This is a genomic window from Reyranella sp. (assembly GCF_050185545.1).
Classification (GTDB): domain Bacteria; phylum Pseudomonadota; class Alphaproteobacteria; order Reyranellales; family Reyranellaceae; genus Reyranella.
The window spans coordinates 6810-63746 of the sequence record NZ_JBFWZI010000010.1 but is presented as its reverse complement, the minus strand read 5'-3'; the positions used below and the strand labels follow the sequence as shown (position 1 = coordinate 63746).

The 56937-nt window shown below is 67.3% G+C and carries 46 protein-coding genes and 2 pseudogenes (1 of these 48 cut by a window edge); 20 read left to right on the top strand and 28 right to left on the bottom strand.

What is annotated here, in order from left to right; all coding sequences use genetic code 11:
* Both AB7O82_RS04715 and AB7O82_RS04710 read left to right on the top strand, forming a co-directional pair.
* A protein-coding gene (locus AB7O82_RS04715) for an ABC transporter permease (RefSeq protein WP_428548969.1) crosses the window boundary here: on the top strand, window positions 1-654 show its 3' portion. 480 nt of this gene lie to the left of the window's left edge; the window shows 654 of its 1134 coding nt (coding positions 481-1134); the start codon falls outside the window, past its left edge; it ends in the stop codon at window positions 652-654.
* A 185-nt stretch (window positions 655-839) separates the two neighbouring features.
* Window positions 840-1514 carry a cysteine hydrolase family protein gene (locus tag AB7O82_RS04710; protein ID WP_428547335.1) on the top strand — a complete coding sequence of 225 codons (675 nt, stop codon included), beginning with the start codon at window positions 840-842 and terminating at the stop codon, window positions 1512-1514.
* 13 nt (window positions 1515-1527) lie between these two features.
* Here AB7O82_RS04710 and AB7O82_RS04705 read toward each other — a convergent pair whose 3' ends face one another.
* Window positions 1528-2358, bottom strand: a complete 831-nt coding sequence (locus AB7O82_RS04705) for a glycoside hydrolase family 25 protein (RefSeq protein WP_428547338.1) — start codon at window positions 2356-2358, stop codon at window positions 1528-1530.
* Between the two features lie 170 nt (window positions 2359-2528).
* Between AB7O82_RS04705 and AB7O82_RS04700 the strand changes: the two genes are divergently transcribed.
* Together AB7O82_RS04700 and AB7O82_RS04695 are read left to right on the top strand one after the other, a co-directional pair.
* A complete protein-coding gene (locus AB7O82_RS04700; protein ID WP_428547341.1) occupies window positions 2529-3353 on the top strand; it encodes an SDR family NAD(P)-dependent oxidoreductase in 825 nt (274 codons plus the stop codon).
* Between the two features lie 85 nt (window positions 3354-3438).
* Complete coding sequence (locus tag AB7O82_RS04695) at window positions 3439-5373, top strand: CocE/NonD family hydrolase (protein WP_428547344.1); 1935 nt, start codon at window positions 3439-3441, stop codon at window positions 5371-5373.
* Between the two features lie 208 nt (window positions 5374-5581).
* On the opposite strand, the gene AB7O82_RS04690 is transcribed toward AB7O82_RS04695, so the two are convergent.
* Both AB7O82_RS04690 and AB7O82_RS04685 read right to left on the bottom strand, forming a co-directional pair.
* On the bottom strand, window positions 5582-6481 hold the full coding sequence (locus AB7O82_RS04690) for a DUF692 domain-containing protein (RefSeq protein WP_428547347.1): 900 nt from the start codon (window positions 6479-6481) through the stop codon (window positions 5582-5584).
* A gap of 317 nt (window positions 6482-6798) precedes the next feature.
* A complete protein-coding gene (locus tag AB7O82_RS04685) occupies window positions 6799-7749 on the bottom strand; it encodes an NAD(P)H-dependent flavin oxidoreductase (RefSeq protein WP_428618731.1) in 951 nt (316 codons plus the stop codon).
* A gap of 355 nt (window positions 7750-8104) precedes the next feature.
* Here AB7O82_RS04685 and AB7O82_RS04680 point away from each other — a divergent pair, with 355 nt between their 5' ends.
* Window positions 8105-9361 (top strand): thiolase C-terminal domain-containing protein, encoded by a 1257-nt coding sequence (locus AB7O82_RS04680; protein ID WP_428547352.1) that lies wholly within the window; start codon window positions 8105-8107, stop codon window positions 9359-9361.
* A 23-nt stretch (window positions 9362-9384) separates the two neighbouring features.
* Window positions 9385-9903, top strand: a complete 519-nt coding sequence (locus AB7O82_RS04675) for a Zn-ribbon domain-containing OB-fold protein (RefSeq protein WP_428547355.1) — start codon at window positions 9385-9387, stop codon at window positions 9901-9903.
* Between the two features lie 214 nt (window positions 9904-10117).
* Here AB7O82_RS04675 and AB7O82_RS04670 read toward each other — a convergent pair whose 3' ends face one another.
* The 6 genes from AB7O82_RS04670 to AB7O82_RS04645 all read right to left on the bottom strand — a co-directional run bounded on the left by AB7O82_RS04670 (window position 10118) and on the right by AB7O82_RS04645 (window position 17169).
* Window positions 10118-11080 (bottom strand): ABC transporter ATP-binding protein, encoded by a 963-nt coding sequence (locus AB7O82_RS04670; RefSeq protein ID WP_428547358.1) that lies wholly within the window; start codon window positions 11078-11080, stop codon window positions 10118-10120.
* Window positions 11077-12105 (bottom strand): ABC transporter ATP-binding protein, encoded by a 1029-nt coding sequence (locus tag AB7O82_RS04665; protein WP_428547361.1) that lies wholly within the window; start codon window positions 12103-12105, stop codon window positions 11077-11079. The genes AB7O82_RS04670 and AB7O82_RS04665 overlap by 4 nt, the downstream gene beginning before the upstream one ends.
* 8 nt (window positions 12106-12113) lie before the next feature.
* The gene (locus AB7O82_RS04660; RefSeq protein ID WP_428547364.1) at window positions 12114-13016 is read right to left on the bottom strand and encodes an ABC transporter permease; all 903 of its coding nucleotides are present in this window, start codon (window positions 13014-13016) and stop codon (window positions 12114-12116) included.
* A 5-nt stretch (window positions 13017-13021) separates the two neighbouring features.
* Complete coding sequence (locus AB7O82_RS04655; protein ID WP_428547367.1) at window positions 13022-13942, bottom strand: ABC transporter permease; 921 nt, start codon at window positions 13940-13942, stop codon at window positions 13022-13024.
* 3 nt (window positions 13943-13945) lie between these two features.
* Window positions 13946-15439, bottom strand: a complete 1494-nt coding sequence (locus tag AB7O82_RS04650) for an ABC transporter substrate-binding protein (RefSeq protein ID WP_428547370.1) — start codon at window positions 15437-15439, stop codon at window positions 13946-13948.
* Between the two features lie 146 nt (window positions 15440-15585).
* Window positions 15586-17169: an ABC transporter substrate-binding protein gene (locus AB7O82_RS04645; protein ID WP_428547373.1), complete on the bottom strand. Its 1584-nt coding sequence runs from the start codon at window positions 17167-17169 to the stop codon at window positions 15586-15588.
* Window positions 17170-17667: 498 nt separating this feature from the next.
* On the opposite strand from AB7O82_RS04645, the gene AB7O82_RS04640 reads away from it, so the two are divergent.
* The 3 genes and pseudogenes from AB7O82_RS04640 (at window position 17668) to AB7O82_RS04630 (ending at window position 20214) form a co-directional block, all read left to right on the top strand.
* The gene (locus AB7O82_RS04640; protein ID WP_428547376.1) at window positions 17668-17904 is read left to right on the top strand and encodes a hypothetical protein; all 237 of its coding nucleotides are present in this window, start codon (window positions 17668-17670) and stop codon (window positions 17902-17904) included.
* A 607-nt stretch (window positions 17905-18511) separates the two neighbouring features.
* Window positions 18512-18963, top strand: a pseudogene (locus AB7O82_RS04635) (cbb3-type cytochrome c oxidase subunit I); the annotation flags it as partial.
* Between the two features lie 102 nt (window positions 18964-19065).
* Window positions 19066-20214, top strand: a complete 1149-nt coding sequence (locus AB7O82_RS04630) for an LLM class flavin-dependent oxidoreductase (RefSeq protein WP_428547379.1) — start codon at window positions 19066-19068, stop codon at window positions 20212-20214.
* A gap of 21 nt (window positions 20215-20235) precedes the next feature.
* Here AB7O82_RS04630 and AB7O82_RS04625 read toward each other — a convergent pair.
* Together AB7O82_RS04625 and AB7O82_RS04620 are read right to left on the bottom strand one after the other, a co-directional pair.
* Window positions 20236-20835: pseudogene (locus tag AB7O82_RS04625) on the bottom strand (CoA transferase); the annotation flags it as partial.
* A complete protein-coding gene (locus AB7O82_RS04620) occupies window positions 20721-21212 on the bottom strand; it encodes a hypothetical protein (RefSeq protein WP_428618729.1) in 492 nt (163 codons plus the stop codon). The pseudogene AB7O82_RS04625 and the gene AB7O82_RS04620, both read right to left, overlap by 115 nt.
* Window positions 21213-21230: 18 nt before the next feature.
* Here AB7O82_RS04620 and AB7O82_RS04615 point away from each other — a divergent pair, with 18 nt between their 5' ends.
* Both AB7O82_RS04615 and AB7O82_RS04610 read left to right on the top strand, forming a co-directional pair.
* The gene (locus AB7O82_RS04615) at window positions 21231-21467 is read left to right on the top strand and encodes a hypothetical protein (protein WP_428618728.1); all 237 of its coding nucleotides are present in this window, start codon (window positions 21231-21233) and stop codon (window positions 21465-21467) included.
* 102 nt (window positions 21468-21569) lie between these two features.
* Window positions 21570-22418: a phytanoyl-CoA dioxygenase family protein gene (locus AB7O82_RS04610; protein WP_428555977.1), complete on the top strand. Its 849-nt coding sequence runs from the start codon at window positions 21570-21572 to the stop codon at window positions 22416-22418.
* 9 nt (window positions 22419-22427) lie between these two features.
* Here AB7O82_RS04610 and AB7O82_RS04605 read toward each other — a convergent pair whose 3' ends face one another.
* From AB7O82_RS04605 to AB7O82_RS04595, 3 genes are read right to left on the bottom strand one after another with little or no spacing between them, the layout of a single operon-like run.
* On the bottom strand, window positions 22428-23285 hold the full coding sequence (locus AB7O82_RS04605) for an LLM class F420-dependent oxidoreductase (protein ID WP_428555974.1): 858 nt from the start codon (window positions 23283-23285) through the stop codon (window positions 22428-22430).
* On the bottom strand, window positions 23285-23902 hold the full coding sequence (locus AB7O82_RS04600; RefSeq protein WP_428555971.1) for a cupin domain-containing protein: 618 nt from the start codon (window positions 23900-23902) through the stop codon (window positions 23285-23287). Before AB7O82_RS04600 ends, AB7O82_RS04605 begins: the two co-directional genes overlap by 1 nt.
* A 19-nt stretch (window positions 23903-23921) precedes the next feature.
* Complete coding sequence (locus AB7O82_RS04595) at window positions 23922-24890, bottom strand: Bug family tripartite tricarboxylate transporter substrate binding protein (protein WP_428555968.1); 969 nt, start codon at window positions 24888-24890, stop codon at window positions 23922-23924.
* 359 nt (window positions 24891-25249) lie between these two features.
* Between AB7O82_RS04595 and AB7O82_RS04590 the strand changes: the two genes are divergently transcribed.
* On the top strand, window positions 25250-25531 hold the full coding sequence (locus AB7O82_RS04590; RefSeq protein ID WP_428544126.1) for a hypothetical protein: 282 nt from the start codon (window positions 25250-25252) through the stop codon (window positions 25529-25531).
* 259 nt (window positions 25532-25790) lie between these two features.
* On the opposite strand, the gene AB7O82_RS04585 is transcribed toward AB7O82_RS04590, so the two are convergent.
* The 9 genes from AB7O82_RS04585 to AB7O82_RS04545 form a co-directional block, all read right to left on the bottom strand.
* Complete coding sequence (locus AB7O82_RS04585) at window positions 25791-26288, bottom strand: hypothetical protein (protein ID WP_428544128.1); 498 nt, start codon at window positions 26286-26288, stop codon at window positions 25791-25793.
* A gap of 113 nt (window positions 26289-26401) precedes the next feature.
* Window positions 26402-27415 carry a DUF4331 family protein gene (locus AB7O82_RS04580; protein WP_428544130.1) on the bottom strand — a complete coding sequence of 338 codons (1014 nt, stop codon included), beginning with the start codon at window positions 27413-27415 and terminating at the stop codon, window positions 26402-26404.
* 503 nt (window positions 27416-27918) lie between these two features.
* Window positions 27919-29655 (bottom strand): hydantoinase B/oxoprolinase family protein, encoded by a 1737-nt coding sequence (locus tag AB7O82_RS04575; RefSeq protein ID WP_428544132.1) that lies wholly within the window; start codon window positions 29653-29655, stop codon window positions 27919-27921.
* A 286-nt stretch (window positions 29656-29941) separates the two neighbouring features.
* Complete coding sequence (locus AB7O82_RS04570; RefSeq protein ID WP_428544134.1) at window positions 29942-32020, bottom strand: hydantoinase/oxoprolinase family protein; 2079 nt, start codon at window positions 32018-32020, stop codon at window positions 29942-29944.
* Window positions 32021-32363: 343 nt separating this feature from the next.
* Complete coding sequence (locus AB7O82_RS04565) at window positions 32364-34736, bottom strand: xanthine dehydrogenase family protein molybdopterin-binding subunit (RefSeq protein ID WP_428544136.1); 2373 nt, start codon at window positions 34734-34736, stop codon at window positions 32364-32366.
* A 246-nt stretch (window positions 34737-34982) separates the two neighbouring features.
* Complete coding sequence (locus tag AB7O82_RS04560) at window positions 34983-35870, bottom strand: DUF1259 domain-containing protein (RefSeq protein ID WP_428544138.1); 888 nt, start codon at window positions 35868-35870, stop codon at window positions 34983-34985.
* A 69-nt stretch (window positions 35871-35939) separates the two neighbouring features.
* On the bottom strand, window positions 35940-36947 hold the full coding sequence (locus tag AB7O82_RS04555) for an ornithine cyclodeaminase family protein (RefSeq protein WP_428544141.1): 1008 nt from the start codon (window positions 36945-36947) through the stop codon (window positions 35940-35942).
* A 6-nt stretch (window positions 36948-36953) separates the two neighbouring features.
* A complete protein-coding gene (locus AB7O82_RS04550; protein WP_428544144.1) occupies window positions 36954-37409 on the bottom strand; it encodes a chromate resistance protein ChrB domain-containing protein in 456 nt (151 codons plus the stop codon).
* Complete coding sequence (locus tag AB7O82_RS04545) at window positions 37406-38347, bottom strand: Fe-Mn family superoxide dismutase (RefSeq protein ID WP_428544147.1); 942 nt, start codon at window positions 38345-38347, stop codon at window positions 37406-37408. The genes AB7O82_RS04550 and AB7O82_RS04545 overlap by 4 nt, the downstream gene beginning before the upstream one ends.
* 112 nt (window positions 38348-38459) lie before the next feature.
* On the opposite strand from AB7O82_RS04545, the gene AB7O82_RS04540 reads away from it, so the two are divergent.
* From AB7O82_RS04540 to AB7O82_RS04530, 3 genes are all read left to right on the top strand, one after another.
* Complete coding sequence (locus AB7O82_RS04540; protein ID WP_428544150.1) at window positions 38460-39461, top strand: chromate resistance protein ChrB domain-containing protein; 1002 nt, start codon at window positions 38460-38462, stop codon at window positions 39459-39461.
* A gap of 304 nt (window positions 39462-39765) precedes the next feature.
* Window positions 39766-41193 (top strand): chromate efflux transporter, encoded by a 1428-nt coding sequence (gene chrA, locus AB7O82_RS04535; protein ID WP_428618726.1) that lies wholly within the window; start codon window positions 39766-39768, stop codon window positions 41191-41193.
* A 48-nt stretch (window positions 41194-41241) separates the two neighbouring features.
* Window positions 41242-42516: an MFS transporter gene (locus AB7O82_RS04530; RefSeq protein WP_428544156.1), complete on the top strand. Its 1275-nt coding sequence runs from the start codon at window positions 41242-41244 to the stop codon at window positions 42514-42516.
* Here the strand turns inward: AB7O82_RS04530 and AB7O82_RS04525 are convergent.
* Complete coding sequence (locus tag AB7O82_RS04525; RefSeq protein ID WP_428544186.1) at window positions 42431-44242, bottom strand: flavin-containing monooxygenase; 1812 nt, start codon at window positions 44240-44242, stop codon at window positions 42431-42433. The two genes, AB7O82_RS04530 and AB7O82_RS04525, sit on opposite strands and share 86 nt — an antisense overlap.
* Before the next feature lie 208 nt (window positions 44243-44450).
* Window positions 44451-44594 carry a hypothetical protein gene (locus tag AB7O82_RS04520; protein WP_428544159.1) on the bottom strand — a complete coding sequence of 48 codons (144 nt, stop codon included), beginning with the start codon at window positions 44592-44594 and terminating at the stop codon, window positions 44451-44453.
* Window positions 44595-44808: 214 nt separating this feature from the next.
* On the opposite strand from AB7O82_RS04520, the gene AB7O82_RS04515 reads away from it, so the two are divergent.
* The 3 genes from AB7O82_RS04515 (at window position 44809) to pobA (ending at window position 47478) form a co-directional block, all read left to right on the top strand.
* Entirely contained in the window at window positions 44809-45222 is a 414-nt protein-coding gene (locus AB7O82_RS04515; protein WP_428544162.1) for a hypothetical protein, read from the top strand.
* 27 nt (window positions 45223-45249) lie between these two features.
* Window positions 45250-46092: an alpha/beta fold hydrolase gene (locus AB7O82_RS04510; protein WP_428544165.1), complete on the top strand. Its 843-nt coding sequence runs from the start codon at window positions 45250-45252 to the stop codon at window positions 46090-46092.
* 204 nt (window positions 46093-46296) lie between these two features.
* A complete protein-coding gene (pobA, locus tag AB7O82_RS04505) occupies window positions 46297-47478 on the top strand; it encodes a 4-hydroxybenzoate 3-monooxygenase (RefSeq protein WP_428544168.1) in 1182 nt (393 codons plus the stop codon).
* A gap of 515 nt (window positions 47479-47993) precedes the next feature.
* On the opposite strand, the gene AB7O82_RS04500 is transcribed toward pobA, so the two are convergent.
* The 3 genes from AB7O82_RS04500 to AB7O82_RS04490 form a co-directional block, all read right to left on the bottom strand.
* Window positions 47994-49334 (bottom strand): Rieske 2Fe-2S domain-containing protein, encoded by a 1341-nt coding sequence (locus AB7O82_RS04500; protein ID WP_428544171.1) that lies wholly within the window; start codon window positions 49332-49334, stop codon window positions 47994-47996.
* Window positions 49335-49712: 378 nt separating this feature from the next.
* Window positions 49713-50516, bottom strand: a complete 804-nt coding sequence (locus tag AB7O82_RS04495) for an IclR family transcriptional regulator domain-containing protein (protein WP_428544174.1) — start codon at window positions 50514-50516, stop codon at window positions 49713-49715.
* A gap of 105 nt (window positions 50517-50621) precedes the next feature.
* Window positions 50622-51410: a hypothetical protein gene (locus AB7O82_RS04490; RefSeq protein ID WP_428544177.1), complete on the bottom strand. Its 789-nt coding sequence runs from the start codon at window positions 51408-51410 to the stop codon at window positions 50622-50624.
* Between the two features lie 830 nt (window positions 51411-52240).
* Between AB7O82_RS04490 and AB7O82_RS04485 the strand changes: the two genes are divergently transcribed.
* Both AB7O82_RS04485 and AB7O82_RS04480 read left to right on the top strand, forming a co-directional pair.
* Window positions 52241-53860 (top strand): serine hydrolase, encoded by a 1620-nt coding sequence (locus tag AB7O82_RS04485; protein ID WP_428544180.1) that lies wholly within the window; start codon window positions 52241-52243, stop codon window positions 53858-53860.
* A gap of 400 nt (window positions 53861-54260) precedes the next feature.
* Window positions 54261-56937, top strand: a 2677-nt coding sequence (locus AB7O82_RS04480; RefSeq protein WP_428618724.1) for a nidogen-like domain-containing protein, incomplete at its 3' end; no start/stop codon positions are given.

Sequence of the window (56937 nt, the reverse complement as noted above, 5' to 3'; positions counted from 1 at the left end):
AGCAAGCCGGGCGGAATCGAGATCGTCATCCAGCGCCGCTACAACCCGGAAGGCAAGGCGCGGCTCAACATCGTGCCCGGTCTGCTGGCGGTCATCCTGACCATGACCATGGTGATGATGACGGCGCTCGCGGTGACCCGCGAGCGCGAGCGCGGCACTATGGAGAACCTGCTGGCCATGCCGGTTCGGCCGATCGAGGTCATGATCGGCAAGATCCTGCCCTACGTCGCCATTGGTGCGGTGCAGGTGATCGTCATCCTGGTGGTATCGCGTGCCCTGTTCGACGTCGCGATCGACGGCGATCCCGGGCTGCTGGGACTCGGCACGGCCCTGTTCATCACCGTCAACCTGGCGATCGGCTTCACCATCTCGACCGTGACGCAGAACCAGCTGCAGGCCATGCAGGCGTCGGTCTTCACCCTGCTGCCCTCGATCCTGCTGTCGGGCTTCATGTTCCCCTTCCGTGGCATGCCGCAATGGGCGCAGTGGCTGGGCGAAGCCCTACCGGCCACGCACTTCATGCGCATCGTGCGCGGCGTCATGCTGAAAGGCGCGGATGTTTCCGACGTCGTCACCGAGCTCGCGGCCCTGCTCCTGATGCTGGTCGCCGTCTCGGCGCTCGCCATCAGCCGCTACCGGGTCACGCTCGACTAGAGCGGCGATTTTCTGGATCGAAGCGCGAGCTTTCTGACGTGCTCCTGGCGATGAGATCCTTCGCTGCGCTCAGGATGACAGCAAGGATACCCGGCCTGCCCCCGCAAGAACCGATCATGCTGTAGCTTGGCACACTGCTTGCTGCCATAAGCGGCAAGGGCAACTACGGCTGGGAGGAGCCTGCGGTGCGAGGCAAGGTGTCGTTCATTCAGGCGGAGCCTTACGCCTTCGAGCTCGTGCCGGCGCGCTCGGCCCTGCTGATCATCGACATGCAGCGCGACTTCCTCGAGCCCGGCGGCTTTGGCGAGATGCTGGGCAACGATGTCTCGCAGCTGCGCCGCACGATCGAGCCCAACCGCCGCCTGCTGGCCGCGTGGCGCGCCGCGGGCCTCATGGTGATGCACACCCGCGAGGGCCATCGGCCCGACCTCAGCGATCTGCCGCCGTCGAAGAAGGTACGCGGGCGCGGCGCGACGACGATCGGCGACAGCGGCCCGATGGGACGCATCCTGGTGCGCGGCGAGGCCGGCCACGATATCATTCCCGAGCTCTACCCGGCACCGGGCGAGCCGGTGATCGACAAGCCGGGCAAGGGTGCCTTCTACGCCACCGACATCCATTCGATCCTGCAGCACCGCGCCATCAGCCAGCTGGTCGTGACCGGCGTCACGACCGAGGTCTGCGTCCATACCACCGTGCGGGAGGCCAACGACCGCGGTTACGACTGTCTGATCCCCGAGGACTGTGTCGGCTCGTATTTCCCCGAGTTCCAGGAAATGGGCCTCAGGATGATCAAGGCCCAGGGCGGAATCTTCGGCTGGGTGACGTGCTCGGCCGAGATCATCACGGCCATCGGCTGAGGCTGATCGCGCGTCAGGCCATCGTGCCCTTCTTTCGCCAGAAGCGGTAGAGCGCAGGGACGTCGCCATAGAACAGGTTTCTGTCGGCGTGGGTGACGCCGGCGACGGCTCGTGGCGTGCTGCCGTAGGCGGCATGGCTCGGGTCCTCGTCGGCGACGTATTGCCAGAGCTTCCAGCCCATGTTCGACCAGGCGTAGGGCACTTCCGGCTCCTCGCGATAGTCGGCCAGCCAGAGGTCGCAGCGCGCCAGGATCGATTGCGGGGTGATCGCTGCTTCCAGTCGAAGGCCGCGACGGCCGTATTTCTCGCCGTTGGCCCAGCGCGGATGCGTGTAGACCAGCGGCAGGCGCCCGGTCATCTGGTGGATCGTTCGCACGAACGCCTCGGCTTGGCCGAGCCGCATCGTGTTGCGTGGATTGGCATCGTTCGGCTCGACATCGAGAGCCATGACCGTGGACGGGCCCGGCCTGCAGGCCGACAGGAAGGCCCTGGCTTGCTCCTCGCCGGAATACTGGCGGGTGCCGAAATGGTAACCACCCCACAGCAGGCCGGCTGCCTCCGCCTGCAGGCGCCGCGTGGGATAGGACGGATCGAACCAGTCACCGCCTTCGCTGACCTTGTGGATGACGGCGAGGATGTTGCTCCGCTGGACCGCGGCGAAATCCGTGACCGTCACGTTGTGGCTGATGTCGATGACAGCATCGAGGCCGACAGCAGTCGGATGCGTGGGTGACGCCTGGAAGCTCAGGGCTTGCGTACCCTGCTGCTGCCTACTGCCGCATCCGGCCAGGGTGGGCGCCACTGTGGCGAGCAGCCCGCCAATTGCGCCTCTACGGGAGATCATTCAACCGGTCCCACAGAAACACATCCGACTACCCTCATCGTGGCGATCACCAGCAAGCTGTGAACGATAGATTACACGTCCGCGCGGTGGAAAGTGAAAAAAAGAACGCCAGAAATGCGTTGGCACGCTCGGGTTGTCGGGCTTGACTCGTCGTCCAGGAGGTTTGTGGCATGGCCTATGGCAGGACACGGACGGCACTCATCACCGGAGCCACCGATGGCGTCGGAGGCGTCGTGGCGCGCGCGCTGGGCATGGATGGCTGGCGCGTGCTGGTGCATGGTCGCGACCGGGCCAGGGGCGAGGCCGTTGTGCGCGAAATCGAGCAGGGCGGGGGCAGCGGGACTTTCCTTGCCGCCGATCTCGCGTCGCTGGCCGAGGTGCGTCGCCTCGCCGAATCCGTGCGCGCGACAACCGATCGGCTCGACCTGCTGATTAACAACGCCGGCATCGGCACCGCCGGCAATGCGCCCGGCCGCAAGACCAGCGCCGACGGGCACGAACTGCGCTTTGCCGTGAACTATCTGGCTGGCTTCCTGCTCACCCGATTGCTGCTGCCGCTGCTCAAGGCGAGCGCGCCGGCGCGCATCGTCAACGTCTCCTCGGCTGGCCAGCAGGCGATCGACTTCTCCGACGTTATGCTGACGCGCCAGTACAGCGGCGTCGCCGCCTACTGCCAGAGCAAGTTGGCGCAGATCCTGTTCACCATAGACCTCGCCCAGGAACTCGAGGGGTCGGGCGTGATCGCGAACGCCTTGCATCCCTCGACCTACATGAACACGACCATGGTCCGACAGGCCGGCGTGTCGCCGATGAGCCGGGTCGAGGACGGCGCCGAGGCGATTCTCCAGCTCGCCGTGTCGCCGGCGCTCGCCGGCCGCAGCGGCCTTTACTTCAATGTCCAGCGCGAGACGCGCGCCAATGCCCAGGCCTACGATGCCGAGGCACGGCGCAAGCTGCGCGCGCTGAGCCTGGAGCTGACCGGGCTGGCATCGTAGTCCATGGACCGCGGGCGTCTCGCCCGCTCATGCTCGGGATCATGATTATGAGCGGGGGAGAGGTCCGGAAGACTATGAGGTTACCTTGATCGTCACCGAGTTCCCTCGCCCCGTCCGCGTCATCGAGCACACGCTGATCCCGCTTCGTGACGGCACGAAGCTCGCCGCCCGAATCTGGCTGCCGGAGGACGCCGGGGAGAATCCGGTACCGGCCATTCTGGAGTATCTGCCCTATCGCAAGCGCGACGGCACCTATGAGCGCGACTCGCTCACTCATCCCTATCTCGCCGGTCACGGCTATGCCGGCGTACGGGTCGACATCCGCGGCAGCGGCGACTCGGACGGCCTGCTGACCGACGAGTACGCCCTGCAGGAACAGGACGATGCGCTGGAGGTCATTGCCTGGCTGGCCGAGCAGCCCTGGTGCACTGGCGCGGTCGGCATGATGGGAATCTCGTGGGGCGGCTTCAACGGGCTGCAGGTCGCGGCTCGTCGGCCGCCGGCGCTGAAGGCGATCGTGACGATCTGCTCTACCGACGATCGATACAGCGACGACGTGCACTACATGGGTGGTGCCAAGCTGACGGCCGGGTTCGGCTGGGCTTCGTTCTTCTTCGGCGCCATGTGCCTTCCGCCCGATCCGGCCCTGGTCGGTGCGCGCTGGCGGGAGATGTGGTTGGCCCGCCTGAGGAATGTGCCGCTCTTCCTCGAAACGTGGACGCGACATCAGCGGCGTGATGCCTATTGGCGTCACGGTTCGGTGTGCGAGGATTTCCGGGCCATCCAGTGTCCGGTCTACGCAGTCGGCGGCTGGACCGACGGCTACACAAACGCCATCCCGCGCCTGCTCGAGCACCTGTCGGTGCCGCGCAAAGGCCTCATCGGACCGTGGGCTCATGCCTATCCGCACTTTGCCTTGCCCGGCCCGCAGATCGGCTTCCTGCAGGAGATGCTGCGGTGGTGGGATCACTGGCTGAAGGGCATCGACACGGGCGTCATGGACGAGCCGATGCTGCGCGCCTGGATGACCGACAGTGTCAAGCCGGCTCCCTACAACCAGATCCTGCCCGGGCGATGGGTTGCCGAGCCGTCATGGCCGCCGGAGAACCGAAAGCCCCTTCGGCTGCATCTCCGCGACGATGGTCTGCGGCCCGAGCGTGCGCCGCTGGTGCCACGCCAGGTCTGCTCGTCACAGACGGTCGGCAAGCGTGCCGGCAGCTGGTGTCCGTTCGGGCGTACCGCCGACCAGGCCGGGGACCAGCGCGAGGACGACGCGCGCTCGCTGGTGTTCGAGACCGGCCCGCTCGCCGCGTCGATCGAGATCCTGGGCGCGCCGTTGCTTACGCTCGAGCTTGCGGCCGCCCGACCGGCCGCCAACCTCGCGGTCCGGTTGTGCGACGTCCATCCGTCGGGCGACTCGTTGAGGGTGAGCTTCGGCATTCTCAACCTCACGCACCGCGATGGGCACGAGACGCCGGTGCCGCTGGTGCCGGGCGAACGCTACCGCGTGCGCATCCAGCTTAACGACACCGGGGCGACGTTCCCGGCCGGCCACAGGATCCGGCTGGCGCTCTCGACGGCCTACTGGCCGATGATCTGGCCCAGCCCGGAAGCGCCGACCGTAACCGTGCTCGAAGGTGCGCTCGATCTGCCGCAGCGCCCGCCCCGGACTGCGGATGAGACGCTGGCACCGCTGCCGCAGCCCGAGACCGCGGTGCCTGAGCGGCCTACCCCTGTCGGCCCTGGCATCGTGCGAATCGACCGGATCGGTCTCGAGCAGGGAACCGAAGGCCGGTTCAAGTTCGACATCTCGGACGACGATCCGCTGAGCGCCGTCGCCGAAATGCTACGCTCCCAGACTCTCGCCCGCGACGACTGGCAGGTCCGCATCGAGACCTCGATGCGATTGTCGTGCACGCGCGAGGCGTTCCGGCTCGAGGCATCCCTGCGCGCCCTCGAAGGGCCGGATGAAGTTTGCCGCCGATCTTGGGACTGCACCATCCCGCGCGATCATTCGTGACACTCGGGTCCTCCTCCCCAGCTTCGCTGGGGAGGTGTCCGCGTCTTCGCGGACCTGCCTTCGCCGAAGCGAAGCCGCTTCGGCTTCGCGCAAGCAGGCGGAGGGGTCATGAGTCGTGAACCTTGACCCCTCCGCCCCGTATGACTGGGCACCTCCCCAGCAAAGCTGGGAGGGGTGTGTATGAGCACCACGAAGTGGCAAGACCGCCTCAGGTCATCCCCGTCGCGCGCGCCTCGCCGATCCCGGCGGCCAAGGCCTGCATCAGCTCCAGCTCGTGGCCGATGCCGCCGAGGCCGCGCCGGCGGTGATGCGACTCGCGATACTCGTAGGTGATCGCCACGAGGTTGCGGAATCGCGGCGCCCACGTGCTGGCCCATTGCCAAGCCTCGTCCAGCATCGGACGAGAAAGCGAATCGGCCCGAGGGTCGATCGACTGATCGCCGCCGGCGAGATGGATCTCGACGACGATGTCGGGGTCGAGCTGGGCAAGGTAGTCATCGGCGGCAATGCCGCGATCTCGGGTATTGACGTGGAGATTGTGCAGATCGAGCAGCATGCCGCAGCCGGTCAGGCGATAGAGGCGGTTGAAGAATTCCGGCTCGCTCATGTCGTGGTGGAGAGGAGCGGAGAACATTGCGCTGTTCTCCAGGAGAACCCGTGTGCCCAGTGCTGCGCCCAGACGTCGCACCTTGCCGCCGATCAAATCCAGCGTCTCGTCGTCGAGTGCGAGCGGCAGCCCCATGCCGGGCCGGGCGTCGACAATCCCCCTATCCGGCGCCAGCAACATGCCGAGGTGCTCACTATACCATCGATACCTCAGGGTTCGATGCGAGGCCACGACCTCGTCGAGCAACTGCTCGTCGAGCGGCATTGTGCTGGACAGTGACATGCCTACCCCATGACCGACGAGGGGCCGACCCTGAGCGTAGCGCCGCAATTCCTCGACCGCGGACCTGGAGCGGCGAAATCGATGACGCGCGCGGATGCCGAGATCGTGCCAGAGCCGATCAGGGACGATCTCGATGAAGTCGACACGCTCGCCGATGGCGTCGAGCACGATGGGGACGGTGGGGTTGTAGAGCAATCCCACCAGCGGCCGACGAGACATTGTCGCGTCTGCCGAGCAGCTATCCTTCGAACACCTCGCCGGGCCACACTGCGAAGGCACGCGTGATCTTGACGGCAGAAGCTTGAGCGACAGACATGGCCCTTACTCCTTGCAAGAGTGCACAGCAGTCCAGAGTGACGGATAGTGGATCGGGAAGTGCATTCCCGATGGCCGTTCCCGTACGAACGCTTCCGTACGTTGGCTGACTCCTATAATGGCGCGGACGAGTATTGTTCAATCTGCGCCTGCGCATAGCTCGGATTCACAAAGGACACGACTCCGGCTTTATTGCATTCGCGACCGCAGCACTTGCTTTTTCAGCGTGGACGCAGACCGGCAAGGCGATCGATCTGCCGCCAGAAGCTCGCGATCGTGTCGTCGACGATCTGCTGAACCGACTTGATCTCGTGGATCAATCCCGCACTTTCACCGGCGGCGCCCGAGGTGTTGTGGACATCACCCTGGACGTACAGCATGTCCAGCGTGGCGTTGCGTGGCAGACGCTCGCGTCTGCCTTCGCTGACCTCGACAGAGTAGGGCGTGCGCAAGCCACGTGAGCGGGCGCGCGGTGGATTGTCGGTCATGATCGTGCCGGTGATCGGCGCGGCGACGATGGCGTTCTTGTAATTGAGGTGAACGGGGCTCTCGAACGAGGCGACGAAGCGCGTTCCCATGGTGACGCCTTCGGCGCCGAGCGCGAATGCTGCCGCCATGCCGCGGCCGTCGACAATACCGCCGGCGGCTACGATCGGGACGTCGACCTTCTCTCGCACGGCCTGCAGCAGGGCGAAGGTATGGACCTCCTCGGGGTTGCGGATGCCGGCGCTTTCGGCGCCCTCGACGATGAGCCCGTCGACGCCCGCATCGACGGCCTTGATAGCGCCGCGCAGCGTTGCCGTCGCATGGTAGACGATCACGCCAGCGTCCTTGAGACGGCGCGTGTAGCGAGTCGGATCGCCCGCCGAAGTTGTGGCGAAGTGGATGCCCTGGCCGAGCAGCCAGTCTATGATGGCGCCTTCCTCCCTGGGATCCATCTGCAGGTAGCGGATGGGCAGGTTGACGCCGAACGGCTGGTTGGTGGCGGTGCGAATGGCGGCGAACTCACGCTTGGTGACAGCAAGGTCGCGGATCGAATTCTCCAGCAGGCCCATCGCGCCCGCCTTCGACACGGCGCTCACCAGCGGCGCCCGCGCGATCCAGGTCATCGGTGATTGGAAGATCGGATAGCGCGATCGTGTGTGCGCCGTGACGCGATTGCCGTCGAACATGCTTCCCCTGTGGTCGTGATGCCTTCGTATCACAGCGAAGCGCTTCGTTCTCCTCCCCAGCTCGGCTGTCAGCGAAGCTGGGGAGGTGCCGCCGTCTTACGGCGACGGAGGGGTCATGAATATTCCCGACCGCGGGCGTCCCACCCGCTCATGACAAAGAGCGGGCGGGACGCCCGCGGTCCATATGAGCATGCCCCCTCCGTCCGCGAAGACGGGGACACCTCCCCAGCGAAGCTGGGGAGGAGAATGAGGTGAAGCCGTTTGCAGGGCGAACGGCGGAGTCATCGAGTCCATGACCTGACAGCGGCCTCCCTCCATCATAGGCTTCGTTCGGAACGAACCAAGGGGAGACGCCATGGCGATGCCGGCCGAGACCGATACGACAAGCCCGAAATATTTGCGCGACAAGTACGCCATCGTCGGCGTCGGCGAGACGACTTACATGCGTGGCTCGGGCATCACGACGCGCGCACTCGGGACCTGGGCGGTGCGCAATGCGATCGAGGATGCCGGGCTGAAGCCTTCCGACGTCGACGGCATGCTGTCCTACCAGTCGGGCGATTCGACCTTCTCGACCTTCATCGCCGGAGATCTCGGCATCCGGCCGAACTTCTACATGGACGTGTTCGGCGGCGGTTCGTCGACCGAGGCGCTGATCGGCATGGCAATGGGCCTGATGGAAGCCGGCATGTGCAAGGCTGTGGTGATCTTCCGCGCTATGAACGGCTTCTCCCAGGTGCGCATCGGCGGAACCGGCGCGCGCGCGGCGGCACCTGTGTCGGGCGACGCGCTGCATGGCCGCGCCTACGGCTGGCAGAGCGCCGGGCAGATGTTCAGCCCGACCTTCATGCGCCACATGCACGATTACGGCACGCGGCCCGAGCAGGTTGCCGCCGTCAAGGCGATCCACAGCGAACACGCCTCGAACAATCCCAAGGCGTTCTACAAGAAACGCTTTACTGTGGACGAGGTCGTGTCGAGTCGCATCATCTGCAAGCCGCTGCACCTGCTCGATTGCTGCGTCGAGACCGACAACGGCACGGCGATCGTGGTGACCAGCGCGGAGCGGGCGCGCGACTGTCGCCACCCGCGCGTGCTGATCCGTGGCGTGGTCGGCCGTTGCAACAAGCCGCGCACCGACATGCACTACCAGCACGGCCCGATTTCGACCGTTGCCGGCCACTATGCGCGCGACATCCTGTGGCCGAACTCGGGCGTCGGGCCGGAGGATATCGACGCCACGGGCTCGTACGATGCCTTCACCTTCACCACCATGCTGCAGCTCGAGGATTACGGATTCTGCAAGAAGGGCGAGGGCGGTGCCTATGTCAGCGACGGCACGATCCGGCTGGGCGGCCGGCGACCCAACAACACCAGCGGCGGCCATCTCTGCGAGGGCTACACGCACGGCCAGAACATGGTGATCGAGAACGTCCGCCAGCTGCGCCACGACGCCGACGATTCCTGCCCCATCGGACCCGACGGGAAGCGCCGGCACACCTATGACTACCGCGAGGGTGGCTGCCGCCAGGTCAAGCGGTGCGAGCTGACAGCCAATCTCGGCTGGGCCAACCCGGGCACCGGGTCGGCTATGGTCATGCGGAACGACTGAGCGAGCGGAAAGGGAGAACGACAATGGCGATCCAGGCCACCTATCTCGGCATGCCGCTCGACATCAACGACCTCGACGTCGAGAACCTTGCCTACTTCAAGCACTGCGCGGCGCACAATTTCCATCTGCAGAAATGCAGCGCCTGCGGGCTGCTGCGCTATCCGCCGACCACCGCCTGTCCGTGGTGCGCCAGCCCGAAGTCGGAATGGATGGCGGTCGAAGGGCGCGGCGCGGTGCATTCCTACACGGAGGTGCATCACGCCATCCAGCCTGCCTTTCGCAGTCACACGCCGTATCTCATCCTGCTGGTCGATCTCGACACGCAGAAGGGCAAGCCCACCGAGCACGAGGCGCTGCGGGTGGTCGGCAACCTGGTGACGCCGGACGGCAAGCTCGCGCCACCCGACCAGGTGGGCAAGGTCGGCATCGGCTCTCGCGTGCGCATGGTCTACGCCGACGTGACGGAAGGCCTGTCGCTGCCGCACTGGACGATCGACGAGGCGGCGACGCAACCTGACAAGCCGTGGCGGTATCCGGAATGAGACTCCTCCCCAGCGTCTTCGCTGGGGAGGTGCCCCGTCATACGGGGCGGAGGGGTCATGGCTGGGAGCGCGCCACTCCGATGGCGCTCATGGGGTGTGTCACCGGGCAAGAAGAGCGCCATCGGAGTGGCGCGCTCCCAGCGAAGCGTCATGGCCCCTCCGTCGCCATATGACGGCGACACCTCCCCAGCGGGGACGCTGGGGAGGATAGACATCAGTCAAACAAATGGCACGCGATCTGGCGGCCTTCGACCGGCCTCAGCCGTGGTGCCTCCTGGGCGCAGCGCGCCGTGGCGTGCGGGCAGCGGGGATGGAAGTGGCAGCCGGCAGGGGGCGCCAGCGGGCTCGGCACCTCGCCCTGCAGCACCGGCTCGTCGCGCCGCTCGTCGGGATGGCTGGGCAGGGCGGCCGCGAACAGGGCCTTGGTGTAGGGGTGCTTCGGGTCGAGAGCGAGCGCGCGCGCCTCGCCGCTCTCGACGATCCTGCCGAGATACATCACCACGATCTCGTGGCTCATGTGGGCAACCGCCGCGAGGTCATGGGCGATGAACAGGTAGGAGAGCCCGAGCCGAGTCTGCAGGTTGCGCAAGAGGTTGAGAATCTGTGCGCGGATCGAGACGTCGAGCGCCGACACCGGCTCGTCCAGCACGACCAGCTGCGGCGACAGCACGAGCGAGCGGGCGATGGCGATGCGCTGGCGCTGGCCGCCCGAGAATTCGTGCGGGAAGAGATCGGCCGAGCGCTCCGGCAGGCCGACCAGATCGAGCAGCTCGAGCACGCGCTGGCGGACCTCGGCGGCGGTGGTCTTTTCGTTGGTGACCAGCGGCTCGGCGATAATAGCGCTGATCCGCATGCGCGGATTGAGCGAGGCATAGGGGTCCTGGAACACCGCCTGCACGGACTTGCGATAGCGCCGCTGGCCCGACGCGTCGAGGGTCGCGAGATCGCGGCCTTCGAACTGGATCGAGCCGCCGCTCGGCGTCTCGAGCCCCAGCACCAGCTTGGCCGTCGTCGTCTTGCCGCAGCCCGACTCGCCCACCACACCCAGGGTGTGGCCGGGCTCGATGGCGAAGGAGATCTCGTCGACCGCGCGCACCACGCCGCGGCTGCCGCCGAACAGCCCGCGACGCGCCTGGAAATGCTTGCTCAGGTCCTTGGCTTCCATCACGGCGGTCATGACGCGGCACTCCGCGAAAGCGGGATCGTCTGGTCCATCGAGGCCTGCGCGCCGGGTGCGGCAAGCCAGCAGCGGGCGCTGCGTCCGGGCTCGACGGTAAAGCTGGGGGGCGCCTCGACTTGGCAGCGCGCGAACGCCGCCGGGCAGCGCGCGGCGAAGGAGCAACCGGCCGGCAGGTTGGCGAGATCGGGCGGCTGGCCGTCGATGGCGGTGAGTTGCTCGCGGTCCTCGGTCATGCGTGGGATCGAGCCCAGCAGCGCCTTCGTGTAGGGGTGCAGCGGGTGCGAGAAGACGCGCGACACTGTCCCCTGCTCGACCACCCGTCCGGCATACATGACGGCGAGCTGGTCGCACATCTTGGCGACGATACCGAGATTGTGGGTGATGAAGATCAGCGCCAGGCCGTGGGCGCGCTGCAGCTCGCGCAGGAGGTCGAGGTACTGCGCCTGGATGGTGAGGTCGAGGCTGGTGGTCGGCTCGTCGGCGATCAGCAGGCGCGGCTCGCACGACATGCCGATGGCGCCGACGATGCGCTGGCGCATGCCGCCCGACATCTCGTGCGGGAACTGCGTGACGCGGGTCTGCGGCGAGGCGATGCGGACGGACTTGATCAAATCGATGGCGCGCTGCCAAGCGCTGGAGCGGCTGGCGCCCTCGTGCACGCGCAGCGGCTCGCCGACCTGGTCGCCGATGCTGAACAGTGGATTGAGCGAGGCCATCGGATCCTGCAGGATCATGGCGATGCGCTTGCCGCGCACGCGCCGCATCTCGGACTCCGGCTTGTCGACCAGGTTCTCGCCCTCGAACATGATGCGCCCGCCGACGATGCGGGCGGCCTTCGGCAGAAGGCGCAGGATGGTGAGCGCAAGCGTGCTCTTGCCCGAGCCCGATTCCCCGACGATGCCCAGGGTCTCGCCGGCATCGAGGCTCAGCGTCACCTCGTCGACCGCACGCACCACGCGCGTGCCCTGCTGCGAGACGTAGTGAGCGGACAGACTCTCCAGCGACAGAAGCTTGTTGGCCATGTCGCGGCTCACAGCTGGCGCAGTTGCGGGTCGAGCTTCACGCGCAGCCAATCGCCCAGCAGATTGGCCGACAGCACCATCAGCATGATGCAGATCCCGGGGAACACGGTCAGCCACCAGTAGCCGACCATCAACCCCTTCTTGCCGTCGGCCATCATCAGGCCCCAGGCCGGCTTGGGCGGAGGCACGCCGACGCCGAGGAAGGACAGCGACGCTTCGGTGACGATCACCACGCCCAGCATCAGGGTGGCGAGCACGACCGCCGAGTTGATCACGTTGGGCAGGATGTGGCGGCGCATGATGAGCGTCTTGGAGCAGCCGGCCACCACGGCGAGGCGAACGAACTCCCGTTGCTTCAGCGACAGCACCTCGCCGCGCACGACCCTGGCATAGCGTGTCCAGTAGACGCCGCCCAGGATGACGATGATGTTGAGCTCGCTCGGGCCGACAATGGCGGCGAGGAAGATCGCGAAGGTGAGGGCAGGCAGCGCGAGCCAGGTGTCGGTGATGCGCATGATCACCTGATCCACCCAGCCACCGAGATAGCCCGACAGGATGCCGAGCACCGTGCCGATAGTGCCGGCCACCAGTACCGCCGTGAGGCCGACGATCATCGACACACGGGCGCCGAAGATCAGGCGGGACAGCACGTCCCGGCCGACATGGTCGGTGCCGAGCAGGTGCGCCATGCTGCCGCCCGCTTCCCAGGCCGGCGGGCGGAAGCGGCGCGCGAGGCTCCCTATCTGCGGATCGTAGGGCGCCAGCACGTCGGCGAAGACGGCGACGAGGGCGATGAACAGCAGGATCAGCACCGGGATCAGCGGGAAGCCTTCGAGGCGCCACAGCTTCAGGCTGCGTGCCGCGGGTGCCGCGGCGGTGCCGGCGGCGAGGGGAGGCGTTGTGACGGTCATTTGCGTCAGCTCTCCAGACGAATGCGGGGATCGATGATGGCGTAGAGGACGTCGACCAGCAGGTTGACCAGGATGATCATGCTGCCGCCGATCACCACCACGGCCTGGACGACGGGAAAATCGCGGAAGGTGATGCCCTCGTAGAGCAGCCGGCCGATGCCGGGCCAGGCGAACACCGTCTCGACCACGACAGCCACGTTGATCATCACCACGAGGTTGATGCCGGCCAGCGTGATCACCGGAATGAGCGCGTTCTTCAGCGCGTGCTTGCCGATCACCAGCGACTCGGGCAGGCCCTTGAGCCGAGCCAGCTTGACGTACTCGGAGTCCAGCACCTCGAGCATGGAGGAACGCGTGAGCCTCATGTGGGCGGCCGCGAAGTACCAGCCGAGCGTGAAGGCGGGCATCAGCAGGTGGGCGATGCCGCCGGAGCCGGACGAGGGCAGCCATCCGAGATACACCGAGAACACCAGGATCAGCACTAGGCCGACCCAGAAGGATGGCAGCGACAGGCCGAGCAGGGCAAAGGTTTTGCCGGCGCTGTCCCAGAAGCCGCCGACGCGCACCGCCGCGAGGATGCCGCTCGGGATGCCGATCAGCAGCGACAATGCCATCGCGACCACGGCCAGCATCAGCGAGTTGGGCAGGCGCTGGAAGTAGAGCTCGAGCACCGGCGTTCGATAGTAGAAGGACTGGCCGAGATCGCCGGTCACGAAGCTCGAGACGAACAGCCAGTACTGCGTCCACAGCGGCTGATCGAGGCCGAACTGCTGGCGCATGGTCTCGATGTCCTCCGGGCTGGCGCCGGGCTCGACCAGCAGGGTCGTCGGATCGCCGGTCACGCGAACGAACAGGAAGATCGTGATCGACAGCAGGAACAGCGACAGCAGGGAATAGCCGATGCGGCGAACAATGAACTGTTTCATGTGCTAGCCTTGGCCTTTCAGCGTGAGATCCTCATAGGGTGCGGTATAGGCAAAGCCCGCGATCAGCCCGAAGCCGGACTGGCCGACGCGCGGTCCGACGCCGGAAAGGAAGGCGAGCTGCCAGATCGGTGCGTACATCGCCTTCTCGTGCACGAGCTGCTGCAGCCGGTGCAGGATCTCCGTGCGCTTGGTGCGGTCCATCTGGACTGCCTGCTCGGCGAACAGCGTGTCGATGTCGGGGTAGCTGCCGTAGGCATAGGTGCCGCCCTTGGCGACAAAGGCCTCGGCGCGCGTCGCGCAATTGCCTAACGCCCCGGACGCACCCTGCACGATGTTCTTGAACTTCTTCTCGGAGTAGGCCTTGAAGAAGGCGGCGCGCTCGAGCGGCCGCAGCTTCACGCGAATACCGACCTCGCGCAGGTTGTTGAGGACGACCTCGCCGATGTTGGCATAGGACGCGTCACAGAAGTACTCGCCGGCGTCGAAGCCACGCTGATGGCCAGCCTCGGCAAGGAGCTTGCGCGCCATCTCGGGATTGTAGGCCGGCTTGGGCGGCTGCCAGTAGAACTCGAAATTCTCCGGAAACACGCTGCCGGTCAGGTGCGAATGGCCCATGGTCAGCGCCTGGTTGATGGTCGTGCGGTCGAGCGCAAGGGAAGCCGCCTGGCGCACCCGTTTGTCGTGCCATGGTGATTGAGCGTCCCATTGCTCGGGGAAGTAGAGCCAGAAAGGCGCGGAGCTGACGGCCGGATTCAGCGTCAGGCCGGGTGTGCGCAGGAGCTCGTCGGCCAGTTCGCCGCGGATCGAGTAGGCGATGTCGACTTCCTTGCGCTGCAGCGCAGCCAGTCGTGTCGCCTCGTCGGGAATCACCTTGAAGACCAGCCGCCGGATCGACGGCTTTTTGCGCCAGTAGCCCTCGAAAGCCTCGCACACCAGCTCCACGCCGGGCGTGAAGGAGACGAACTTGTACGGCCCAGCACCAATCGGCGCCTTCTTGAATCCGTCCTCGCCGACTTTCTCGACATACTTCTTCGGCACGATCCAGCCGGCGCCGGTTGCACCGGCGTAGTAGGTGAGAAAGTCCGGCCACGGATTGTGCAGGTGGATCGTCAGGCGATGCGAATCGTGGATGTCGACGCGGGCGACGCGCTCCTTCAGAGACTTCGACGCGGCGCCGCGATAGCGCTCGAGCGAGAACTTCACGTCCTCGGCCGTCATCTCCTCACCGTTGTGGAACCGGACGCCCTTGCGCAAGGCGAAGGTGTAGCTCCGTCCGTCCGGCGCCGTGGTATAGCTCTCCGCCAGGCAGGGCGCCGCAGGATTGCCCGGCATGCCCTTCATCAGCGCGTCGTGCAATGCATAGAGCAGCATGAAAGGCGTGATGATCCCCGGCGTCTCCGCCGGATCGAACCAGGTCGGCGCCAACGACACGTGGGAGGCGACGCGCAGCTCGTCCTGCGGTGCGGCGCCCGCGGCACGCACGGCAAGGCCGGTCAAGGCCGCCGCGGAAAGAGCGAGAACGCCGCGTCGTGTCGTACGAACGGAAACGCGGCCGGCTACGCCTTCACGTTGGTCACTGCGAGAGGAGAGCATGCGGTCACTCCCTGTTGCCGGCGGTTGGTCCGCTCGTTGGTGCTGTCGTGTCAGGTCTGCTTGATCGTCACGTCCTCGTAGGGGGCGGAGTAGGCATGGCCGCGGACCAGGCCCAGCCCGGACTCGCCGACGCGCTTGCCCTGGCCGTTGAGGAAGGCGAGCTGCCAGATCGGCGCGTAGACGCTGCGCTCGTGAATGATCTGCTGGATGCGGTGCAGCTTCTCGGTGCGCTTGGTCTGGTCGAGCTCGATCGCCTGCTCGGCGAACAGTGTGTCGATCTCGGGATAGCTGCCGTAGGAATAGGCGCCGCCCTTGACGGCGAAGGTCTCGAGCCGCGTCGCGGCATTGCCGAACGCGCCGGACGAGCCCTGGATGATGTTCTTCAGCTTCTTCTCGGAGTAGCTCTTGAAAAAGGCGGCGCGTTCGAGCGGCCTCAGCTTGACGCGGATGCCGACCTCCTGAAGGCTGTTGATCACGGCTTCGCCGAGATTGGCGTAGGAGGCGTCACAGTAGTAGTCGCCGGCGTCGAAGCCGCTGCGCAGCCCGGCATCGGCCAGGAGCTTCTTGGCCTTGGCTGCGTCGTACACCGCCGCCGGCGCCTTCCAATAGTAATCGAAACCGTCGGGGATGATGTTGTTGGTGATCGGCGAATGGCCGAGGGTCAGCGCCTCGGAGATCGACTTGTAGTCGATGGCGAACCGCGCCGCGTCACGCACGCGCTGGTCGTGCCAGGGCGACTTGGCATCCCACTGGTCGGGGAAGTAGAGCCAGAAGGTCCCCTGGATCACCACCGGCTTCAGCGTGAGACCGGGCGTGCGCTTCAGCTCCTCGGCGAGCTCGCCGCGGATCGAGTAGGCGAGATCGACCTCGCCACGCTTGAGAGCGGCCAGCCGCGTGGCCTCCTCGGGCACCACCTTGAAGACCAGCCGCTTCACGGCCGGCGGCTTGCGCCAGTAGCCGTCGAACGCCTCGAGCACCAGCTCGACCCCGGGCGTGAAAGAAACGAAGCGGTAGGGACCGGCGCCGACCGGCGCCTTCTTGAATCCGTCCTCGCCGACCTGCTCGACATACTTCTTGGGCACGATCCAGCCGGCGCCCGTCGCCGAGCTGTAGAAAGTGAGGAAGTCGGGCCACGGCTTCTTCAGCACGAAGCGCACCGTTCGTGCGTCGGGGGTCTCGATTGCCGCGACCCGTTCCTTCATCAGCGTCGCTGCGGTGCCGCGATAGCGCTCGAAGGAGAACTTCACGTCCTCGGGGGTCACCGGCTCGCCATTGTGGAACTTCGCCCCGGCCCGCAGGGTGAACTGGTAGGCCAGGCCGTCCGGGGACGCCTTCCAGGCCTCGGCCAGGCAGGGCGCCGCGGCACTGCCGGGCATGGGTTTCACCACGGCGTCATGCAGCGCATACATCAAGAGGAACGGCGTGATCATGGCCGGCGTCTCGGCCGGGTCGAACCAGGTCGGCGCCAGCGAGAAGTGCACGGCCCAGGTGAGCTGCCCCTGCGGCGGTCCCGACCAGGCGACGTTCGGCGCGGTCGCCAGCCCCAGAGCTGCGAGCGCCAGTAGTCGGCGACGGCCCATGCCGTTGTCCGGCGCTGTTGCGAAGGATCCGGCGATATCGTCCTGGACTGCCATGCCTGCCTCCCGTTCGGCCCGCACACCCGGGCACTGGACTCGATGGGCAGGGGCCGCGGGCGGTGCCGGTCGGCGCTCGACGTCCTGCGTCGGCGCCGGTCGGTCGGCGCGCGGAACCTCCTGCGGAAAGCCTCGATTTACGCCGCCGCCCAACCGGCTTGTCGTGGACCACCGCCTTGACGGTGGGCCGGAGTCGCCGCGCCGGGCGGCCTTACGCTAGGCTCGTACGCCCGTTCCGCGCGCCGCTTCGACCGCGGGAAGATCGTGGATGCCGTTACTCAGAAGACGACGCGGTACGCTAATCGACTTCATCGTTGCCTCCCTGGAAGGCCAGTCCCGCTCGGGGTGGAACTGCGATCCTCTACGGGACCATTGACGGCGACGTTAAGGGCAAGCCGTGGATCGGGCAACGGAATTCCGCAACCGGGACTTCGAACCGTCCTGTACAGCCATGGGCGTCGCGCCTAGGGTGATGCACCGAAATTCGAGGGAGAGATCATGTACAGCCTGCTGCGGAACAAACCTCTGCGCAATGAGCTCGCCAGCCAGGCACGACCGCTGCTGGCCAGCCAGGCGCTGAGCCTGCTGCCGGCCCTGGTGATCACCAATTTCTTCTATCACTGGAAGAGCTTCCTGCTCGAGTTCGGCGGCTTCCTGGTCACCTGGCTCGTCATCGACTTGATCGTCACCACGGTCCGCGATCTCGTGCGCGGTCGTGCCGGCGCCCGAGACTGACGGAACCAGGGGCGCTCTCCCGTATGATTCCTTCGCCGGTTCGCCGGCGATAGGCACCTTCCTGATCTCGCTCGGGCCGTCGCAGATCTGGAAGCCCCTCTGCCGCGATGGAATTTCTCGACGGGATAGTCGTCGAGGATGCGTGGCCGCTCGACCGTCGTCGAGGCGCGGCCGACTTGAGAGGAAGCGGCATGACGCGAAAGCACGCAGGCGAACCATGCGTCGTGTCGCGCGAGCGATCTTTTGATCTGGATCAAGGAATCCGGCCGATGCCCTCGGTCAAGTAACCATAAGAAGAGTATGGATTTCCGCCGTGCGGCTGGTCCCCGAACTCTTCTTTTCGGGGGCCATCGCATGGCGACGACGACCAGCATCTCGAATCAGCACGACCACCACGGCCACGACACGCCGCACGGCGTCAAGCGCTGGCTCGACAGCACCAATCACAAGGACGTCGGCACGATGTACCTGGTGTTTGCGATCGCCGTGTCGTTCATCGGCGCCATCTTCTCGGTGGCGATGTGCCTCGAGCCGCTACAGCCCGGCGTGCAGTACTTCAACGCCGCGGACGGCGACCTGTGGAACACCGTCGTCACCGCGCACGGCAATCGCCGTGCCGACCGGCGTGAAGATCTTCAGCTGGATCGCCACCATGTGGGGCGGCTCGATCCGACTCGAGGTGCCGATGCTGTGGGCGATCGGCTTCATCTTCCTGTTCACGGTGGGCGGCGTCCACCGGCGTGGTGCTGGCCAATGCCGGCGTCGACTACGCCCTGCACAACAGCTGCTACGTGACCACGCACTTCCACTACGTGCTGTCGCTCGGCGCCGTGTTCGGGATGTTCGCCGGCTACTACTACGGGATCGGCAAGATGAGCGGCCGGCAGTATCCGGAACGGGCCAGCCAGATCCATTTCTGGACGACCTTCTTCGGCGTCAATCTGACTTTCTTCCCGATGCACTTCAGCGGGCTGGCGGGCATGCCGCGCCACTATCGTCGACTACGCCGACGCCATGCGGCACTGGAACTACCTGTCCTCGCTCGGCGCATTCATCTCCTTCGCCTCGGGCCATCCGTGAGTCGCTGCTGGTCGACGAGACGGCCCTTGCCGTCGGGGGGCGAACGTTGAACGATGAAGCCAACAAGTCAGGAGGAACGTCATGAAGGTCGGCATTGCGTTGAACATGCTGCACGAGGCCGGCCGGCCCGACGCCGCCGTCGTGCACGAGCACCTGGCCCTCGGCGATCTCGCCGAGCCGCTGGGCTTCGACTCGCTTTGGGCGCTGGAGCACCATTTCACGGGCTACGCCATGTCGCCCGCGCCGACCCAGCTGCTCGCCTACTTCGCCGGCCGCACCAGGCGCGTCGCCCTGGGCACGGCGGTGATCGTGCTGCCCTGGCACGATCCGATTCGCGTCGCCGAGCAGATCGCGCTTCTCGATATCATGTGCGGCGGGCGCTGCCTGTTCGGCTTCGGCCGCGGCGCGGCGTCGGCGGAGTATGAGGGCTTCGGCATCGCCATGGGCGAGGCCCGCCCGCGCTTCGCCGAGGCCGCCCAGATCATCGTCAAGGCGTTGCGCGACGAGACCTTCGAGCACCAGGGCGAGTTCTACAAAATTCCCCGCACGGCGATCCGGCCGCGGCCGATCTCGCATCCCGAGCGCCGGTTCTATGCCAGCTCCGTGAGCCCCGAATCGGCCGACATGATCGCCAGGCTGGGCTTCGGCATGCTGCTGATCATGCAGAACGAATGGGCCAAGTGCCGCGAGGACATCGTCAAGTTCCACACCACGGCGGCCGCCGCCGGGTTCGCGCCGAAGCCGCCCATCATCCTGACCAACGTCTCGGTGGCGGAGAGCCGCGAGGAGGCGCGCGAACGGGCGATCCGCCATCTCGGACGCAAGTGGCAGTCGATCGACGACCACTACCATTTCTCGGACGGCCATCTCGGCTCGGTGAAGGGCTACGAATCGTACGGCAAGATGGCCAAGACCTACGCCAAGCTGCGCGACCCCGAGAATCTCAGGAAGTCGACCGAGTTCTACGTCTCCATCCAGATCGTCGGCACGCCCGACGACTGCCTGCAGCAGATCGGCGAGCTGCAGAAGGTGACCGGGCTCGGCCATCTCGTCACCGAGTTCGCCTTCGGCAACCTGCCGCATCACGAAGCCGAGCAGAATATGCGCCTGTTCGCCGAACGCGTCGTGCCGACACTGCGGCACGACCCGGCCTTTGCCGTCGGCTCCGGTGCGAGCGGACCGGCATCGCGCGCGCGGGCCGGCCACGAGGACCTGTTTGCGCCGGCGTAGCGGCCCGCGAGGACGGGTCCCTCACACCACCTTGTCGCGGTGCAGCTTCGCGATCTGCTCGGCGCCGTAGCCCAGGCCGGCAAGCACCTCGTCGGTGTGCTCCCCGAGCAGCGGGGCGCCGGTGATGTCGGGCTTGAAGGACGAGAACTTCACCGGGCTGCCGATGGTCAGGTACTTGCCGCGCTTTTCCTGGTCGACCTCGACGATCGAGCCGGAGGCGCGCAGCGCCGGATCGTAGGCGATCTCCTTCATCGACAGCACCGGCGCGCACGGCACCTCGTACTTGCGCAGGATCTCGACCACCTCGAACTTGGTCTTGTCGGCCAGCCACTGCTCGATCTCGGCGAAGATGTCGAAGATGTGCGGCTGGCGCGCCTTGGCGGTCGCGTAGGCGGGATCCTTGGCCAACTCGGGATGGCCGATCGCCTCGGCGGTGCGCGGGCAGTTCTGCTCCTGGATGGTGAAGTAGATGTAGGCGTTGGGGTCGCTTTCCCAGCCCTTGCACTTCAGCACCCAGCCCGGTTGGGCGCCGCCGCCGGCGTTGCCGCCGCGCGGCACTGCCTCGCCGAACGGCGTCTTGGGATACTGCGGATACTCCTCGAGATAGCCGACATGCTCGAGCCCTTCGTGGCATTGCCATCGACCGGCACGCGATGGAGCGTGAGCAGCGGCGTGTAGACGTCGGGACGCCGCCGTGATAGCGCGGCCGCGCGCGCCGTGTCAGCCTCCGTCGGCACGATCTCTGTGCTGAACACGCCGTTGAGGCCCGGCGGCAGCACCTCCGGAGGCACGATCGGCGCCTGCACCAGCTTGCGGCTGGCTGGCGACCAGATGCTGGAACCGCCGTTGTAGTAGAGCTTGCCGCCGGTGATCGGGTTGGTCTCGATGCCACTGCGCGTCGCGCCGATCACCCAGACGCCATTCTGCGCGCTCATGTACTGGACGTTGGCGAGCGTCGAATGGTTGCCCGTCGCCTGGGCCGGCGGCGTGCCTGGCATCACGCGATCCGACACCGAATGCCAGGCGATGATCTGCGCGCCCCGCAAGGCGGCAAGCCGGGCGTACTGCCAGTAGGTATCGTCGTATGGGGCTCGGGGCTGCTGGTTGCCTTGGGCGCCCTGGCCATGGCCGTGGTCCTCGGTTTCTTCCCGTGGACCACCGCTGTCGCCGAGCCGTGGTCGTTCGCGGTCATCGTGGTCTTCGTCGTCGGCAGCTGGGTGACGCAGATCGTCCTGATCCGGCCGCCGGCCTGACGGGCACCGTGCGGGCGAGGCCTGCAACAATGGGCTGGCGTCGCCCGCCGGCCGCTGCCACGCTTGGCGCCTGCTCTGGGACGAACGCGACGGGAGGACGGCATGAAGGCGCTGACGGCGGCGCAGGTCGCGAGCTATCGCCACGACGGCTTCCTGTTTCCCTTCCCGGCGCTCGACGAGGGCGAGCGGCTCGCCTGCCTGGCCGGGCTCGAGCGCTACGAGCGCTGGCTCGGCATGCCGGTGCCCGAGGCGGAGAACAGATGGCGCACCCAGCCGCATGCCCTGATGCCGTGGTACGCCGACCTGGTGCGCCACCCGCGCATCCTCGACGTCGTCGAGGATCTGATCGGTCCCGACATCCTGATATGGACCGGCACCTTCTTCATCAAGGAGGCGCAGTCGCCGACCTTCGCGGCGTGGCACCAGGACTCGACCTATTTCGGACTCGAGCCCGACGAGCAGGTCACCGCCTGGGTGGCACTGACCGATGCCAGCCGCGAGGCCGGCTGCATGGAGGTTCTGTCAGCGCACGGCGCACCGCGGCAGATGCATCACCGGGCGCTGCGGCTCGAGAACAGCATCAACCGCGCCGGTCAGACCATCGCCGAGTCGATCGATGAGCGGGGCGCCGTCACCATGCAGCTCGATGCCGGCTGGTTCTCGCTGCATCATACGCTCTGCGTGCACCGCTCGGCGCCCAACCGCGCCGCGCACCGCCGCATCGGCTGCGGCATCAACTACATCCCGGCCCATGTCCGGCCGACGGGACCAGTGCGCATGGCGGCGATGCTGGTGCGCGGGGATGACCGGTGGGGCCATTTCGACCTCTTTGACCCTCCGACCGTCGAGTTCGACACGGCGCGCCATGCCGATGTCTTCGAGCGCTATTCGGAGAACTATCGCGTGCAGGTCGAGCGCCATGAGCGGCAATTCGCGCCGGAGCGAACCTAGGTTAGGGATTCAGGACTGCTCGACCTTGCGCTTGATCTCGGTCCAGCGGTCGATGATCGGCATCAGCTTGTCTTCCTTCTCGGCCGGCAGGGTGAAGGTGACGCGGTCGATGCCGATCTGCTGGCAGAAACGCAGGCCGTCCATCGCCTCGGGCACGCGGAAGATGGTGATCGGGAGCGAGGCGGGATCGCGGCCGGCCTCGCTCGCCATCTTGCGGAACTTGTCGATCACCACGCCGACGCCGGCCGCCTCGAGCCGGTCGGCGCGCGGGATCCAGCCGTCGCCGTAGCGGATGGCGCGCCGCGCCGCATAGGGGAAGGCGCCACCGACGATGACCGGCGGGTGCGGCTTCTGGAACGGCTTGGGCCACTGCTTCATCTTGTCGAACCTGACGAGCTCGCCGTGATACTCCGGCTCGTCCTCGGTCCAGATCGTCTTCATCGCCTCCATGCGCTCGCGCGCGAGCTTGTGGCGGCTCTCGAAGGCCGTGCCGTGATTCTCGATCTCGTCCTGGTTCCAGCCGTTGCCGACGCCGAACAGGAAGCGGCCCTGGCTCAGCTGGTCGATCGTCGACACGACCTTGGCGGTGACGATCGGATCGCGCTGGGTGAGGAGCGCGATGCCGGTGCCGACCTTGAGCTTCGTCGTCACGGTGGCCGCCGTGTTGAGCGCCAGGAACGGATCCATGATGTCGTAGTAAGGCCGGATCAGCGGTCCACCTGCCGGATAGGGCGTCTTGCGCGACGAGGGGATATGGGTGTGCTCGGGCACCCACAGCGATTCGAAGCCGCGCTCCTCGAGCACGCGCGCCAACGGGGCGGGCTGCATGGAATCCGTGGTGAAGAACATCACCGCGCCGATTTTCATCACGCTTTCCTCTTCGTGCTCGACTTCGTTCTCGACTTCGTGCCCGGCCGTTTCGTCGCCCTGCCCGGGGCTCTGCGCGCCAGCCGGCCGACCGGCGCCGCGCCAACCAGGATCGCGGCGACGATGCACGGCTTGTTGCCGCGCACGCTCCACGAATGGTTGGTTCCCCTCTGGACCAGGATATCGCCGCGCTTCAGCAGCGTCTCGCCCTTGTCGAGGACGGCCCAGATCTCGCCCTCGAGCACGATGATGTAGTCGACACTCGCCGTCGCATGCATCATCGCGTCGTCCGAGCTGTGGTCGGGCGCGCCTTGCGCGCCGATCGAGGCGAAGGCCTTCCTGGCGTCGGCCGACTTGCGCCACATCCTGTCGGGCGGGAACTCGACGATGCGCAGGATGGTGCCGTCGGCCGGCGGCTCGAGCTTGATCTTGCCGGCTGCCGCGTCCTTGTTGCCGGCATTCGACGCCGGGGCCGAGCCGGTGCGCCACAGGTCGGTGAGCGCGACGCCCGGCATCGAGGCCATTTCGAGCACGTTGGGCGCCAGGCCGTCGGCGATGAAGACGGATTTGCCGTCCTTGTCGTGCCCGGTGACGACGCGGCGGAAGCGCTTGGCCATGGCGGCTCTCCCCTGCGGCCTACGGGTTCACGAACTTGGCGAGCGGCTGCCACTTGGCGTAGTCGGCCTCGATGCGGGCGCGGAACTGGGCGGGCGTGCTCGCCCGCGCATCGTTGCCCATGCCCTGCAGGCGCTCCTTCACGTCGCTCCGCGCCACCGCGACCTTGACCGCGTCGGCGAGCTTGTTGGCGATCGGGCCCGGCAGGCCGGCCGGCCCGGCGAGGCCAAGCCACGATACCACCTCGTAGCCCGGCACGACGCGCGCGATGGGCGGCACCTCGGGCTGCAGCGGCCAGACGTCCTTCGAAGTGACGCCGATCGCGCGCACCTGGCGGTTGGCGAGCGCGCCGTGGTAGCCGGTGAAGGTGCTGATCGCTACGTCGAGCCGTCCGGTGACGACATCGTTGATCTGCTGGCCGGTGTCCTTGTAGGCGATCGCCTCCATCTTCATGTCGGTCAGCCCCTTCAGGTACTCGACCGCGAGATGCAGCGTATTGCCGACGCCGCTGTGGCCGTAGTTGAGCTTGCCCGGCCGGGCGAGGGCCGCGGCGCGCAGGTCCGTGAAGCTCTTCAGCGGTGAGTTGGCGGCGACGAACAACGCGAACGGGAACAGCGTGATGGTCGAGACATAGGCGAAATCCTTCAGCGTGTTGAACGGCGTCTGCGGATCGGTGGCGCTGATCACGTTGGCGCCGCCGGTGATCAGGTAGAGCGTGTAGCCGTCGGCCGGCTGAGTCATCAGGTACTGCGCGGCGATACGCTCGCCGGCGCCCGGCTTGGGCTCGACGATGACGCTCTGGCCCAGCGTCTCGATCATGCTGGGCGCGATCACGCGGGCAATCGTGTCGGGGTTCGAGGCGGCGCTGTAGCCGTGCACGATGCGGATCGGCTTGACTGGAAAGGCGGCCTGCGCCGCGGCCAGCCGCGGCACGGCGGCGGACGCGCCGGCGCCCGCCAGGAAGGCCCGGCGTCCCCATTTGCTCTTCATTGTTTCCTCCCTTCGGCCCGGCGGCTTGGTTGCCGCTTTCGGGCCGCACACACTTTCCTCGAAGACGGCGGATTACACCGAGCGCCGAAATCGCCGGCAAGGGCTTTCTCCAATCGATGCCGGCCTGCGGCCGGTCCCTCTCCGGCCGACGGCCTCGAAAATAAAAGCAAAACGGGCCCCGATTCTTGCGGTCGGTGCGGTCGCTTGCGGTCGCACCCTTTCGAATCAAGGGGTTGGCCCGAGGTCAGGCGTTGTGCGAGACGTCGCGTCGGCAACGGGCGCGCCAGCGCCCAGCGTGCCCGTGGGTGGCTGGAACTGGCCCCGGTATTACCGCTTCCGACCCACTATATTCATGGCCCATGGCAACGACGCCAACCCGAACCTTCGCCGATCTCGCGCGTGCCGGCCTCGCGATCGAGGTGACGTGCCAGAAGTGCGGCCATCGCGCGGAGATCGACGGTTTGGTGCCCGCGCTGCGCGACAAGCCGATCGCCGGCCGGCGCTTCCGATGCACGCAGCCTGGCTGTGGCGGCGTCGGGCTGCCGGAGATCGGCAGGCAGCGGGGTTGGCCCCAGCGGCTCGCCGAGCACGTCCGCTCGCTGCGCCCGCCAGGCGGGCTCCCGCAGACGCGCAAAAAGTAATCAGCCGCTCCGTTGCGACCCGCGATCACGGGATCGTCGCCGTGCTCGTCTCGCGGGACGCGCGGCGCCGTCAGACCCCATACGTCATGACTGCGGTGGGCATGCTGCTTATCCTTCATGGGACGCGGTCGAACCAGCGATCGGCGCGAACGACCAGGCCGGTGCCGCTGCGGTGTACCGTCGACGTCGCCGCGAGGCCTCAGGTCGTGCCGGGTCGAGGCAACGTGACGGGCGACGATCACCAGCATCGCCATGGCCGTCATCTGCCAGAAGTAGCAGCGGTCGGTGACGAAGGCTTCCATCGCCTGCGGCAGGAAAGCGCCAGCAGCACCAGCGTGGTGTTGAAGGCGGCCTGCTCGGGCTGCCAGCGTGCGAATCGGGCGCGATGAGGCCCGTCAGCCCGGCGGCGAGCAGGTTCGAGACGATCCGGCCCTGGGGCGATCGAGCCAATGCCGAGCGCACCGAGCAGCGTCGCCCACGCGTTGAAGATCGGCGGATGCGTATCGCGCAGCCAGCCGTCGCGCATCAGGGCGGGCAGGCCGTTGCTGTTGTCCGAGAAATGCAAGGTCCAGAGTTCGTCGAGCCAGGACCCGCGCAGCGCCGCATTGACGACGAGAATTGCCGGGATCGCGACGACCGAAGCGGCCGTATGCCGAGGGCTGAGATCTCCAGCCGAAGAGGACCGGAAAGCACCCTTGTCGGCGCTCGTGCATCGACCTGATCGGTGCTCAGCGGGCTCGCGGCTCCGCCGGCTCAACCGGTACGGCCCAACAGCGGAGCGCCGGGCCCGAAGTTGCGATAGCCCTTGCGCTCGGTCCGCAACCGAGCGCGGGCGACGATCAGGTCCCCCTGCTTGGGTCGACTTGGCCCCTAACCTGCCGGCGGGTGCGGTGGGCCGAGATACGGGAACACGGCGAGGACGTCGTCGTGCGGCTTGAGCCCGTCGGGCGGGATGTCTCCCTTGGACAGGAAGGACAGGCGATGGTTGATGACGTCGTCCGTGAAGACACGGCCGTTGGGGTATTGCGCGGGCCGGGACGGGTCGAAGCTCAGCATGTCGGGCAAGAGGGCGTGCGCGTCGATTGCCGCGATCGCCTCCTCGCGCGTGTAGTTGCCGGTATGCCCCATCAGGTGGATGAACATCTCGAGCCAGCGTGTGCGGTCGTTGACCGGCTCGCTGGCATTGTATTCCTCCTTGGTGTCGTCCGTGTTGAAGAAGCTGCTGACCGACGGATGGCCGGCACGGTCGACATGGACGAGCTTGCCGTCGCGGCGCACGCTGCAGCGCCCCCAGATGCGGATCGCAGGCTTGCCACCGAGAGCGGCGGTCGGCATCTCGATGGCCGTCGACAGCACATTGGCCTCGGTGTTCGAATCCTTGCCGGTCCACGGCGACTTGCCGCCGAGGTGCGGCGCCGTGAAATTCCGGCCGCCCCTGGTGTCGAACAGGTTCTTGATTCCATCGTAGTCGAAGAAGAAGGCATCGCTGCGGCTGCCGGCGAAGAAGGTGTAGATGCCGGATTTGACGATGTTCGGCGTCGCGCCGAGCGAGACCTCGGCATCGGCGATGATCTTCGTGCCGACAGCCTCGACGGAACGGGATTCCTGGCCCTTGGCCAGGAAGACGCTTGCCGTCTGCCGGCCGTTCCTCTTCGGGGAGAACACGTAGGTGAAGGCCATGTCGGTCAGGCAATCGCCGTCGTTGTCGATGTTGAGGCGATAGAGGGCGTCGGGATGGAATTCGTCGGCCGACGGGTTGGCGTTGAGGATGATCACCGTTCTCGTCGGGTCCGCCGGCGATTGGAAGGCGTAGAGATCGCAGAGGTCGAGCCTCTGATCGCCGAGCGGCGGGCCGAGGCTCAAGCCGGTGAAGTGGTTCGACATTCCCATTCTCCCTTCGAGAGGACGCATCACCCAGCGCGCAGGCTAGGCGGCCCCCGCATCGCGTTCAAGGCTGCCGAAGCAGGCAGCGAGATGTGCTCAATTGGGAGTTGCGCGCGGCTCATCGCATTCCTGATAAGAAACTGGACCACCAGTTTCACGAAACGGCGGGTCGGCCCTCGGGCCGGTGGGGAACTCCCGTGAAAATAGGGGCGGGTTACCGCCTCTATTTTCTCACTATCGTGGTGCGCGCCGGGCGTGCTGGGTGCCTCCCCCGCAATCGACCCGTAATCGGGGGAGGTGCCCCGCCCTACGGGCCTTCGCCGCGCCGAAGCGGCTTCGGCCGCGCAGGCGGGTCGGAGGGGGAAATCCACACCCGAGGTGTCTCTGATCCCGACGTCGGCAAGTCATGGAACTCGACTGCGGCTTCCCCCCCGCCCCCTTTCGGGGGCACCTCCCCCGTAAGACGTGGGAGGGTTGGAGATGTGCCGCATGAAGCGGCGACTTCACGCCCTGAGAGCTGCCGTGCGTGCCGCGTCGATGCCGCGGCCGTCGGCCGTGATCGCCACGCCGTAGTCGCGCTCGGCCGCAGCCGCGCTCACCACGCCGTCGCGGACGTCGCGCAGCACGCGTGCGGGATCGCGCGTGCGCGGATCACCGTAGCCGCCGCCGCCCGGCGAGAGGGCGTGGTAGATGCCGGGGCCGTGGCGCTGCACGCCGTATTTCGGCGCCTGGATCTCGCTGCCGTCAGCCAGGGTGAGGGTCACCGCGCCACCGACGCCGGCGCGGCCGCCGGCGGCGCCGTAGCTCGAGGGCGCGCCGACGCCTTCGCCGCGGAAGGCGTAGTCGGCAGCGGTGAACATCTCGACCTCGTAGTCGCAGCCGGCGCCGCCGCGGAAGCGGCCGGGGCCGGCGCTGTCGCAGCGCAGCTCCTGGCGCCGGAAGCGCACCGGGTAGAGCTGCTCGTAGGTTTCAAGGTTGGGCAGGGTGAGGCCGCCCAGGGTGATCAGGTGCCCGATCAGGTGGAAGCCGTCGCGGCCCTCGACGCCGCCGCCGGCCGGCGCGCCCGCCCACTGGTACATCACGTAGCGGCTGCCGTCGTCCTTCAGGCCGGCGGTGACGGAGTGCACCGCCTTCGACCAGCCGGCCGAGGCCCGCTCGGGCAGCGCCTGGCCCAGCGCCTTCCACATCACGTGAACGATCTCGTGCGCCACGAATACCGTGTTCATGGTCATCGGCGCGGGCGGCCGCGCGTTGACCAGCGTGCCCTCGGGCAGGCGGATCTCGACGCTGCGGAAGGCGCCCTCGTTGCGTGGCAGGTCGGGCTCGAAGAACGACGACAGCGCCATGAACACCGCCGAGGTCGAGTTGGCGATGGAGCTGTTCTTGAAGCCTTTCACCTGCGGTGAGGTGCCGGCGAAATCGACGACGAGACGCGAATTCCTGACCGTCAGCGCAACCACGATGCGGCCGTCGATCGGCTCGAAGCAGTCGTTGTCGACGCTCTCCTCGGCGCGCCACACGCCCTCGGCCAGGCGGTCGATGCAGCTCCTGAAGCGGCGGTCGGCATGGGCCAGCACGCCCTCGAAGAAATCGCCGGCGCGGTCGGTGCCGAGCTCCTCGACCAGCGCGGCGAGCCGGTCGGCGCCGATGCGGGTCGAGCCGATCATGGCACGCAGGTCGCCGTCGAGCGCCTCGGGCAGGCGGGTGTTGAGCATCAGCAGGCGCCACAGGTCGTCGCGCGTGCGGCCGCGCTCGATCAGCTTCAGCACCGGCAGCCGGATGCCTTCGTGGAAGATCTCGGTCGCCGCCGAGTTGTAGGTGCCGGCGGCACCGCCGCCGATGTCGGCCTGGTGGGCTCGATTGCAGGCGAAGGCGACCAGGGCACCGGTGACGAACACCGGTCGCGCGATCACCCAGTCGGGCAGGTGGTTGCCGCCGGCCGTGTAGGGATCGTTGAGCAGGAACACGTCCTCCGGCTCGATCGCGCCGCCGAAGTCGCGCAGGATGGCGCGCACCGCGAAGCCGCCGCCGCCGGTGTGGATGGGAATGCCGTCGGCCTGGCTGATCAGGGTGCCGCGCGAATCGGCGATGAAGCAGGAGAAATCGTGGCTCTGGCTGAAGATCGGCGAACGAGCGGTGCGCGTCATTACCCAGCCCATCTGGTGCGAAATGTGGTCGAGCCGGTTCTGCACCAGGGCGAGCGTCACGGGATCCAGGGGCGGGCTCGTGGTTGCCGTCATGGGAGACCTCCAGCGCGCGGGCGCGCGGCACAGCACTGCGAAAATGATGATGGTGAGTCGAAGCGGCTCATCGCGGGGACGTGCCACTCATAGGCGCCAACTTTTCGGTTCTCCTCCCCAGCTTTGCCGGGGAGGCGTCCGAGTCATCGCGGACGGAGGGGTCATGAGCCGCGAGTCTCGAGCCCATGACCCCTCCGTCGCCGTAAGACGGCGACCTCCCCAGCGAAGCTGGGGAGGAGAACGGAAACGTCAGCGCCTATCGGGGTGTCACTCCAGTGGCGCATCTTCATTGGCGGGACGCTCCGACATGGACCAGGAAATCGTCGCGCGCGTCGACCTCGAGCGCGTCGCCCGGTCCGATGAAGGCGGTGGTGGTGCGTTCCTCGACCAGCAGTGGACCGTCGAGCCGGCAGCCGGGCGCCAGATCGGCGCCGTCGTAGACCGGCACGTCGCGCCAGCCGCTCGCCGGGTCTATCCACACCTTGCGTATCTCGCGTGGCTTGGGCGATGCGGCCTGCGGGGCGCGCGCGGCGGGCGGCGTCCAGTCGAGCAGGCCGCGGCCGACGACGCGCAGCGCCGTGATGTCGATGCGGCCGGGCTGGATGTGGCCGAACAGGCGCTGATGCTCGGCCTCGAAGGCCTTTCGTGCGAGGACGGGGTCGAAGCCCTGCGCGCCGATCGCGACCCGCACCGGCCATTGCTGGCCGTCGTAGCGCAGATCCATCTCCCGTTCGAGCACGGCGCTCTTGCCGCTGAAGCCTTCGCGGGCCAACGCGTCGCCGGCGCGTGCCTCGAGCTGCGCGAAGGCGGCATCGAAACCGGCGCGATCGACCTTGTCGAGATCGGCGAGATAGACCTGCAGATAATCCTGCCGTACGTCCGACTGCAGCATGCCCATGGCGCAGAAGGCGCCGGCGGCACGCGGCAGCAGCGCCCGCGTGGCGCCCAGCGCGCGGGCGACGTTGGCGCCGTGCATCGGCCCGGCGCCGCCGGCGGCGACCAGGGTGAAGGTCGCAGGATTGTGGCCGCGCTCGATGCTGAGCCGCTCGACGGCGTGCAGCAGGTTCTGCTCGAGCAGGCGGATCACGCCGGCGGCGGCGGCTTCGATCGAGAGGCCGAGCGGCAGGGCGAGCTTCGTCTCGATGGCGTGGCGCGCCAGCGCGCCATCCAGGGTCACCGCACCGCCGGCCAGCGGGCCGGGATGCAGGCGGCCAAGCACCAGCTGGGCGTCGGTCACGGTCGGCTCCTCACCGCCCAGCCCATAGGCGGCAGGTCCCGGCCGCGCGCCGGCGCCGCGTGGCCCGACATGCAGCAGGCCGGCATCATCGACCCAGGCGATGGCGCCGCCGCCGGCGCCGACCGTATGGATCTCGACCGACGGCGTGGTCAGGTGGTAGCCGTCGATGGTGAGCGCGTCGGCGACCGACACCTCGCCCCTGGCCATCACCATGACGTCGCAGCTCGTGCCGCCGATCTCCATCGAGATCAGGTTCGCCGCTTCGCGCGGGCCGGCGCACCCCTTCAGCGCGCCGACACCGGCAGCCGGGCCGGACAGCACCAGCATTACCGGCCGGTCGGCGACCTGGCCGACCGACACCGCGCCGCCGTTGCTCTGCAGGAGCAGCAGCGAGCGCGGCAGGCCGAGCTGGCGCAGCTGCTCGTCGAGTGCGCGCAGGTAGCTCGTCACCTTGGGGGCGATGTAGGCGTTGACCACGGCGGTCGAGCCGCGCTCGTACTCGCCCATGGTGGGCATGACCTCGCTCGACAGCGACACCCACTGGCCGGCCCAGCTTTGCGCCAGGCGCTTGCCGCTCGCGCGCTCGTGGCCGCCGTCGAGAAAGCTGTTGAACAGGCAGACGGCGACCGATTCGACGCCCTCCTCGGTGAAGAGACGACCCGCTGCGTCGACATCCTCGATGGAGAGCGGGATGAGCTCGCTGGCGTCGGCGGCGATGCGCCCGCGTACCGGCCGGCGCAGGAAGCGCGGCGCCAGCACCTCGGGAAAGGGCGCGCGATGGTCCCACTGGTTTTCGCGAATGCCCCGGCGGATCTCCAGCGAATCGCGAAACCCCGCGGTCGTCAGCATGCCGACCCTGGCGCCCTTCTTCTCGAGGATGGTGTTGGTCGCCACGGTCGATCCGTGTACGAACAACGCGCAGTCGCGCAGGAGCGCGGTGAGCGGCAGGTCGAGCTGGCGCGCCGCCAGCCTGAGTACGCCCAGCACGCCCTCGCTGGGATCGGCCGGCACGGACGGTGACTTGAAGATGCGTACGGTACCCGCGCCGTCGCGCAACACCATGTCGGTAAAGGTGCCCCCGACATCGACGCCGATGCGCCAGGGAGCGACAAGAGAAGCGGAAGTCATTACCGGCCAACCTTAGTACGCGGCCTGTCCGGGTTCCAAGAGCGCATGATTTCTTCATGCGGACCGTGGGCGCTTGCCCGCTCAGCCCTCCTCCCCAGCTTCGCCGGGGAGGTGTCCGCGTCATCGCGGACCTGCCTTCGCCGAAGCGAAGCCGCTTCGGCTTCGCGCAGGCAGGCGGAGGGGTCATGGTCTTCTGGGCCGCGGGCGTCTCGCCCGCCCATGAGAAGAGCGGGCGAGACGCCCGCGGTCCGCATGACTCATGACTCCTTGTTTCGCTGTAAGCCGGCGACTCCTCCCCAGCGGAGCTGACTGCGGAGCTGGGGAGGAGATGATCATCGCGCGTCTAGCCGGCGATCGCCCGCAGCACGCGTTCGGGTGTCGCCGGCATATCGAGATCCTTGACCCCGAGCGGTGCCAGGGCGTCCAGCACCGCGTTCATGATCGCCGGCGGCGCGCCGATCGTGCCGGCCTCGCCGCAGCCCTTGGCGCCCAGTGGATTGTGCGCACACAAGGTCGTGTTGGTCTCGAGGGTGAACGGGACGAAGTTGTCGGCGCGCGGCATGCAGTAGTCCATGAACGAGCCGGTTTGCAGCTGGCCGCTCGCGGGGTCGTAGACGGTGTTCTCGTAGAGCGCCTGGCCGATGCCCTGGACCAGCGCGCCGTGCACCTGGCCCTCGACGATCATCGGGTTGACGATGCGCCCGAAATCGTCGGCGCCGGTGAACCGGACGAGCGCCACGGCGCCGGTCTCGCGGTCGACCTCGACCTCGGCGACATAGGCGCCGGCGGGATAGGTGAAATTCGTCGGATCGTAGAAGGCAGTCTCCTCGAGGCCGGGCTCCAGGGTCTCGATCGGGAAGTTATGCGGCACGTAGGCCGAGAAGGCGACCTGCGCGAAGGTCGCCGCGCGGTCGGTTCCGGCCACCGTGAACTTGCCGTCGGTGAACTCGATGTCCGCCTCGGCGGCCTCGAGGAGGTGGGCGGCGATCTTCTTGCCCTTGTTGACGATCTTGTCCATCGCCTTGACCAGCGCGGTGCCGCCGACGGCCAGCGAGCGCGAGGCGTAGGTCCCCATGCCGAACGGGATCCTGCTGGTGTCGCCGTGCACGATGTCGACCTGGTCGAAGGCGAGGCCGAGGCGGTCGGCCACGAGCTGGGCGAAGGTCGTCTCGTGGCCCTGGCCGTGGCTGTGTGCGCCGGTGAACACGGTTATGCCGCCGGTCGGGTGCACGCGCACCTGCGCGCTCTCGTAGAAGCCGGCGCGCGCGCCGAGCTGGCCGGCCAGCACCGAGGGCGCCATGGCGCAGGCCTCGATGTAGGTGGCGATGCCGATGCCGCGCAGCTTGCCGTGCGCCGCCGACTCCTGGCGGCGCCGCTCGAAGCCGGCGTAGTCCGCCGCCTTCACCGCCATGTCGAGTGTCTTGAAGTAGTCGCCGCTGTCGTAGGTGAGCGCCACTGGCGTGGTGTAGGGAAAGGCGTCGTTGGCGATGAAGTTGCGCCGCCGCAGCTCGGCCGGGTCGATCTTCATCTCGCGCGCCGCCCGATCGACCAGGCGCTCGACGACGTAGCAGGCCTCCGGGCGTCCGGCGCCGCGATAGGCGTCGACCGGCGCGGTGTTGGTGAAGATGCCCTTGACCTCGACATGGATCGCCGGCGTCGCGTAGTTGCCGGCGAGCAGGGTGCCGTAGCACCAGGTCGGGATGGCCGGCGCAAAGCTGCCGAGATATGCCCCGAGATTGGCGAGCGTCGCCACGCGCATGGCGAGGAACCTGCCGTCCCTGTCGAGCGCGAGCTCGGCCTTCGTGAGATGGTCGCGCGCCTGGTTGTCGGTGAGGAAGATCTCGCCGCGGCTGGCTGTCCACTTGACCGGTCGGCCGAGCCTGGCGGCAAGCCACAGGACCAGCGCCTGCTCGTTGTAGAGCGAGCCCTTGGTGCCGAAGCCGCCGCCGACATCGGGCGCCACGACGCGCAGCTTGTGCTCGGGCAGCTGCAGCACGAAGGCGGCGATCAGCAGCCGGTGCACGTGCGGCGCCTGGCTGGTCGTGTAGAGCGTGTAGTCGCCGGTGGCGCGGTCATGCTCGCCGATGGCGGCGCGCGGCTCCATCGGGTTGGAGACCAGCCGGTTGTTCACGAGCTCGAGGCGGGTCACGTGGTGGGCCCGCGCGAAGGCGGCATCGACCGCCGCCTTGTCGCCGAGATGCCAGTCGAAGCAGAGATTGCCGGGTGCGGCCTCGAACAGCTGCGGCTTGCCGGGCTCGAGCGCTTCGTCGGCGCCGACCACCGCCGGCAGTTCCCGGTAGCTGATCTCGATCAGCTCGGCCGCGGCTTCCGCTTCTGCGTGCGTCTCGGCGACGACCACTGCCACGGGGTCGCCGACATGGCGCACCTTGCCCTGGGCGAGCAGCGGGCGCATCGGCTCGACCATCGGCGAGCCGTCATTCGAGGTGACCAGCCAGCCGCAGGGCAGGCCGCCCACGGGCACCTGCAGAGCGGGCGCCTGCAGATCGGCGCCGGTGAAGACCGCCGCGACGCCCGGCGCTGCCTCGGCCCGGGAGGTGTCGATGCCGGCGATCTCGGCATGGGCGTGCGGGCTGCGCAGCACGTACGCCTGGAGCTGACCGGGGCGGTTGATGTCGTCGGTGTAGGTGCCCTTGCCCGTGAGGAAGCGCAGGTCTTCCTTGCGCCGGACTGCTGACCCAATGCCAAAGCTGCCCATGGCCGATCCCTCCGGTGTGAGGCCACCTCGGCCGGGAGCTCATGTCTCCGGATATCGAGGCGGCACGGGAATAGTCCTGGTTCGTCTCGAAGTTCGTTGCGATTGGCGTGCCAAGTCTAGAGCACAACCCGTTCGGCCGGAACAGCCGAACGGAATGTGCCTGCCGCAACAGGTGATCTGGGTCTGGAAGGTCGTGATGGTGAGTTCGCGCTGCTCATGATGTGCCTCCGTGTGGCGTGCCGCGCCTCAGTCGCGCTTGACCTTAGTGCGGTCGAGCGCCTGGCGGATGCTGCGCGCCAGCGTGGCGGCATCGGCATTGGCCCAGAAATGCATGAAGAAGAGGCGCGGCTCTTCCTTGATCATGTGGCTGTGCAGCGCCGTGATCTCGATCCCTTTGCTCACCAGATCGCGCTGGACCAGATTCACCTCGTCTGCCAGCAGGACGAAGTCGCCGGTGACGGCGGCCCTACCGTCGCCGGTCGGCTGGAAATTGACGACGTGGGCCGAGCCGAGGGCCGGCGGCACGACCATGCCGGCGTCCTTCAGTGGCTCGGCACGCGCAAGGGCGTACTGGTAGACGCCGTCATTGGCGGTTCCCTTGGCGCCGATGATCGCATCGAGGGCCTCGGTGTCGAGCGCGATCCTCTCGGCGGCCGGCGGGCCGGCCGGTGGCAATCGGCTGAGCTTCAGGGCGTCGTGAAGCGTCGAGGCGAGGCGCTGCGGATTGCCGAACGCGCTGACATGCATGTAGATCGGCGCCGGCTCGGCGCGCAGCAGATGATTGTGGATTGCGCTGATCGCCACGCCGCCGTCGAGCAATCGCTTCATGACTGGGCCGATTTCGTCCTGGGCGAGCACGAGATCGCCCATCATCATGGTGCCGCCGCTCATCGGCATGAAGGCGAGCCAGCCGCCCAGCGCCAGGGCCGGCTTGATCGCGACGCCGTCGACGACGACCTCGAGATCGGGGCGCGGCAGGCTGAAGCGATAGATCCCGTCGGGCGATGGTGCAGGGAGCGGCCGGCCCAGTGTGCTCGCGACCTGCGGCCAGTCGGTATCGGCAGCCGAGGCGGGCGAGGCTGCGAGGGCGCCGACAGCGAGCAGGATGGTGATGCGGTGAGCCGGGCGAGTCATGGTGCCTCCTTGATGGCCGGTTGGCGGTCAACTCCCCACTTCAGTACGCATCGAGTCGAAGATTCTCCCTTACAGCTCCAGGCGCGTGCCAACGCCGGCGGCAACGGCGCGACGATAGACCGCGGCCGCGGCGGCGATGTCCTGCAGGCCCATGCCGGTGCTGTCGAACAGCGTGATCTCCCGGTCGCCGCGGCGGCCCGGCTTGCGGCCGGCGACGAGCTCGCCCAGCCTGGCGTGCACGCGATCGAGCGTGAGGGCACCCACCGCGAGGGCATGATGCAGGTCGCCGATCTCGGCTGCCTGCTCGAGCGAATCGACGACCGCGCAACTCGCCGCGTACAGCGCAGGATCGATCTCCTGCTTGTCCGAATTGTCAGCACCGACCGCGGCGATGAACGTGCCGGGCGCGACCAGGTCCCTGGTGAGATAGGCTTCGCGCGCCGACGTGCAGGTCACGACGACGTCGCTGTCGCGGGCCGTCTCAAGGGTTGCAGTTGCGGTGACATCGAGGCCGAGTTCGGCGCCGAGCGAACGCGCGAGCCGCGCTGCCACCTCGGGCCGGCAGTCCCAGACATGGATGTGTTGCAGAGGCAGCGCAGCAGCGATGGCGTGCGCCTGGATGCGGCCCTGCACGCCGGCGCCGCAGATCGTGGCGACACGCGAGTCTGGTCGGGCAAGATGGCGTGCTGCCAAGGTCGTCGCCGCTCCGGTTCGATTGATCGTGATCTCGATCGAGTCCATCAACGCAAGCGGACGCCCGTTGGCTGCATCGGCGAGGTAGATGACGCCTTGCACGGTTGGCAGGCCACAACGCGCGGGATTCTCCGGGAAGTTGCCGTTGAGCTTGATGGCGACCACGGCCGGGTCTCCCAGCAGGGCTGCCCCCTTGGCATGAAAGGATCCGTCCGGCACGTGCAGTGCCGACGCAGGCGGCGCGACGGCGCAGCCGTCGGCGGCAAGGCGGAAGGCCGCTTCGACCGCGTCGACATAGTCGGCGTAGCCCATCAATCCGGCGATGTCGGCGCGCGACAGGACGAGCAGGCGGCCGGCCTGCCCTGAGTGAACCCGAAGGGTCATGAGACTTCACCCCACCGTTGACGACCGGCTGCGCGTGTCGCCGGCCAGGCTGCGGCACCAGGCGTAGAGCGCGTCGTACATCACTATGCCGTGGCGCAGCATCTCGTGGTCGTCGGCAAAAAGGTGGCCGAGGCCCTGCGAGATGGCGAGCAGGCCTGGCGATTGCGGCGTCAGGTCGAGCCGCGATGTGTCGGCGCCGCGCACGATGTCGGCGAGCCGATCGAGCCCGGGCGCATCGAGCCTGTACTCGGCGATGAAGGCGTCGAAGCTGCACTTCTCGCCGACGTGGCCGAACTTCGCGCCCGGGATGTCGTAGGGAGTGGCTCCGGTCTTCTCCGCCGTCGCCATCACCTGGTCGGCCGGCACGTAGAGGAATTCCGGCTCCTTCTCGATGAAGCGCTGGATCAGCCACGGGCAGGCGATGCGGTCGATCTTGGGACGCTCTCTCGTTACCCACTTCATGTCGGTTCTCCTTCGTTGATCTGTTCGGTGGGAAGGCCGTCGGCGCGCCACGCGCCGATGCCGCCGGCGAGCGCCACGGCATCGATGCCGTGCTCGCGCAGCCTTGCAGCGCACTCGCCGCCGATCTCGAAGCCCCAGGCGCAGTAAACCAGCACCTTGCTGCCCTTCGGCAACGTGGCCGCGACGGCCTCGACCCGGTCGGGCGGCGCGCGGCGCGCGCTCCGCAGGCGGACCGGGACGGCGGCGGCATCGTCGGCCAGGCGCGCGTCGATGACGACGAGGCCCGGCTCGTCCTGGAGCAGGCGGCGCGCCGTCTCGTTGTCGACCATGTTCGGCCGTGGCGCGACGGGCACGCCGGCGAAGCGGGCGGCGACGTGACTCCAGGCGATGTTGCTCATGAAGGCGTCGACATAGCCGCCGGCGTTGGCGCCGAAGTCGAGATGATAGGAATGCTCGTACATGTCGAGCGCCAGCACCGGCGTGCCGCCGGCCAGGGCGTGGGTGTGGTCGGCCGCCCAGACATTGGCCAGCGAACCGTCGGGGGCCGAGCGGGTGAGCAGTACCCAGCCCGAGCCGCCGCCCAGCGCCTTGCCCATGGCGACGAACTCGCTGCGCCATCGGGCGAGCGATCCGAAGTCGCGGGTGATCGCTTCGGCCAGAGGGCCTTCGGGATCCCCGCCGCCGGCCTCGCCCAGCGAGTCGAAATAGGCCTCGTGCAGCAGCATCGAGTTGGTGGCGATCAGCTCCTCGCGCTTCAGGCCGTTCAGCCGGAAGCCGGGCACGGCCGCCGGATCGAGCTGGGCGAGCTCGCCGCGGATCGCATTCAGGCGACGGACGGCGCCGCCGTAGTTGTTCTCGTAGTGGCTGGCGATCAGCCGGGCACTCAGCCCTTTGAGGCGCGGCGGCTTGAAGGCGATGGGCCGGGCTTGAAAGGCCATCTGGACATTCTCCGTGATACGACTGTTTCCAAAGATATAAATGTATCTCGACATGCACAAGTCAAAAGATACAGATGTTGCAAAGTCGGAAGTTGTATGGTACAGGTGAAGCATGAACGATGGTGGAACCCCGACCCGCGCGCCCTGGCTGCTGTTGATCCATCAGCTTCCGGCCAAGCCTGCCTATGCGCGGGTCAAGGTGTGGCGGCGCCTGCAGGCGCTGGGCGCAGTAACGGTGAAGAACGCCGTCTATGCCCTGCCGAGCAACGAGGAGATGCAGGAAGACTTTGCCTGGCTCGCCCGCGAGATCGTCGAGCTGGGTGGCGAGGCGCTGGTCTGCGAATCGCATCTCGTCGAGGGGCTGGCCGACGAGGAGCTGCGCGAGATGTTCCGTGCCCAGCGCAACGAGGACTACGCGAAGCTCGTCGGTGAAGCGCGTGCGCTCGAAGCGCGGCTCGACGGCGAGGCCTCGGACGGGACGGCGCCTGCCGGGCTGCTGGCCGAGATCACGGGCGCCGCGGGCCGGCTGCGCAAGCAGCTCGGCGAGGCGGCTTCCATCGATTTCTTCGGCGCGTCCGAGCGTGCGACGGCGGAACGGCTGATCGCAAATCTCGAACGCCGACTGCAGGAAGGGAGTGACAGCATGAGCACGCCACAGAGCCCGCCGACGGCGTCGGCGCTCGGCGGCAAGGTCTGGGTGACGCGCGAGCATGTGCAGGTCGATCGCATTGCTTCGGCCTGGCTGATCCGCCGCTTCATCGACGGCGGTGCACGCTTCAAGTTCGTGCCCGGACGCAGCTACGCACCGCGCGCCGGCGAGGTGCGCTTCGACATGTTCGACGGCGAGTACACCCATGAGGGCGACCGCTGCACCTTCGAGGTGCTGCTGAAGCACGCCGGCCTCGACGATCCCGCGCTCGCCGCCATCGCCGAGATCATCCACGACATCGATCTCAAGGACGGCAAGTTCGGCCGCGAGGAGACCGCCGGCATCCGCACCCTGATGGCAGGCATCGCCGCCGGGCAGCGTGACGACGAGCAGCGCCTGGCGCGCGGCGGCGCCGTGCTCGACGACCTCTACGACTATTTCAGCGCGCCGGGAGCGGGAGTATGAGCAACACACATCTCCCATCCTCCCCCGTCATTGGGCAGGCCATTCGCAGATGGCAGGAAACACCGTCATCCCGACCGAAGCCGAGCGAAGCGAGGCGGAGTGGAGGGGCGTTTCTTGTTTCAGCACCGACAAGAAATGTCCCTCGACTGCGCCGCCCTTCGGGCGGCTCCGCTCGGGATGACGGATTTTGTTGCCATGACGCCGGCGGGCGGAGGGGTCATGGCTGGGAGCTCGCCACTCCGATGGCGCTCATGGGATGTGTGATCGACAAGAAGGGCGCCATCGGAGTGGCGCGCTCCCAGCAATGAGTCATGACCTCTCCGTCCGCGCAGACGCGGACTCCCCCCCAGCTTCGCTGGGGAGGAGTACAGCCCACGGCGAGCCGTTCGGCGAGGCGATGAAGGTGTGGACGCGCGTCGCCGCGCTGTCGTTCGGCGGACCGGCCGGCCAGATCGCCGTCATGCACCGCATCATCGTCGAGGAGAAGAAGTGGATCGGCGAGAACCGATTCCTGCAGGCGCTCAACTACTGCACCTTGCTGCCCGGTCCCGAGGCCCAGCAGCTTGCGACCTACATCGGCTGGTTGATGCATCGCACCAGGGGCGGCCTGTTCGCCGGCACGCTATTCGTGTTGCCCGGGCTGCTCTCGATCATGGCGCTGTCCTGGATCTACGTGCTGCTGGGCAAGCTCACCATCGTCGAGGGCCTGTTCTTCGGGCTCAAGGCCGCCGTGCTGGTGATCGTGATCGAGGCGGTGCTGCGCGTCGGCAAGCGGGCGCTCCGGAACAACGTGTTGGTGGCCCTGGCGGCGCTGTCGTTCATCGCCATCTTCTTCTACGACGTGCCGTTCCCGATCATCGTGCTCGGCGCCGGGTTGATCGGCTACGCTGGCGGCGTTGCCGGCTACAGGCCGCTGCTGGCGGGCGGCGGCCATGGCAAGGTCGGCGCCCGGCAGGTTGTCGACCGCGACTCGCTGCTGGGCGAGGAAACGCCGGAGCATGCACGGCCCAATCTCCGCTGGTCCCTGTCGATCGCCGCGGTGTTCCTCGCCTTGTGGCTGGTGCCGGTCGCGCTGCTCTACGTCGGGCTGGGCGGCGGCAACGTGTTCTCCCAGATCGCGGTGTTCTTCAGCAAGATGGCGATCGTCACTTTCGGCGGCGCCTATGCCGTGCTGGCCTACGTCGCCCAGCAGGCGGTCGAGCACTATCACTGGGTCACTCCGAGTGAGATGCTGGACGGGCTCGGCCTGGCCGAGACGACGCCCGGCCCCCTGATCATGGTGACGCAATTCGTGGGTTTCCTCGCCGCCTGGCGCGAGCCCGGCAGTCTGCCGCCGCTGCTGGCGGCGACCCTGGGCGGGCTGCTCACGACCTGGGTGACTTTCGTGCCGTGCTTCCTCTGGATCTTCTTCGGCGCGCCGTTCGTCGAGGCGCTGCGCGCCAACAGGGCGCTTGGCGCGGCGCTGGGCGCGATCACTGCCGCCGTCGTCGGCGTGATCCTGAACCTCGCCGTGTGGTTCGCGCTCCACGTCCTGTTTGCCAAGCTGGTGCCCACGCCGTTCCTCGGCGCCAGCGTGCTGGTGCCCTTCCTGGCGTCGGTCGATTGGCCGTCGCTGATCCTCGCCGCCGCCGCCGCGGTCGCCATCTTCCGCTTCAGGCTGGGCATGATCCCGGTGCTTCTGGCCAGCGCGCTGGCCGGCATGGCCTACCATCTCGCCATCGGTCTCGTGTGATGTCCGGCCGGCGCCGGCTCCGCATCCCGTACAGCTGAGCGACCTTGCGTGCGCCTGCGTCTGTTCCCCGAGACCGCCGATGCCAACGCCCGTCGGGTGATTTACGCCCGCGGCCTGCGCGCCACGGCCGATGGCTACGTCTCGATCCTTCTGCCCGCCTACCTGCTAGCCCTCGGTTTCGATGCTTTCGAGGTCGGCGTGATGACGGCGGCGACTCTGCTGGGCTCGGCCAGCCTGACGCTGTGCGTCGGTTTCATCACCAACCGCTTCGGTCATCGCCGGCCGTTGCTCGCTGCCGCTTGCCTGATGGCCACGACAGGCCTCGGCTTCGCCGGCCTGCAGGAATTCTGGCCGATGTTGCTGGTGGCCTTCGTCGGCACGCTCAATCCATCGTCCGGCGATGTCAGCGTCTTCCTGCCGCTCGAGCAGTCGCTGTTGGCACAGTCGGCGAGTGATCGCGACCGAACCGCGTTGTTCGTGCGCTACAGCCTCGCCGGCTCGCTGATGGGGGCGGCAGGAGCGCTGCTGGCGGCGTTGCCCGATCTTGCCGGGCGCCAGGTGGGCGTCGCGCCGCTGCCCGCGATGCAGGGCATGTTCGTGCTCTATGCCGCGACCGGTCTCGCCAGCGCCGCCTTCTATCGGCGGCTCGACGAGCCACGGATGACGCACGGACCGCAGCGCAGCGAGCCGCTCGGCCCGTCGCGGGCGATCGTCTATCGCATGGCGTCGCTGTTCAGCGTCGACGCCTTCTCAGGTGGCCTGATCGCGCAGTCGATCCTGGTGCTGTGGCTGTTCCAGACCTTCGATCTGTCGGTGACGGCGGCGGCGAGCCTGTTCTTCTGGACCAACCTCCTGTCAGCGGCGTCGATGTTCGCCGCCGTGCCGCTCGCCAATCGCATCGGGCTGGTGCGCACCATGGTGTTCACGCACCTGCCGTCGAGCCTTTGCCTGATCGCGGTTCCCTTCGTGCCGAGCCTCACCGTCGTGGTCGGCCTGCTGCTGCTGCGCAGCCTGCTGTCGCAGATGGACGTGCCGACGCGAAACTCCTACGTCATGGCCGTCGTGACGCCGCGCGAGCGCGCGGCCGCGGCGAGCCTGACCTCGGTGCCGCGCAGCCTCGCCTCGGGCATCGGGCCGCTGATCTCCGGTTATCTCCTGTTGCTGTCAGGTTTCGGCTGGCCGGTGCTGCTGGCCGGCGTGCTGAAGACCAGCTACGACCTGGCGCTGCTGGCGATGTTCAGCCACGTGCGCCCGCCCGAGGAGCAGCGGCCGCGGGAGATGGAACGGAGCGCGCTCCCAGCAATCCCACCTCGCTCGCCTTGATCTGCAGCGCGAGGTACTTCGAGTTGATGCGGCACTGTGCCAAGCTGCCGGCGATGAACCACAGGCCCGGCTGCGCCGTGCGAGTGTACATGTTGCGCAGCTCCTGGCCGTCGCCGAAACCCCAGATCGGGCCGACGCGCCGGGCGATCACCTCGCCGAACAGCTTGCCGACCAGGTGCTCCTGGCCCTTGTAGCCGGTCGCCAGCACCACGAGGTCGGCGGGCAACACGGTGCCATCGTGCATCCGCGCTCCTTCCGGCACGAAGCGCTCGATGTCGGCGAACTGCCTGAGCGCGATCGCGCCCTCGGCGACCAGGTCGGAGCAGCCGACGTTGAAGTAGTAGCCGCCGCCGCGCGTCAGGTACTTGAACTGCCAGCCCGTGCCATCCTCGCCGTCGTCGAGCTTGAAGCCGACGCGCTGCAGCCGGTCGAGCAGCTTCTTGTCCATCGCCTTGGCCTGCTGCGTAAACCGGACATGGCTCTGCTTCGACAGCACGGTCGGGATCGAGGTGGTGATGAGATCGCAATCCTCGAGCGATGGACCCTCGTCGTAGAGCGCATAGGGCAGCTGGGCGCTGGGCTCGATGTTGACGATCAGGGTCGGGCTGCGCTGGACCAGGGTGACCCTGGCACCGCCCGAGTGGAGGTCCTGGGCGATGTCATGGCCGCTGTTGCCGGTGCCGATGATGATGGCGCGCTTGCCCGCCCACGCCTCGCCGTCCTCGTAGCGGCTGGAATGGACGACCTTGCCGGCGAAGTCTTTCAGGCCCGGGATGTCGGGCAGGCTCGGGATGCCGCTCACCCCGGTGGCGAGCACGACATGGCGCGGCTGCATCTGCCGGCGCGTGCCGTCGGCGCGGCGGAGCGTGACGGTCCAGCGGCCATGCCGCTCGTCGTAGTTGCCGCCCTCGAACTCGGTCTCCGTCCAGTAGTTGAGCTCGAGGCTGTCGACATAGGCTTCGAACCAGCCGGCGAGCTTGTCCTTGGGAATGTAGGTCGGCCAGCTCGGCGGGAACGGCATGTAGGGCAGGTGATTGACCTGCACCTGGTTGTGCAGGGTGAGGGCGTGGTAGCGGTTGCGCCAGTTGTCGCCGATGCGCCGCTCGCGGTCGACGATCAGCGTGTCGACCCCGAGCTGGCCCAGGCGGGCGGCGATCGAAAGACCCGCCTGGCCGCCGCCGACCACGATCACCGCCGGATCGCGGTCCTCGTAGCGCGCTGCCTTCCTGCGCAGGTCGAGCCAGTTGGGTCCGCGGAAGTCGCGCGCATGCGCTTTGCCCGGGATGCGCTCCCGCCCGGACTGCTCCTCGTATCCCTTGAGCTCGTCGAGCGCCGTCAGCAGGGTCCACGCCCTGGGCTCGGCACCGCCGTCGGCCGGGGTGAGGCGCAGCACGCCGCTGCCGCGGCCGGACGCGGTCTCGAACCGGAAGATCGCCTCGATCGCCTGGACGCCGGAGCGCATCACCACGCGCGGCCGCGTGCGCCCCGGGCTCAGGGCGAAATGGTGCGGCCGACTCTTCCCGGCATCGGCGCCAAGCGAGGCGAGAAAGCCGTCGCGGCCGCTCAGGGTCTTGATGTCCCAGGAGAGCGCCAGCACGTCGCGCCAATGGCTGTCGCGATGGAACAGCGGTTCGAGGAGGCCGGCATCACCGCGCGTCAGCGCCTGCTCGAAGCGCAGCAGCCAGCGCTCGGCGAGCGCGTCGATGGATTCGGTTTCAGCCAGCATTGACATGGACATGCCTTTCAATTGCCTCCCCCGTCATGCGCATGGGGGCGGACGCATAATTCATTTACCTCCCCCGTAGTCGGGGAGGTGGCCCGTAGGCCGGAGGGGGAAAGCCTCACGCGAGGTTCATGAAGTTCCGTCGTCGGAATCTCGGCAATCTCTACTGAGGCCTTACCCTTCCGCCTCCTGCGGGCGCACCTCCCCCGTATCACGGGGAAGGCGAATAGGTGCCCGCCTCGAGCCCGCGCACCGTAAAGCCGGCCTCGCACAGCCGATAGAGCTGGTAGAGGCCCGACATGCCGGCGCCGATGACCAGCACATCGAAGGCCTGGAGATCCTGCGGCGTGGTCATGACCTTCTCCTCGATACTACTTCTCTGTCTTCAGTCGCACAGCCTTCCAACGCCCTGCGCGTCTGTCCACGGGGTTTCTTGTCGCCTGCGAAACGCCCGCGCGGCGGAACGCGACACTATTGCGTTAGCGTTTCTCGAAGCGCATCTATCGGAGGTTGCATCCGCTCCTGTCCATCCATAAACTGGCCGTGGGGAGTGGGACCTTGGGACAGCGATGATCAGGTTGACGGCCCTGGATGGCCAGGAAATCGCAATCGATGCGGCGCTGATCGTGCGCATCCGGCGCACCCTGGCGGACGAGAGCGCGGCCGGGAACCGCGGCGCGCAAACCCGCATCGACTGGGCTCGCCTCGACGGGCAAGGGGTGTCCCTGGTGCGCGAGGCGCTCGACCAGGTCATCGCGCTGGTCAAGCCTGCGTTGCCGTCGCTGACCGTGGCCACCGCGCCCGATGGGACGAAGATCTGGTTCGACGCGCTGCGGGTGATCGGCCCGGTCGCGCTCCCGCCCAGGGACATGGTCGGCGGCGCGCGATCGACCATCGAGCTCGGCGGCCACACGCAGCGTCTGTTCGAGACCGCCGAGCAGGTGCGCGTGATCATCAGGGACGCCGGCGGCCAGCCGCTGTAGGGTGCGGCGAGGAGACGGCATTCCGCGGTGTCGACGCGGCCAGATAACGATGAAGGTGACGACACGGTGATCGAGCGATCGTTCGTGCCCATCCGCAGCGGCGTCGTCCATGTCGCGGCCTGCGGCAGCGGCCATCCGGTCCTGCTGCTGCACCAGACGCCGCGCTCGTGGGACGAATTCCGCGACGTGCTGCCGCTGCTCGGCAGGCGCTGGCGTGCGATCGCCATGGATACTGTTGGCTTCGGCGACTCGACGCCGCTGCCGGCTGGACAGGATTCGATCGAGGCGTGGGCCGATGCCGCCCACCAGCTGCTGGCAGCGCTGGGGCACGATACGGCGATCGTGGTCGGCCATCACACCGGCGCGGCGATCGCCGTCGAGATGGCCGCGGCGCAGCCGGAACGGGTCGCGGCCCTGGTGCTGTCGGCCTCGCCCTATGTCGACGCGGCGCGTCGTGCAGGGGCGGCCGGAAAAAAGGTGGTCGACGACGTGACCGCGTCGGCCGATGGTCGCCACCTCATGGAGCTGTGGGCGATGCGCCGGGCCTTCTATCCCGAGGGTCGCGGTGATCTGCTGGAGCGCTTCGTGATCGACGCGCTGCGCGCCGGCCCGCGCGCCGCCGAGGGCCATCGCGTGGTCGGCCGCTACGTCATGGAACCGCGCCTCGCCGTGGTCCGCTGCCCGACCCTGGTGATCGCACCCACCGCCGACCCGCACGCCTATCCGCATGCCGCCCGCGTCGCCCGCGACATCCCCGGCAGCACCCTGGTCGAGATCGAGAACGGGATGGTCCCGCTGCCCGACCACATGCCGGAGCAGTTCGCCGCCGTCGTCGACCGGTTCCTGTCGGGGCTGAGGCCGGCGGGTTGAGTCGTTTGCTGCAAGAATGGTGATGTTGCCGGAGGCGGCTCATGGCTGGGAGCGCGGCGCTTATGCTCTTCGTCCGGACCGGAGGTGTTCGCCCGTGGACCGCATGAGCGCCACGGAGTGGCGCGCTCCCGGCGCGTGACGCAAGTTTTGTTTGGGGTACAAACAAATTACGCCTAGGATCGCGACTGGGAAGCGGAGCACGACGTGGCGACACAGCAACGGACACAGGTCGGCATCATAGGCGCGGGGCCAGCGGGACTGCTGCTGGCGCGGCTGCTCAAGGTGCACGGCATCGAGAGCGTGATCCTCGAGGCGCGCTCGCGGGCCTATGTCGAGGCGCGCATCCGGGCCGGCGTGCTGGAGCAGGGCACCGTGTCGCTGATGGAGGAGGCCGGTGTCGCGGGCCGCCTGCATCGCGACGGCCTGGTGCACGACGGAGTCGAGATCACCGTCGCCGGCCGGCGCTTTCGCGTCGATTTCTGCGAGCTCGTCGGCAAGACCGTCACCGTCTACGGCCAGACCGAGATGACCAAGGACTTGATCGCGGCGCGACTGGCCGGCGACGGCCCGATCGTCTGGGAGGCGGCCGACGTCGCCCTGCACGATATCGACTCCGGGCGACCTGGATTGAGCTATCGGCTGGCGGGTGTCGAGCACACGCTCGCCTGCGACTTCATTGCCGGTTGCGACGGCTTCCATGGCGCGAGCCGGCCGTCGCTGCCGGCGGCGAAATCCCGGAGCTTCGAGCGGACCTATCCGTTCGGCTGGATCGGCATCCTGGCCGACGTGCCGCCCTGCTCGGACGAGCTGATCTATGCCAGCCACGCGCGCGGCTTTTCGCTCGCCTCGATGCGCTCGCCGACGCGCAGCCGCTACTACATCCAATGCGCCCTCGACGAGAGGATCGAGGACTGGCCCGACGCGCGCATCTGGGACGAGCTCGAGCTCAGGCTCGCGTCGAACCCGCCGCCGCGCATCACGCGCGGGCCGTCGATCGAGAAGAGCGTGGCGCCACTGCGCAGCTTCGTGTCGACGCCGATGCAGCACGGCCGGCTGTTCCTGGCTGGTGACGCCGCCCATATCGTGCCGCCGACCGGCGCCAAGGGGCTGAACCTCGCGGCGTCGGATGTCCACTATCTCTGCCGCGCGCTGATCGCCCACTACCGGACGGGCAACGACGACCTGCTGGGCGCCTACAGCGACACCGCGTTGGCGCGCGTATGGAAGGCCGAGCGCTTCTCGTGGTGGATGACCATGCTGCTGCACAAGCTGTATGATGAGACGAGCTTCGAGGCGCAAATGCAGCGCGCCGAGCTCGATTATCTCGCCGGCTCGCGAGCGGCCCAGACCGCGCTAGCGGAGAACTACGTAGGGTTGCCGTTTTGAGTCTTCGTTGGGAGCGCGCCACTCCGATGGCGCTCTTTTCATATGCCTCCCCTGTCTTACGGGGGAGGTGCCCCGTCATACGGGGCGAAGGGGGAAGGCCCCGGTCGAGATGATTCTGAGTCCGACGTCGGAATCGGAGAGGCCTCGACTGGGGCTCTCCCCCTCCGGCCCTTCGGGCCACCTCCCCCGATTACGGGGAGGCAAGACTAAGGAGGGGCTACTCCGCCGCGAACAGAATGCAGCGCTCGGGCTGAAGGACGATCCAGGCGCGGTCGCCGGGTTGGGCGGCGAGCGAAGGATGGACGACGCTGCGCAGCGCGGTCGAGCCCAGCCTGAGGCTGCGTCGCCGGGCTGGAGGAGCCGGACAGCGGGCTCGCCAGCAGCGATGGCGCCTGCCCTGCGGTGCGTAGTCGTCATGCTCTTGCGGACCGCGGGCGTCCCGCCCGCTCATGAGCTTGAGCGGGCGGGATTCCCTCGGTCCGCAGGAGCATCACCCCCTGTGTCGCCGGTCGTCCCTATTCGGCAGCCTGGGCCCGCTGCAGGAAATCCATCGGGCTCTGCGCCCTGGTGAGCTCGGCGTAGTAGGCGTCGAGCCAATCGACCTTGTCGGAGGCGATGAACGAGCCGCCGCGGGCGCCGCGCGCGAGCTCCGGACGATCGACCGTGGCTGGCAGCGAGCCATCCTTCTGATGCGCCTGGGCGGCGGCGATGAGGCGCCGGCGGGTGATGGCGATCATGCGGTCGCTGACGGCGAGATGCTCGAAGCTTCGATCGACGATGCCTTCCTCGGGGCCTTCCATGCTTTCGACCATCGCCTGGTCCTGCTGGCCGATGCCCTTGATGCCCGAGTACGACCGGCCCGCACTCTGCTCCTCGCGGTCGATCAGGTAGTCGTTGCCGCGATTGGCCTTGAGGCGCCAGCGGCCGAGCCAGTCGGTGGTGGTCGGCAGGAAGTCGCGTGCCAGCGAGGCGCCCGGGATCGGCGAGCCGTCCTTCAGGGTGCGCAGCGCCTGCTCGCGCTTCGTCCAGGCGAGGTTGTAGGTCATGGTGTGGCTGTCATCGAGCGGCACCGACAGCGTCGCCTGGATCATGTTGCTGAAGGTGCCGTCCGGCACCAGCGCGAAGAATGGGAACATGAAGTGGGCGAAGCGATAGAAGTAGTTGCCCGGATCGGCTGGCCGGTAGGCCGTGTACATCGTGCCCCAGTCGGTCTCCTTGACGTGGTAGCGCGGCGTGCGGTTGATCAGGCCCCAGCGATGCATGGTGTCGGGATCGACGTCCTCGGTCTTCACCGAGCCGACATGCAGGAATCCGAAATGCGAGGTGTCGATGTCGCCTTCGAGCGACTGCAGCCAGTTGCAATCGCGCTGATGGCACAGGACCATGCGTTCGTCGGCGGGCAGGCTCAAACACTCGAGCGCCGGCAGCGGCGGCGCCACCTTGCGCTTGCCCATGTAGACCCAGACGATGCCGCCCAGCTCGGCCACCTTGTAGGCCTTGGCCTTGACTCGGTCCGGAAAGCGCGCGTCCTCGGGCAGGTTCGGCTGGTCGAGGCAGTTGCCGTCGACGTCGAACTTCCAGCCGTGATAGGCGCAGCGGATGCCGCCTTCCTCGTTGCGACCGAAGAACATCGAGGCGCAGCGATGCGGGCAGCGGTGATCCATGATGCCGATGCGGCCCGCGCTGTCGCGGAAGGCGATCAGCTTCTCGCCCAGGAGCTTAATGCGCATCGGCGTGGCGTCGGGCGCCAGCTCCTGCGGCAGGCAGGCTGGAATCCAGTACTCCCGCATCAGCTCGCCCATCGGCGTTCCCGAACCAACTCGCGTGAGGATGTCGTTGCTGTCCATCGTGAGCATGCGCTGATCCCTCCTGGTCGATATGTACGTTGTTCGTACGTTAGTACGATTATAGAATCCGAGGCAGCGAAGGTGAAGGCATCATGCGCGCACGAGTGCGTTGCCGAAATGACGAGCGGACGCCGCTGTGAGTCGGGAATGGCGACTCGGACCCGCGACCGATTCGCAGAGCGTACGAAATGCCCGTGAGCTCTCGGTAGCGGCGTCCGTCAGGCGCGTCGAACACTTCCAACCTCTGCTGTCGAACCAACCTCATCCTGAGGAGCCGAACCCAGCGCGACGTCTCGAAGGATGGAGATCAGACGCGGTGCACGTTGCCCATCCTTCGAGACGCGCGCTCCTCAGCATGAGGCGGTTGGGTTGCTCGGCGGTCAGAGGCTAGAGCAGCTGCTGGCTCAGCGTATCGACCTGCTCGCGCAGGGTCTTGAGATAGGTGTCGAGAAGATCCGGATTGGCAGCAACACGTTCGGCAAGCGCCGGGATGCTGATGGCGCCGACAGCCGTGCCGTCGATGCGACGCAGCGGCACGGCGACGGCGCAGAAGCCCATCGCGACCTCGCGCTGGGTAATGCAGTAACCGTCGGCGCGGCCCTTCAGGATGATCGACCGGAGCCTCGCCTTGTCGGTGATGGCGAACTTGGTCTTGGCTTCGAGCTTCGCCGCCTTGAGGCGCCGGTCGAGCTCGTCGTCGGGCAGTAGACCGAGCAGAACGCGTCCGGCGGCCGTAAGGAACGCGGGCATGCGCATGCCTGCCGACGTGGCGAGGCCAAACGGGAAGCGCGTCGAAGCATGGGCGATCATTACCATCTCTTGCCCGTCCAGCACGCCGACGAAGCAGGCCTCGCCGGTGGCCTTGCTGACGCGCTGGCAGACCGGCTGCAGCACGGTGGCCACCAGGTCGGTACCGAGATAGGCGGCAGCGAGATTGAGCACTGCCGGCGTGAGCTGGAACAGCCGGCCGTCGGTTTCGGCGTAGCCGAGGTCGACCAGCGTGAGCAGCACGCGCCGCACCGTGGGCTTGGGCAGGTTGGCCGCGCGCGCCATGTCGCTCAAGGTCATCGACGAGCGGTCGCGGCCGAAAGCGCGAATGATCGCCAGGCCGCGGGCCACCGCCTCGACGTAATAGGAAGCCTGCCCGGTGGCGCGTCGCCTGGCAGCATCCTTCGCATTCAATCGAGGCATTTGCGCGTGGCTTATCGCGCCTGCCAAGTCGATGCAAGGTTGAAGGCAAGAGGACGATAGCGGCGGGCAGGTGATCCGCGAAAAGCTGGATGGCCGCGCTGGTGCCTAAATCGTTGTCGTGCTCATGAGCCCATGATGCAGCATGCAGCACGGGATTCGATGATGCAGCCAGTTGAAGTCGTTCGTGCCCTGCGCCTCGAGTCCCGTCTCGCCTTTCTTGCGTACGATGGGCGGGGCGTCCGTCGGCCGAACGATCTTGAAATCCCGGTGCAGCCGCCAGCGTGACAGCGCAAGCGGAACCACGGACGGATTTCCCCCCATGGTCCGGGCGAGGAACTGCTGATCCGTTTCCGGTCCTCTGTTGTTTTGAGGTGAGGTCCGCCCCATGTACCGGAACGTCTGCGCGCCTTTGACACTGAGAGTGATGCCCTCGGAGCCGATGCGGTGCGAGCCGTCGAAATCGTAGACGGCCTTGATGCGGGCGCGCAGCAGCGGGCATTTCTTCAGAAACCCGTCCAGCAGGAAGATGCTGTCGCTGTTGCAGGCTCCGAGCAGCGGCAGGTTCGCCACGCCTCCCAGAAGGGAATTCTCGATCTCGCGAATGCATTGCGCAATCAGCGCCTGGTCCTGGGCAAAGCCTCTTATGTCACCAAGCCCGACGGGGATGATGACGCCAACCGATTTTCCCGATGCCGTGATCTGGTGGCACGCCTGCATGCGTCCGATCAGATAGTCGCCACCGCCCATCTCGAGCAGATTGTTGGTGAAGTCTTTCTTCTGCGCGGTATGGCGAAAATAGAGGATCCAGGCCTTCGGCTTGCCCGAGGCGGGCAGGGCGCCGGCAATGAAGGGGACGACACCTCCGGCGCGCACCTCGAAGGCAAACGTGTGCATGTCCGTCGGGACGCTGGCGCGAAAGTCGATCAGGTAGTTGGTCTTGAGCAGGGCAGGATCAACCAGCATCGGCTGGCCTGTTTCGCGTGTCTGCCAGACCGGGGTCTTCAGGCGATTGAGGATGCGAGCCGGCGGTTTCGGCGCGGAGGGATCGGGTCGGTCGAACTCGGGTCGTTCCAGATCGAGACCGTCTCTGGCCATCGCTCAACTCCCGAAAGAAGCCTGGAAGCTCATCCTAGCCGAGGGTGGCCGGCCCGACCAGTGATCGGGAGCGGCAGGCAAGAAGTGCGTGCGCGCATTCCCGACCCAGGAGCACGCCGGCTGGTTCGGCTACACGGTCTACCCGATGATCCTGGTCTGCGTGCTGACCGTGTTCTTCCCGGTGATGATCAATGTCTGGGGTCGGTGCGTGCGCTCGATCCCGACATCGTGCGGCTCGCCAGGTCCTTCACCGCGAGCCGCCTGCAGATCTTCTGGAAGATCGAGTTCCCGCCGCCGTGGCGCCCCTGTTCGCCGGCCTCCGCATCGCCTCGACGCTTGCGGTGATCGGCGCGCTGGTGGGCGAGCTGGTCGGCGGCAAGGCCTTCGAGAGATCGACGTCGAGATCTGGGACAAGGTCATGGCGGTCAATGTCCGCGGCACCTGGCTGATGACCAGGGCGATGACGGACCCCCGGCACGCCCCGGCGCGCACCCCGATGCTGAGAAGATCGGGGCGGTACCCGCCCCGATCTTCATAGGAAGGGATGGGAATGCGTCCATGCCCAAGCAGCGAAGTCCTTCCTTTTTTCGCGCGTCTAAATCACAACTCTCGCATCAAGGGAGTCCTGCATGATCTTCAAGCGCGCTCGGTCCACTACGGCATTGCTGATTGCCGTTGTCGCCCCACTTGCTCTGGCAGCCGGTCCGGGCTTCGCCCAGGTGACCGAGTACGGTCGCGGCAAGCCCGTGCTTTCGGTGCGCGGCAAGTTCATCGACCAGCGCATCGCCGAGTTCATGGAACGTCACGATGTTCCCGGCATGTCGATGGCGATCGTCCAGGCGCCGTACATTCCGCGCTCGGCCGGCTACGGCCGCGCCAGCCTGTCGCACGACGAGCTCGCCTCGACACGGACGATGTGGAGCATCGGCCCGATCACCCAGGCCTTCACCGCCGTCGCCGTCTTCCAGTTGCGCGAGGCGGGCAAGCTCGACATTGGCGATGCCATCGACAAGCACCTGCCAGACGTGCCGGCGGCGTGGGCCAGGACGACGATCCTCGAGCTCCTGCAGCATGCCTCCGGCATCGCCGATTTCCGCGCCAGCCCGGGCTACGACGCGACCCGCGCCTACCGGCCGGCCGAACTGGTCGCGCTGGTCGCGGGGGCGCCACTCAGATTCAAGCCGGGTACCCAGGCGCGCATGAGCGCGACCGACTTCATCCTGCTCGGGCTGATCATCGAGCGCGCCAGCGGCATGTCCTATCGCGACTACGTCACGCGCCACCAGATCGAGCCCCTCGGCCTGCGCGGCACCATGTTCGTCGAGGACTTCGCCGCCAGGTCGTTCGCCGACCGGCCAGCAGGCGGCGGTGCCGGCAAGCAGCATTCGCGTTTCAAGGCCGAGGTTCCCTTCCTCAATCCGATCGAGCCCGCCACCGGCTACAGACTGGCGGGGGGCGCGCTGGCCGCGGTCGAGGCCAGGGCATCGGCCAATCTCTTCGCCTTCGGCGGCCTTTGGTCGACTGCCGAGGACATCAGCGCCTGGGACATTGCCCTGGCAGGCGGCATCCTGGTCAAGAAGGAGGAAAACAGGGCGCTGATCTACCAACCGACGAAGCTCGCCAATGGCACGATCGTAGCGGCAATGTCGGGATGGGAGTTCACGCGTCATCCCGGCTTCATGGAGATCAAGGGGTCGGCGCCCGGCTTCAGTGCCTACTTGAGCCGCTTCACCGCGCCGGCCGACCTCGTCTGCGTGACCCTGCTGGCCAACCGTGAAGGTCTGGATCTCACCGTCCTCGCCCGTGAGATCGCCGAGTCCTACAAGCCGGGATTGGGCGCCGGCGCCACGTCCGACGACATCGTCACTCTGGAGAGCAAGTTCTCCGTCGACGAGACGGTGGCCCGACTGGAGACGCGGCTCGCCGCACTCGGCGTGCCGGTGTTCGCGCAGTTCGATCATGCCGAGAACGCCCGCCGGGCGGGGATGCAACTCCGGCCGACCAGGGTCCTCGTGTTCGGCAATCCCAAGGTCGGCACCCGGCTGATGCAGGACAACCAAGCCATCGCGCTCGACCTGCCGCTGCGCCTGTCGGTGTGGGAGGACGAACGCGGCCGCGTGTGGGTGAACTATCACGCCCTGGGGCGCCTGGCGGCCGATGCCGGCATCACCGACAAGGCCACGGTCCTGGCAATGGAGAGCGCGCTGGCGACACTCGTGGCGCGCGCAACCAACGTCTACGAGGACTGAGCATTCTCTCCTGAGATAGTCGCATGGCGAATTTGCTGCCTTCCGGCAAGCGCCTCTCGGCATCGCCGCCGACGTCGCATGCCACGAACAATTTTCATTGCCTTGAGAGGCCCGCACATCAATTTCCGGTGCGTGCGTTGGCTTGGCCAAGGAAGCGGTTCCCAAATTCAGGTGGGACGGCACGTTTACAGCTTGAATAAGCAATTCACGCGTTGAGCCGCGACGGCGGGGGCCGTCCGGGAGAAACGGTGACGACATGAGCGAAGCGCCTTGGCTGCGCGCCGGGCCGCGCCGACAGGCTGTTTCAATATCTTGGGATCGGCTGCGTCCGCCTTTGACCTGGATCATGTCCAGCACCGGGCCATCATGAAAAATAATGCAAGCCTTAAGGGAGTGTGGGATGGCTACGTCGCTCATCAATGGCTTGGGTGGAACTTCGGGATTCGGCGAGAATGCGCTGCCGCGTGCAGACGATTCTCCGTCGCTCGAGATTGACTTCACGTCGGTCGTACCGGGTGGCATCGATTTCTTCGGTCAGACGTACACAAGCCTGTTTCTCAACTACAACGGCAGTGTGACCTTCGGGAGTGAGCTCGGGGCGTTCAGCCCGACGGCGATCACGGCGGCGACCACCATTCCCATCCTCGCCCCCTTCTGGGGCGACGTCGATACGCGCGGCGGGACGGTCACGGCGACGTCGGGCGGGACATCCACCGGCTCCAATCTCGTCTGGTACGACCTCGATACCGTCAACCGCGTCTTCACGGCGACATGGGACGACGTCGCCTACTACAACCAGCATTCGGACAAGCTGAACGCCTTCCAGCTCCGCATCATCGCGGTGGGCACGACCGGGGACTTCGACATCCAGTTCCGCTACGAGGCGATCAACTGGACGACCGGCGACGCCTCGGGCGGTTCCGGAGGCCTGGGCGGCGACGTTGCCGTCGCCGGGTACTCGGCCGGCGATGGGGTAAACTTCTTCCAGCTGCCGCAGAGCGGCAACCAGGCCGGCATGCTCGGGCTGCCGAGCGCCAGCAACGTGGCGACGCCCGGCCTGTTCACCTTCAGCGTTCGCAACGGCATCCCGGTCGTTGCCCTGTTCTCGGTTTCCGCGGCGAGCGCCGACAAGGCTGAAGGCAACGGCGGCAGCACGTCGTTCACCTTCACGGTGACCCTGGCAGGCGACACTTCGACGGCGCGCAGCGTTGCCTACGTGGTTGCCGGCTCGGGCGCCAACGCGGCCAGCGCCGCCGACTTCGCTGGCGGCGTGCTGCCGGCCGGGACGGTTTCGTTTGCCATCGGCGAGACTTCCAAGGTCATCACGGTGAACGTGCAGGGCGACACCGCGGTGGAAGCCGACGAAACTTTCACGGTATCCCTGTCGGCGCCGACCGGCGGCGCGACGCTGGGCACTGACACGGCAAGCGGCACGATTCGCAATGACGACGTACCGGTCGCCGCGCAGGTCAGCATCGCCGCGGCGAGCGCCGATCGGGCGGAGGGCAACGTTGGCCCGACGCCCTTCACCTTCACGCTGACGCGCACGGGCGACACGTCGGGCACTCACTCGGTGAACTGGGTGGTGACAGGCAGCGGCGCGGCGCCGACCAACGGGACCGACTTTGTCGGCGGCGCCTTGCCCTCCGGCTCCGTCACCTTTGCGCCCGGCGAGACGTCCAAGGCGCTGACGGTGAACATCCAGGGCGACCTGGTCGTGGAGGCCGACGAGACCTTCACGGTGACCATCTCGGCGCCCGCGCAATCGACCGGCGATCAGACGACGTCGAACATCGGCACGATCCCGTCGACCGGCCAGACGTTGGGGATCAGCCTGACGGCGCCGGATGCCTCGTCGGGCACGAGCGAGGCGGTGAGCGGGCTGGTGAGCCGGTCGGGCGGCAGCGGGACGGGGCAGTACAACATCGCCTTCGTGATCGACCGCTCGGGCAGCACGGGCGACACCTTCGTCGGCGCACAGTCGATTGCCGATCTCAATGGCGACGGCTTCGCCAACACCATCCTGGATGCCGAGATCGCCGGCTTCGAATCGCTGCTGGCGTCGATCAACGCACTTGGGCTGGGCAGCGCCAGCATCGCGGTGATCTCGTTCGAGAGCGCGGCGGCGACCAACACCGTGACCACCGCGGGGGCCGACGCCAACAAGAACGGCGTGCTCGACGTGGTCGAGGCGCTGCGCAGCCTGAAGACGGGCGGCGGGACCAATTACGAGGCAGGCCTTCAGCAGGCCGAGACGTTCTTCGCCGGAGCGCCGGCGGGCAACGACGTACTGTTCTTCCTGTCGGACGGGTTCCCGACATCGCAGAACTACGGCGACGAGGTGAGCCGGCTGCTGGCGGTCCAGACCGATATCCGGGCATTCGGCGTGGGTTCCCAGGCATCGGCACCGGCGCTGGACCTGGTGGACGACGGGCTTGCGAACAACACGGCGACGATCGTGCTGGATCCGAGCCAGCTGTCGTCGGGGCTGCTGGGCAGTGGGGTGAAGCTTGCCGAGATCGCGCGGGTCGAGCTGCTTGTGAACGGCGTGGTGGTGCAGACGATCCAGCCGAACCAGTTGGTTCAGACGCCGCTCGGGTTGCAATACACCGGGACGGTGACCGGCCTGTCGACCTCGTCGTCCGAGCAGATCACGGCGCGGGTTGTGGCGACGGACGCGGCAACGACGACCGTCTCGACCACGCAGACGCTCGAAGTCGAAGGTGTCAGCATCGGCACTTCCACTGCGACCGGGGTGGTGCGCAACGATGACGGGACAGTCGAAATCTGCATCGAGGCGGCGGCCTCGACGCTGAAGGAGGGCCACGTTGGGGCGACGCCGTTCACCTTCACGGTGACGCGCGAAGGCGATTTGTCGGGCTCGCACAGCGTGAAGTGGGCCGTGAGCAGCACCGGCGGGGCGCCGGCGAACGCGGTGGACTTCGTCGGTGGCGTGCTGCCGTCGGGCACGGTGACGTTCGCGCCGGGCGAGTCGGCCAAAACGGTCACGGTGAACGTGCAGGGCGATACCGGGGTCGAGGCGGACGAGACCTTCGTGGTGTCGCTGTCGTCGCCGG

What these genes read in the sequence shown, in the direction of transcription:
- AB7O82_RS04500 (WP_428544171.1), bottom strand. Translation starts at nt 49,334, where the DNA reads ATGCTCACGATGGACAGCAACGACATCCTCACGCGAGTTGGTTCGGGA.
- AB7O82_RS04605 (WP_428555974.1), bottom strand. Translation starts at nt 23,285, where the DNA reads ATGAAAATCGGCGCGGTGATGTTCTTCACCACGGATTCCATGCAGCCC.
- AB7O82_RS04520 (WP_428544159.1), bottom strand. Translation starts at nt 44,594, where the DNA reads ATGACCACGCCGCAGGATCTCCAGGCCTTCGATGTGCTGGTCATCGGC.
- AB7O82_RS04540 (WP_428544150.1), top strand. Translation starts at nt 38,460, where the DNA reads ATGAACGATGGTGGAACCCCGACCCGCGCGCCCTGGCTGCTGTTGATC.
- AB7O82_RS04515 (WP_428544162.1), top strand. Translation starts at nt 44,809, where the DNA reads ATGATCAGGTTGACGGCCCTGGATGGCCAGGAAATCGCAATCGATGCG.
- AB7O82_RS04645 (WP_428547373.1), bottom strand. Translation starts at nt 17,169, where the DNA reads ATGGCAGTCCAGGACGATATCGCCGGATCCTTCGCAACAGCGCCGGAC.
- AB7O82_RS04705 (WP_428547338.1), bottom strand. Translation starts at nt 2,358, where the DNA reads ATGATCTCCCGTAGAGGCGCAATTGGCGGGCTGCTCGCCACAGTGGCG.
- AB7O82_RS04595 (WP_428555968.1), bottom strand. Translation starts at nt 24,890, where the DNA reads ATGAAGAGCAAATGGGGACGCCGGGCCTTCCTGGCGGGCGCCGGCGCG.
- AB7O82_RS04560 (WP_428544138.1), bottom strand. Translation starts at nt 35,870, where the DNA reads ATGACTCGCCCGGCTCACCGCATCACCATCCTGCTCGCTGTCGGCGCC.
- AB7O82_RS04580 (WP_428544130.1), bottom strand. Translation starts at nt 27,415, where the DNA reads ATGTCGAACCACTTCACCGGCTTGAGCCTCGGCCCGCCGCTCGGCGAT.
- AB7O82_RS04680 (WP_428547352.1), top strand. Translation starts at nt 8,105, where the DNA reads ATGGCGATGCCGGCCGAGACCGATACGACAAGCCCGAAATATTTGCGC.
- AB7O82_RS04610 (WP_428555977.1), top strand. Translation starts at nt 21,570, where the DNA reads ATGAAGGCGCTGACGGCGGCGCAGGTCGCGAGCTATCGCCACGACGGC.
- AB7O82_RS04615 (WP_428618728.1), top strand. Translation starts at nt 21,231, where the DNA reads ATGCCAGGCGATGATCTGCGCGCCCCGCAAGGCGGCAAGCCGGGCGTA.
- AB7O82_RS04665 (WP_428547361.1), bottom strand. Translation starts at nt 12,105, where the DNA reads ATGGCCAACAAGCTTCTGTCGCTGGAGAGTCTGTCCGCTCACTACGTC.
- AB7O82_RS04670 (WP_428547358.1), bottom strand. Translation starts at nt 11,080, where the DNA reads ATGACCGCCGTGATGGAAGCCAAGGACCTGAGCAAGCATTTCCAGGCG.
- AB7O82_RS04600 (WP_428555971.1), bottom strand. Translation starts at nt 23,902, where the DNA reads ATGGCCAAGCGCTTCCGCCGCGTCGTCACCGGGCACGACAAGGACGGC.
- AB7O82_RS04525 (WP_428544186.1), bottom strand. Translation starts at nt 44,242, where the DNA reads ATGCTGGCTGAAACCGAATCCATCGACGCGCTCGCCGAGCGCTGGCTG.
- AB7O82_RS04630 (WP_428547379.1), top strand. Translation starts at nt 19,066, where the DNA reads ATGAAGGTCGGCATTGCGTTGAACATGCTGCACGAGGCCGGCCGGCCC.
- AB7O82_RS04490 (WP_428544177.1), bottom strand. Translation starts at nt 51,410, where the DNA reads ATGCACACGTTTGCCTTCGAGGTGCGCGCCGGAGGTGTCGTCCCCTTC.
- AB7O82_RS04545 (WP_428544147.1), bottom strand. Translation starts at nt 38,347, where the DNA reads ATGGCCTTTCAAGCCCGGCCCATCGCCTTCAAGCCGCCGCGCCTCAAA.
- chrA (WP_428618726.1), top strand. Translation starts at nt 39,766, where the DNA reads ATGAGTCATGACCTCTCCGTCCGCGCAGACGCGGACTCCCCCCCAGCT.
- AB7O82_RS04675 (WP_428547355.1), top strand. Translation starts at nt 9,385, where the DNA reads ATGGCGATCCAGGCCACCTATCTCGGCATGCCGCTCGACATCAACGAC.
- AB7O82_RS04555 (WP_428544141.1), bottom strand. Translation starts at nt 36,947, where the DNA reads ATGACCCTTCGGGTTCACTCAGGGCAGGCCGGCCGCCTGCTCGTCCTG.
- AB7O82_RS04690 (WP_428547347.1), bottom strand. Translation starts at nt 6,481, where the DNA reads ATGTCTCGTCGGCCGCTGGTGGGATTGCTCTACAACCCCACCGTCCCC.
- AB7O82_RS04570 (WP_428544134.1), bottom strand. Translation starts at nt 32,020, where the DNA reads ATGACTTCCGCTTCTCTTGTCGCTCCCTGGCGCATCGGCGTCGATGTC.
- AB7O82_RS04655 (WP_428547367.1), bottom strand. Translation starts at nt 13,942, where the DNA reads ATGAAACAGTTCATTGTTCGCCGCATCGGCTATTCCCTGCTGTCGCTG.
- AB7O82_RS04685 (WP_428618731.1), bottom strand. Translation starts at nt 7,749, where the DNA reads ATGTTCGACGGCAATCGCGTCACGGCGCACACACGATCGCGCTATCCG.
- AB7O82_RS04495 (WP_428544174.1), bottom strand. Translation starts at nt 50,516, where the DNA reads ATGCCTCGATTGAATGCGAAGGATGCTGCCAGGCGACGCGCCACCGGG.
- AB7O82_RS04700 (WP_428547341.1), top strand. Translation starts at nt 2,529, where the DNA reads ATGGCCTATGGCAGGACACGGACGGCACTCATCACCGGAGCCACCGAT.
- AB7O82_RS04550 (WP_428544144.1), bottom strand. Translation starts at nt 37,409, where the DNA reads ATGAAGTGGGTAACGAGAGAGCGTCCCAAGATCGACCGCATCGCCTGC.
- AB7O82_RS04660 (WP_428547364.1), bottom strand. Translation starts at nt 13,016, where the DNA reads ATGACCGTCACAACGCCTCCCCTCGCCGCCGGCACCGCCGCGGCACCC.
- AB7O82_RS04590 (WP_428544126.1), top strand. Translation starts at nt 25,250, where the DNA reads ATGGCAACGACGCCAACCCGAACCTTCGCCGATCTCGCGCGTGCCGGC.
- AB7O82_RS04620 (WP_428618729.1), bottom strand. Translation starts at nt 21,212, where the DNA reads ATGCCAGGCACGCCGCCGGCCCAGGCGACGGGCAACCATTCGACGCTC.
- AB7O82_RS04485 (WP_428544180.1), top strand. Translation starts at nt 52,241, where the DNA reads ATGATCTTCAAGCGCGCTCGGTCCACTACGGCATTGCTGATTGCCGTT.
- AB7O82_RS04575 (WP_428544132.1), bottom strand. Translation starts at nt 29,655, where the DNA reads ATGACGGCAACCACGAGCCCGCCCCTGGATCCCGTGACGCTCGCCCTG.
- AB7O82_RS04640 (WP_428547376.1), top strand. Translation starts at nt 17,668, where the DNA reads ATGTACAGCCTGCTGCGGAACAAACCTCTGCGCAATGAGCTCGCCAGC.
- AB7O82_RS04565 (WP_428544136.1), bottom strand. Translation starts at nt 34,736, where the DNA reads ATGGGCAGCTTTGGCATTGGGTCAGCAGTCCGGCGCAAGGAAGACCTG.